70 protein-coding genes, 1 rRNA gene and 2 other annotated features (1 of these 73 only partly in view) are annotated in these 56868 nt (G+C 38.9%); all 71 genes read left to right on the forward strand.

Annotated elements, in window-relative coordinates; translation table 11 throughout:
• The first annotated feature begins 9 nt into the window (after positions 1-9).
• A 5S ribosomal RNA gene (gene rrf, locus LT143_RS18090) occupies positions 10-125 on the forward strand.
• A gap of 752 nt (positions 126-877) precedes the next feature.
• Positions 878-1546, forward strand: coding sequence for an MgtC/SapB family protein (locus tag LT143_RS18095; protein WP_246945436.1), 669 nt, complete (start codon positions 878-880; stop codon positions 1544-1546).
• Between the two features lie 136 nt (positions 1547-1682).
• Positions 1683-2144, forward strand: coding sequence for a CtsR family transcriptional regulator (locus tag LT143_RS18100; RefSeq protein ID WP_246945454.1), 462 nt, complete (start codon positions 1683-1685; stop codon positions 2142-2144).
• Between the two features lie 35 nt (positions 2145-2179).
• The gene (locus tag LT143_RS18105) at positions 2180-2731 is read left to right on the forward strand and encodes a protein-arginine kinase activator protein McsA (RefSeq protein ID WP_246945456.1); all 552 of its coding nucleotides are present in this window, start codon (positions 2180-2182) and stop codon (positions 2729-2731) included.
• 2 nt (positions 2732-2733) lie between these two features.
• A complete protein-coding gene (locus LT143_RS18110; RefSeq protein WP_246945459.1) occupies positions 2734-3831 on the forward strand; it encodes a protein-arginine kinase McsB in 1098 nt (365 codons plus the stop codon).
• Entirely contained in the window at positions 3828-6272 is a 2445-nt protein-coding gene (gene clpC, locus LT143_RS18115; RefSeq protein WP_246945461.1) for an ATP-dependent protease ATP-binding subunit ClpC, read from the forward strand. Before LT143_RS18110 ends, clpC begins: the two co-directional genes overlap by 4 nt.
• 397 nt (positions 6273-6669) lie before the next feature.
• The gene (gene radA / locus LT143_RS18120) at positions 6670-8043 is read left to right on the forward strand and encodes a DNA repair protein RadA (RefSeq protein WP_246945463.1); all 1374 of its coding nucleotides are present in this window, start codon (positions 6670-6672) and stop codon (positions 8041-8043) included.
• Between the two features lie 4 nt (positions 8044-8047).
• Positions 8048-9121 (forward strand): DNA integrity scanning diadenylate cyclase DisA, encoded by a 1074-nt coding sequence (gene disA, locus LT143_RS18125; protein WP_246945465.1) that lies wholly within the window; start codon positions 8048-8050, stop codon positions 9119-9121.
• Positions 9122-9297: 176 nt separating this feature from the next.
• Positions 9298-10383: a PIN/TRAM domain-containing protein gene (locus tag LT143_RS18130; RefSeq protein WP_246945467.1), complete on the forward strand. Its 1086-nt coding sequence runs from the start codon at positions 9298-9300 to the stop codon at positions 10381-10383.
• 112 nt (positions 10384-10495) lie between these two features.
• Positions 10496-11182 (forward strand): 2-C-methyl-D-erythritol 4-phosphate cytidylyltransferase, encoded by a 687-nt coding sequence (gene ispD / locus LT143_RS18135; RefSeq protein WP_246945469.1) that lies wholly within the window; start codon positions 10496-10498, stop codon positions 11180-11182.
• Between the two features lie 12 nt (positions 11183-11194).
• On the forward strand, positions 11195-11680 hold the full coding sequence (gene ispF, locus LT143_RS18140; protein WP_246945472.1) for a 2-C-methyl-D-erythritol 2,4-cyclodiphosphate synthase: 486 nt from the start codon (positions 11195-11197) through the stop codon (positions 11678-11680).
• 206 nt (positions 11681-11886) lie between these two features.
• Complete coding sequence (gene gltX, locus LT143_RS18145) at positions 11887-13347, forward strand: glutamate--tRNA ligase (RefSeq protein ID WP_246945475.1); 1461 nt, start codon at positions 11887-11889, stop codon at positions 13345-13347.
• Between the two features lie 55 nt (positions 13348-13402).
• Positions 13403-13628 (forward strand) — a binding site (T-box leader).
• 101 nt (positions 13629-13729) lie between these two features.
• Positions 13730-14395, forward strand: a complete 666-nt coding sequence (cysE, locus tag LT143_RS18150) for a serine O-acetyltransferase (RefSeq protein WP_246945639.1) — start codon at positions 13730-13732, stop codon at positions 14393-14395.
• Positions 14376-15776 carry a cysteine--tRNA ligase gene (cysS, locus tag LT143_RS18155; protein ID WP_246945478.1) on the forward strand — a complete coding sequence of 467 codons (1401 nt, stop codon included), beginning with the start codon at positions 14376-14378 and terminating at the stop codon, positions 15774-15776. Before cysE ends, cysS begins: the two co-directional genes overlap by 20 nt.
• A 3-nt stretch (positions 15777-15779) precedes the next feature.
• The gene (locus LT143_RS18160; RefSeq protein ID WP_246945481.1) at positions 15780-16193 is read left to right on the forward strand and encodes a Mini-ribonuclease 3; all 414 of its coding nucleotides are present in this window, start codon (positions 15780-15782) and stop codon (positions 16191-16193) included.
• Complete coding sequence (gene rlmB / locus LT143_RS18165; RefSeq protein WP_246945484.1) at positions 16194-16937, forward strand: 23S rRNA (guanosine(2251)-2'-O)-methyltransferase RlmB; 744 nt, start codon at positions 16194-16196, stop codon at positions 16935-16937. It abuts the gene before it with no gap.
• 5 nt (positions 16938-16942) lie between these two features.
• Positions 16943-17452 (forward strand): NYN domain-containing protein, encoded by a 510-nt coding sequence (locus LT143_RS18170; protein ID WP_246945487.1) that lies wholly within the window; start codon positions 16943-16945, stop codon positions 17450-17452.
• 101 nt (positions 17453-17553) lie between these two features.
• Positions 17554-18174 carry an RNA polymerase sporulation sigma factor SigH gene (gene sigH / locus LT143_RS18175; protein ID WP_246945641.1) on the forward strand — a complete coding sequence of 207 codons (621 nt, stop codon included), beginning with the start codon at positions 17554-17556 and terminating at the stop codon, positions 18172-18174.
• Between the two features lie 84 nt (positions 18175-18258).
• Positions 18259-18405 carry a 50S ribosomal protein L33 gene (gene rpmG, locus LT143_RS18180; RefSeq protein WP_246945491.1) on the forward strand — a complete coding sequence of 49 codons (147 nt, stop codon included), beginning with the start codon at positions 18259-18261 and terminating at the stop codon, positions 18403-18405.
• Between the two features lie 36 nt (positions 18406-18441).
• A complete protein-coding gene (secE, locus tag LT143_RS18185) occupies positions 18442-18624 on the forward strand; it encodes a preprotein translocase subunit SecE (RefSeq protein WP_246945494.1) in 183 nt (60 codons plus the stop codon).
• A 438-nt stretch (positions 18625-19062) separates the two neighbouring features.
• On the forward strand, positions 19063-19596 hold the full coding sequence (gene nusG, locus LT143_RS18190; RefSeq protein ID WP_246945497.1) for a transcription termination/antitermination protein NusG: 534 nt from the start codon (positions 19063-19065) through the stop codon (positions 19594-19596).
• 161 nt (positions 19597-19757) lie between these two features.
• On the forward strand, positions 19758-20183 hold the full coding sequence (rplK, locus tag LT143_RS18195; protein ID WP_246945501.1) for a 50S ribosomal protein L11: 426 nt from the start codon (positions 19758-19760) through the stop codon (positions 20181-20183).
• A gap of 114 nt (positions 20184-20297) precedes the next feature.
• Positions 20298-21002 (forward strand): 50S ribosomal protein L1, encoded by a 705-nt coding sequence (gene rplA / locus LT143_RS18200; protein ID WP_246945504.1) that lies wholly within the window; start codon positions 20298-20300, stop codon positions 21000-21002.
• Between the two features lie 41 nt (positions 21003-21043).
• Positions 21044-21187: a sequence feature (ribosomal protein L10 leader region), on the forward strand.
• 43 nt (positions 21188-21230) lie between these two features.
• Positions 21231-21731, forward strand: a complete 501-nt coding sequence (gene rplJ, locus LT143_RS18205; RefSeq protein WP_246945507.1) for a 50S ribosomal protein L10 — start codon at positions 21231-21233, stop codon at positions 21729-21731.
• A gap of 58 nt (positions 21732-21789) precedes the next feature.
• A complete protein-coding gene (gene rplL, locus LT143_RS18210; protein ID WP_246945510.1) occupies positions 21790-22149 on the forward strand; it encodes a 50S ribosomal protein L7/L12 in 360 nt (119 codons plus the stop codon).
• Between the two features lie 254 nt (positions 22150-22403).
• Positions 22404-23012: a class I SAM-dependent methyltransferase gene (locus LT143_RS18215; RefSeq protein ID WP_246945513.1), complete on the forward strand. Its 609-nt coding sequence runs from the start codon at positions 22404-22406 to the stop codon at positions 23010-23012.
• Between the two features lie 277 nt (positions 23013-23289).
• The gene (rpoB, locus tag LT143_RS18220) at positions 23290-26826 is read left to right on the forward strand and encodes a DNA-directed RNA polymerase subunit beta (RefSeq protein WP_246945517.1); all 3537 of its coding nucleotides are present in this window, start codon (positions 23290-23292) and stop codon (positions 26824-26826) included.
• A gap of 197 nt (positions 26827-27023) precedes the next feature.
• Positions 27024-30662, forward strand: coding sequence for a DNA-directed RNA polymerase subunit beta' (rpoC, locus tag LT143_RS18225; protein WP_246945520.1), 3639 nt, complete (start codon positions 27024-27026; stop codon positions 30660-30662).
• Between the two features lie 90 nt (positions 30663-30752).
• Positions 30753-31001, forward strand: coding sequence for a 50S ribosomal protein L7ae-like protein (locus tag LT143_RS18230; RefSeq protein ID WP_246945523.1), 249 nt, complete (start codon positions 30753-30755; stop codon positions 30999-31001).
• A gap of 111 nt (positions 31002-31112) precedes the next feature.
• Positions 31113-31535: a 30S ribosomal protein S12 gene (gene rpsL / locus LT143_RS18235; RefSeq protein WP_246945525.1), complete on the forward strand. Its 423-nt coding sequence runs from the start codon at positions 31113-31115 to the stop codon at positions 31533-31535.
• A gap of 44 nt (positions 31536-31579) precedes the next feature.
• The gene (gene rpsG, locus LT143_RS18240; protein WP_246945527.1) at positions 31580-32050 is read left to right on the forward strand and encodes a 30S ribosomal protein S7; all 471 of its coding nucleotides are present in this window, start codon (positions 31580-31582) and stop codon (positions 32048-32050) included.
• A 119-nt stretch (positions 32051-32169) separates the two neighbouring features.
• Positions 32170-34248, forward strand: a complete 2079-nt coding sequence (gene fusA / locus LT143_RS18245) for an elongation factor G (RefSeq protein ID WP_246945529.1) — start codon at positions 32170-32172, stop codon at positions 34246-34248.
• Positions 34249-34386: 138 nt separating this feature from the next.
• A complete protein-coding gene (gene tuf / locus LT143_RS18250; RefSeq protein WP_246945531.1) occupies positions 34387-35577 on the forward strand; it encodes an elongation factor Tu in 1191 nt (396 codons plus the stop codon).
• Positions 35578-36196: 619 nt separating this feature from the next.
• Entirely contained in the window at positions 36197-36505 is a 309-nt protein-coding gene (gene rpsJ, locus LT143_RS18255) for a 30S ribosomal protein S10 (protein WP_028397310.1), read from the forward strand.
• A 36-nt stretch (positions 36506-36541) separates the two neighbouring features.
• The gene (gene rplC / locus LT143_RS18260; RefSeq protein ID WP_246945533.1) at positions 36542-37165 is read left to right on the forward strand and encodes a 50S ribosomal protein L3; all 624 of its coding nucleotides are present in this window, start codon (positions 36542-36544) and stop codon (positions 37163-37165) included.
• 29 nt (positions 37166-37194) lie between these two features.
• Entirely contained in the window at positions 37195-37818 is a 624-nt protein-coding gene (gene rplD, locus LT143_RS18265; RefSeq protein ID WP_246945535.1) for a 50S ribosomal protein L4, read from the forward strand.
• Positions 37818-38105 carry a 50S ribosomal protein L23 gene (rplW, locus tag LT143_RS18270; RefSeq protein WP_246945539.1) on the forward strand — a complete coding sequence of 96 codons (288 nt, stop codon included), beginning with the start codon at positions 37818-37820 and terminating at the stop codon, positions 38103-38105. Before rplD ends, rplW begins: the two co-directional genes overlap by 1 nt.
• Positions 38106-38131: 26 nt before the next feature.
• A complete protein-coding gene (rplB, locus tag LT143_RS18275; RefSeq protein ID WP_246945542.1) occupies positions 38132-38962 on the forward strand; it encodes a 50S ribosomal protein L2 in 831 nt (276 codons plus the stop codon).
• Between the two features lie 57 nt (positions 38963-39019).
• Complete coding sequence (gene rpsS / locus LT143_RS18280; protein WP_163181875.1) at positions 39020-39298, forward strand: 30S ribosomal protein S19; 279 nt, start codon at positions 39020-39022, stop codon at positions 39296-39298.
• A gap of 17 nt (positions 39299-39315) precedes the next feature.
• Complete coding sequence (rplV, locus tag LT143_RS18285; RefSeq protein WP_246945545.1) at positions 39316-39657, forward strand: 50S ribosomal protein L22; 342 nt, start codon at positions 39316-39318, stop codon at positions 39655-39657.
• Between the two features lie 3 nt (positions 39658-39660).
• The gene (rpsC, locus tag LT143_RS18290; RefSeq protein WP_246945548.1) at positions 39661-40317 is read left to right on the forward strand and encodes a 30S ribosomal protein S3; all 657 of its coding nucleotides are present in this window, start codon (positions 39661-39663) and stop codon (positions 40315-40317) included.
• Position 40318: 1 nt separating this feature from the next.
• Positions 40319-40753, forward strand: a complete 435-nt coding sequence (rplP, locus tag LT143_RS18295) for a 50S ribosomal protein L16 (RefSeq protein ID WP_246945551.1) — start codon at positions 40319-40321, stop codon at positions 40751-40753.
• The gene (gene rpmC, locus LT143_RS18300; protein WP_149221290.1) at positions 40743-40940 is read left to right on the forward strand and encodes a 50S ribosomal protein L29; all 198 of its coding nucleotides are present in this window, start codon (positions 40743-40745) and stop codon (positions 40938-40940) included. Before rplP ends, rpmC begins: the two co-directional genes overlap by 11 nt.
• Positions 40941-40965: 25 nt before the next feature.
• A complete protein-coding gene (gene rpsQ / locus LT143_RS18305) occupies positions 40966-41229 on the forward strand; it encodes a 30S ribosomal protein S17 (RefSeq protein WP_246945554.1) in 264 nt (87 codons plus the stop codon).
• A 43-nt stretch (positions 41230-41272) separates the two neighbouring features.
• On the forward strand, positions 41273-41641 hold the full coding sequence (rplN, locus tag LT143_RS18310; protein ID WP_246945557.1) for a 50S ribosomal protein L14: 369 nt from the start codon (positions 41273-41275) through the stop codon (positions 41639-41641).
• A gap of 49 nt (positions 41642-41690) precedes the next feature.
• Positions 41691-42002: a 50S ribosomal protein L24 gene (gene rplX / locus LT143_RS18315; protein ID WP_246945560.1), complete on the forward strand. Its 312-nt coding sequence runs from the start codon at positions 41691-41693 to the stop codon at positions 42000-42002.
• Between the two features lie 22 nt (positions 42003-42024).
• A complete protein-coding gene (rplE, locus tag LT143_RS18320) occupies positions 42025-42564 on the forward strand; it encodes a 50S ribosomal protein L5 (protein WP_246945563.1) in 540 nt (179 codons plus the stop codon).
• A 32-nt stretch (positions 42565-42596) separates the two neighbouring features.
• Complete coding sequence (locus LT143_RS18325; protein WP_025909738.1) at positions 42597-42782, forward strand: type Z 30S ribosomal protein S14; 186 nt, start codon at positions 42597-42599, stop codon at positions 42780-42782.
• Between the two features lie 31 nt (positions 42783-42813).
• Positions 42814-43212, forward strand: a complete 399-nt coding sequence (gene rpsH, locus LT143_RS18330) for a 30S ribosomal protein S8 (RefSeq protein WP_246945566.1) — start codon at positions 42814-42816, stop codon at positions 43210-43212.
• Positions 43213-43243: 31 nt separating this feature from the next.
• Complete coding sequence (gene rplF / locus LT143_RS18335; RefSeq protein ID WP_246945569.1) at positions 43244-43780, forward strand: 50S ribosomal protein L6; 537 nt, start codon at positions 43244-43246, stop codon at positions 43778-43780.
• Between the two features lie 32 nt (positions 43781-43812).
• On the forward strand, positions 43813-44175 hold the full coding sequence (rplR, locus tag LT143_RS18340; RefSeq protein ID WP_246945572.1) for a 50S ribosomal protein L18: 363 nt from the start codon (positions 43813-43815) through the stop codon (positions 44173-44175).
• An 18-nt stretch (positions 44176-44193) separates the two neighbouring features.
• Positions 44194-44694 carry a 30S ribosomal protein S5 gene (rpsE, locus tag LT143_RS18345; RefSeq protein WP_246945575.1) on the forward strand — a complete coding sequence of 167 codons (501 nt, stop codon included), beginning with the start codon at positions 44194-44196 and terminating at the stop codon, positions 44692-44694.
• A 13-nt stretch (positions 44695-44707) separates the two neighbouring features.
• Positions 44708-44890: a 50S ribosomal protein L30 gene (gene rpmD, locus LT143_RS18350; RefSeq protein WP_246945577.1), complete on the forward strand. Its 183-nt coding sequence runs from the start codon at positions 44708-44710 to the stop codon at positions 44888-44890.
• A gap of 34 nt (positions 44891-44924) precedes the next feature.
• Complete coding sequence (gene rplO / locus LT143_RS18355; RefSeq protein ID WP_246945580.1) at positions 44925-45365, forward strand: 50S ribosomal protein L15; 441 nt, start codon at positions 44925-44927, stop codon at positions 45363-45365.
• Positions 45365-46660, forward strand: coding sequence for a preprotein translocase subunit SecY (secY, locus tag LT143_RS18360; RefSeq protein WP_246945583.1), 1296 nt, complete (start codon positions 45365-45367; stop codon positions 46658-46660). Before rplO ends, secY begins: the two co-directional genes overlap by 1 nt.
• A 48-nt stretch (positions 46661-46708) precedes the next feature.
• Positions 46709-47362 carry an adenylate kinase gene (locus tag LT143_RS18365; RefSeq protein ID WP_246945586.1) on the forward strand — a complete coding sequence of 218 codons (654 nt, stop codon included), beginning with the start codon at positions 46709-46711 and terminating at the stop codon, positions 47360-47362.
• On the forward strand, positions 47359-48105 hold the full coding sequence (map, locus tag LT143_RS18370) for a type I methionyl aminopeptidase (protein WP_246945589.1): 747 nt from the start codon (positions 47359-47361) through the stop codon (positions 48103-48105). Before LT143_RS18365 ends, map begins: the two co-directional genes overlap by 4 nt.
• 16 nt (positions 48106-48121) lie before the next feature.
• Positions 48122-48457 (forward strand): KOW domain-containing RNA-binding protein, encoded by a 336-nt coding sequence (locus LT143_RS18375; RefSeq protein ID WP_246945593.1) that lies wholly within the window; start codon positions 48122-48124, stop codon positions 48455-48457.
• Positions 48435-48653: a translation initiation factor IF-1 gene (gene infA / locus LT143_RS18380; RefSeq protein ID WP_163181858.1), complete on the forward strand. Its 219-nt coding sequence runs from the start codon at positions 48435-48437 to the stop codon at positions 48651-48653. The genes LT143_RS18375 and infA overlap by 23 nt, the downstream gene beginning before the upstream one ends.
• Positions 48654-48689: 36 nt before the next feature.
• On the forward strand, positions 48690-48803 hold the full coding sequence (rpmJ, locus tag LT143_RS18385) for a 50S ribosomal protein L36 (RefSeq protein ID WP_003156543.1): 114 nt from the start codon (positions 48690-48692) through the stop codon (positions 48801-48803).
• An 18-nt stretch (positions 48804-48821) separates the two neighbouring features.
• Positions 48822-49187: a 30S ribosomal protein S13 gene (gene rpsM / locus LT143_RS18390; RefSeq protein ID WP_246945596.1), complete on the forward strand. Its 366-nt coding sequence runs from the start codon at positions 48822-48824 to the stop codon at positions 49185-49187.
• 20 nt (positions 49188-49207) lie between these two features.
• A complete protein-coding gene (rpsK, locus tag LT143_RS18395; protein ID WP_246945599.1) occupies positions 49208-49597 on the forward strand; it encodes a 30S ribosomal protein S11 in 390 nt (129 codons plus the stop codon).
• 183 nt (positions 49598-49780) lie between these two features.
• Positions 49781-50725, forward strand: a complete 945-nt coding sequence (locus LT143_RS18400) for a DNA-directed RNA polymerase subunit alpha (protein ID WP_246945602.1) — start codon at positions 49781-49783, stop codon at positions 50723-50725.
• A gap of 100 nt (positions 50726-50825) precedes the next feature.
• The gene (gene rplQ, locus LT143_RS18405; protein ID WP_246945605.1) at positions 50826-51188 is read left to right on the forward strand and encodes a 50S ribosomal protein L17; all 363 of its coding nucleotides are present in this window, start codon (positions 50826-50828) and stop codon (positions 51186-51188) included.
• A 191-nt stretch (positions 51189-51379) separates the two neighbouring features.
• Positions 51380-52204 carry an energy-coupling factor ABC transporter ATP-binding protein gene (locus LT143_RS18410; protein WP_246945608.1) on the forward strand — a complete coding sequence of 275 codons (825 nt, stop codon included), beginning with the start codon at positions 51380-51382 and terminating at the stop codon, positions 52202-52204.
• Entirely contained in the window at positions 52195-53064 is an 870-nt protein-coding gene (locus tag LT143_RS18415; RefSeq protein ID WP_246945611.1) for an energy-coupling factor ABC transporter ATP-binding protein, read from the forward strand. The genes LT143_RS18410 and LT143_RS18415 overlap by 10 nt, the downstream gene beginning before the upstream one ends.
• Before the next feature lie 2 nt (positions 53065-53066).
• Entirely contained in the window at positions 53067-53867 is an 801-nt protein-coding gene (locus LT143_RS18420) for an energy-coupling factor transporter transmembrane component T family protein (RefSeq protein WP_246945643.1), read from the forward strand.
• A gap of 4 nt (positions 53868-53871) precedes the next feature.
• Entirely contained in the window at positions 53872-54615 is a 744-nt protein-coding gene (truA, locus tag LT143_RS18425; protein WP_246945614.1) for a tRNA pseudouridine(38-40) synthase TruA, read from the forward strand.
• A 166-nt stretch (positions 54616-54781) separates the two neighbouring features.
• Positions 54782-55219 (forward strand): 50S ribosomal protein L13, encoded by a 438-nt coding sequence (rplM, locus tag LT143_RS18430; protein WP_246945617.1) that lies wholly within the window; start codon positions 54782-54784, stop codon positions 55217-55219.
• An 18-nt stretch (positions 55220-55237) separates the two neighbouring features.
• Positions 55238-55630: a 30S ribosomal protein S9 gene (gene rpsI, locus LT143_RS18435; protein ID WP_246945620.1), complete on the forward strand. Its 393-nt coding sequence runs from the start codon at positions 55238-55240 to the stop codon at positions 55628-55630.
• Positions 55631-55946: 316 nt separating this feature from the next.
• Positions 55947-56868 carry the start of a heavy metal translocating P-type ATPase gene (locus tag LT143_RS18440; RefSeq protein WP_418909856.1) on the forward strand. 992 nt of this gene lie beyond the right edge of the window, so only the first 922 of its 1914 coding nucleotides appear in the window; the start codon lies at positions 55947-55949; its stop codon lies beyond the right edge, outside the window.

Raw genomic sequence — 56868 nt, forward strand, 5'->3', positions numbered from 1 at the left:
ATAAAATAGTTTGGTGATGATGGCGAAGAGGTCACACCCGTTCCCATTCCGAACACGGAAGTTAAGCTCTTCAGCGCCGATGGTAGTTGGGACTTTGTCCCTGTGAGAGTAGGACGTTGCCAAGCACATGTAAGAAAAAGTAGCTAATTATAGCTGCTTTTTTTTGTGTTTTCTTTGCTTTCGTGGAATTACGGAGTAACATTGTGAAATAAAGTAGAAAATCGTGAAATAACTAAACTTTCCGTGGAAATACCAACCAAAAAGCTGAAATAACGCATATTTCCGTGAAATCCCCAAATGGAGTAGAGCTGTGACTCCATTTGATAGTATACTAACGTACGCCCCGCGCGTATGAGATTCAAAAGTAACAAAAACTCCCCTTTCTTTATAAAAATTTTAACAATTTTAAACAAAAGCACCTTAAACATAGGCACTTTTTGAATAGACTGTTGCTTACGAATAAAAAAAGCAATAATATCTTAGATAAGAGCCTAAACATTACAATTTCGGCAAATAGTCGAACTTGTAGGTTACTGGTTAGATTACATTATTAGTAGCAGAGGCATTGCCTAGGTAGGAGTATAGTAAGACAGCTGTTAGATAGATCTCATTAGCCACACCTCATCTAAAAGCAATGCAAGGACCTCTAGATATACCCCACACACCACCATTCCCACTACCAATTATAAATCTACCTCATTAAATACTAAACTCACCCTAACTCGGTCTCAACAACACCCATTTAATAGACTCTATCCCCAAAGGACAACTCTATCATCTCTAGTTCCAAACAAATAGCGCCCAATTTCATGCAAAATGTCATAATAGCCTCTCTATGTTTATACGATAGTTTAAACACCAATAGGAGGACAGGAAGATGGATGTCATTTTACAAAATGAACTAGTTATTATAGTGGGACGCTTGTTGTTGGCTGTCTTATTGTGTGGCCTTATTGGAATTGAGCGCGAGGTGAATCAGCACCCTGCAGGATTTAGGACGCATTTGTTAGTGGGGGTGGGATCATGCTTAATGATGATATTATCCTTGTTTGGATTTGAATCGGTTATTGATCATGAAAATATACAGTTTGATCCTGCTCGTATTCCATCATATGTTATTAGTGGTATTGGATTTTTAGGAGCAGGAACAATCTTAGTCAAAGATTCGACTGTAAGGGGTTTGACAACTGCAGCCTCTATATGGGTGGTAGCCGGGCTTGGCTTAATTATTGGAGCAGGATTATATGAAGTAGCCATTATCACAACAGTCATTATTTTAGTGATTCTTATCCTACTTAATAGGTTTGAAAGTCAATTTTTACAAGGAAGAAGAAGAGCCACCATTGAAGTGATCTTATCTAGAGAATCTTTTGTAAAAGTGATTCAATGCATTAATCAGCATAGTGGGAAAATTAAGGTAATTTCAACCGATTTAGAAAATAAAAATGAGATAAAGATTAAGTTTGAACTGAGAGGAAAAAAGGAATTGGACATTATTAAGGAGCTATATTTAATTGAAGGGATACAAAATTTTACGAAATTATGATGTTCTCATCATGTTTTCGCCCATTTTTGGCTAGGATAGATGTAGGAAAAGGGTTGTTAGTTGAAAAATACAGGTAAGCTTTATATAATGATATTAAAGTCAAAGATAGTCAAAGTCAGAAAGGGCTGGGGGTTGAGTGAGGAATATATCAGATGTAATTGAACACTACTTAAAGCAAGTATTAGACGTTAGTAGAGATAACGCCATTGAAATAAAACGGAATGAGATTGCAGATAAGTTTCAATGTGTCCCTTCTCAAATTAATTATGTAATTAATACTCGTTTTACCCTTGAAAGAGGATATATCGTGGAAAGTAAGCGTGGTGGTGGAGGTTATATCCGAATTGTAAAAGTGGAAATTGATGACCGCACACACTTACTAGACCAAATCATGACACTCATTAATAAAGAGGTATCCCAGAGTAATGCAGAAGATATCATTGTTAGACTAGTCGAAGAGGAGATTATTACAGAGAAAGAAGCAAGAATAATGCTGAGTGTAATGGACCGTTCTGTTCTTTTACTAAATCTTCCTCATCGAGATGAGTTAAGAGCTCGTTTACTGAAATCAATGTTAAGTACTTTAAAGTATAAATAAATAGATCTTAAGTTTTTAGTTCGGGAGTGTGAGATATGGTTTGTCAGGAATGTCAGCAAAGACCTGCGACTTTGCACTTTACTAAAATAATAAATGGTGAGAAGTCCGAAATTCATCTTTGTGATCATTGCGCAAAGGAAAAAGGAGAACTATCCATGTTCTCTAATGGTGATGGCTTCTCATTTAACAATCTTTTAGCAGGACTTCTTAACTTTGAACATAAACCTTTTCAGAAGGATTCTTCTAATGCTTTTACCCCAACAGAGGTTATACAGTGTGAGCGTTGTAAGCTTACCTTTCAACAGTTTGCAAAGGTTGGGAGATTTGGCTGCTCTAATTGTTATAAGGCATTTCAACACCAGTTAGATCCTGTTATTCGTAGGCTTCACAGTGGAAACACGGTACATTCAGGTAAAATCCCAAAGAGGATTGGTGGAAGTATCCATGTGAAAAAGCAAATTAGCTTGTTAAGAGGAGAGCTAAAAGATTTAATTGAAAATGAAGAATTTGAACAAGCAGCTAAATTAAGAGATAAAATTAGAGAATTAGAGGCATCACTTGGTGCTCCAAAAGGGGAGGGACAGTAATTATGTCACTTCAACGATTTATTAAACAGGCAATAAGTCCATGGATGAGTCAAGAAGGTCCTGATTCTGACATAGTATTAAGTAGTAGGATAAGGCTAGCGAGAAATATTGAGAGCTATTCATTTCCGCTTATTTCTACAAATGAAGAAGCCAAAGAAATTATTCAACTGTTTGAAGAAAAATTTTTAAATAAGACTTCAGAAGAGAGTATTCATTTTGAGATATTGAAGATGAATGAGCTTCAACCCATTGAAAAGAGGGTATTAGTAGAGAAGCATTTGATTAGCCCTCACCTTGCAGAAGAGACCAACTTTGGTGCTTGTCTTCTTTCAGAGAATGAGGAATTCAGTATTATGATTAATGAAGAAGACCATATTCGAATTCAATGTTTGTTTCCTGGTCTTCAATTAACAGAGGCTTTAGAGGCTGCTAATCAATTAGATGATTGGATTGAAGACCACGTTGATTACGCTTTTGATGAAAAACATGGCTATTTAACAAGCTGCCCAACTAATGTAGGTACTGGTATGCGAGCATCTGTGATGATGCATCTACCTGGGCTAGTCATGACTCAACAGATGAGTAGGATTATTCCAGCTATTAATCAACTGGGCCTCGTCGTAAGAGGAATCTACGGAGAGGGCAGTGAAGCATTAGGAAATATCTTTCAAATTTCCAATCAACTGACACTTGGAAAAACGGAGGATGACATTGTTGAGGATCTAAAAAGCGTTGTTCATCAACTAATTGTCCAAGAGAGATCGGCAAGGGAAGCGTTAGTCAAGACGTCAAAGATTCAACTAGAGGACCGGGTCCATCGTTCATTCGGTGTACTTGCTCATGCTAGAATTATTGAATCAAAAGAGGCTGCTCGATGTCTATCGGATGTAAGGCTTGGAATTGATTTAGGTTTCATAAATGATGTTTCTAGTAATATACTTAATGAACTAATGATTTTAACACAACCGGGATTTTTACAGCAATATGCAGGTGGACCACTTCGTCCAGCAGAACGTGATAGTAGAAGAGCAACTATAATTAGAGAACGCCTAAAAATGGAGAAGAATACATTAGATAACGAAGGAGGCAAAACGATATGATGTTTGGACGCTTTACTGAACGTGCACAGAAGGTATTAGCATTGGCGCAAGAGGAAGCTGTTAGACTAGGACACAATAATATTGGGACTGAACATATATTGCTAGGACTTGTTCGTGAAGGTGAAGGGATAGCAGCGAAAGCTCTACAGGCGCTAGGACTGAGCCCTGATAAGATTCAACAGGAAGTAGAATCTTTAATTGGAAGAGGGCAAGATGCATCTCAAACGATTCACTATACACCTAGAGCTAAAAAAGTGATTGAGCTTTCAATGGATGAAGCTAGAAAACTTGGTCACTCTTATGTAGGTACAGAGCATATTCTCTTAGGACTGATCCGTGAAGGTGAAGGAGTAGCTGCGAGAGTTCTGAATAATCTTGGTGTTAGCTTAAATAAAGCTCGTCAACAGGTGCTTCAATTACTAGGTAGTAATGAATCGTCATCTGGTTCACACCAAGGCGGAGCATCTGTACATGCAAATACACCAACTCTTGATAGTCTAGCTAGAGACTTAACGGCAATCGCCAGAGAAGGAAGTCTTGATCCTGTAATCGGAAGAAGTAAAGAAATTCAGCGTGTCATTGAAGTACTAAGCCGTAGAACGAAAAACAATCCTGTTTTAATCGGGGAACCGGGTGTTGGTAAAACGGCAATTGCAGAAGGACTTGCTCAGCAGATTATTAATAACGAAGTGCCTGAGACATTACGTGATAAGCGTGTAATGACCTTGGATATGGGGACTGTAGTAGCTGGTACAAAATATCGTGGTGAATTTGAAGATCGCTTAAAGAAGGTAATGGATGAAATTCGCCAGGCTGGTAATATTATTTTATTCATTGATGAGCTTCATACTTTAATTGGTGCGGGTGGAGCAGAAGGTGCAATTGACGCGTCAAATATTTTAAAGCCGTCTCTAGCAAGAGGGGAGCTACAATGTATCGGGGCCACAACACTAGATGAATACCGTAAGTATATCGAAAAAGATGCAGCCCTAGAAAGACGTTTCCAACCAATTCAAGTAGATGAACCTACTTTAGAGGAATCCATTCAAATCTTAAAAGGTCTGCGCGACCGTTATGAAGCTCATCACCGTGTATCGATCACGGATGAAGCCATAACAGAAGCAGTTAAGCTATCTGACCGCTATATCACGGATCGCTTCCTTCCGGATAAAGCAATTGATTTAATAGATGAAGCCGCTTCAAAGGTACGTCTACGTTCTTATACAACGCCTCCTAATCTAAAGGAGCTTGAAAATCAGTTAGAGGAAGTTAGAAAAGAAAAGGATGCTGCCGTGCAAAGTCAGGAATTTGAAAAAGCAGCCTCACTTAGAGATACAGAACAACGTTTAAGAGAACAGTTAGAAGAAACAAAGAAGTCTTGGAAAGAAAAGCAAGGACAAGAAAATTCAGAAGTGACAACAGAGGACATTGCGTTAGTTGTAGCTAGCTGGACTCAGATCCCAGTATCTAAGCTTGCTGAATCTGAAACAGAGAAGCTGTTAAAGCTTGAAGAAATCCTTCACTCTCGTGTAATTGGTCAGCAGGAGGCTGTAGTAGCAGTATCCAAAGCAGTTCGTCGCGCAAGAGCAGGTCTAAAAGACCCTAAGCGTCCTATTGGCTCATTTATCTTCCTTGGTCCAACTGGTGTTGGTAAAACCGAGCTGGCTCGTGCTTTAGCTGAGTCAATGTTTGGTGATGAGGATGCAATGATCCGAATTGACATGTCGGAATATATGGAAAAGCATTCAACCTCCCGTTTAGTTGGTTCACCTCCAGGATATGTAGGATATGAAGAAGGTGGACAATTAACAGAGAAGGTACGTCGTAAGCCATACTCTGTTGTCTTATTAGATGAGGTTGAGAAGGCTCACCCTGATGTATTTAATGTTTTATTACAAGTACTAGAAGATGGCCGTTTAACAGATTCAAAAGGTCGTACGGTTGACTTTAGAAATACGATTGTCATCATGACATCCAATGTCGGGGCAGACACATTAAAGCGTAACAAGTATGTTGGCTTTAACGTTCAGGATGAAGGACAGGATTACAAGGACATGAAAGGTAAAGTTATGGATGAACTTAAAAAAGCCTTCCGTCCAGAATTCTTAAACCGTATTGATGAAATCATCGTGTTCCATTCGTTAGAAAAGAAACACTTAAGAGAGATTATCTCCCTAATGACAGAGCAATTAACGAAGCGTCTAACCGAGCAGCTTATTGATCTAGTTGTAACAGATGCTGCCTTAGATAAGCTTGCTGAAGAAGGAAATGACCTTGAATACGGTGCCCGTCCATTAAGAAGAGCTATTCAGAAAAATGTAGAGGATCGTTTATCTGAAGAGTTGCTAAAGGGTACCATTGAAAAGGGCCAAAAAGTAGAATTAGATGTTGAAAATAATGAATTTATTGTTAGACAAGTAGAGAAAACAACGATGATGTAAGAGGGCTAGTATAGCCCTCTCTTTTTATATGGCTCTTTTCTAAAACTTTGTTGCTTTTTAACCTATTTCTTCTGAAGTTAAGCTTACTTTTAACGATAAATGTAGCCTGTATCGTTTAGAAAAGGTAGTGGAATGGAGCTCCAGACACTTCCTCCCCGCGGAAAGCAAGTGTCTGGAGCGCATAGAACGACAAATTATTTACATTTAACTCACTAAGAGCAACAAATAATGCGAAAAGAGCCTTTTATATTTCCTTATGAACTTTGTGTTACTTAGAAGGGGTTGCAAGCCAAAAAAGAAAACGAAAAGCAAAGTTTTGAAAAGAGCCTTGATAAAAGATACAATAAGATATCATAAAATAAAGAATTGAATGGTAAGGTATAGAAAGGGAGAAAACATGGCGAAACGAAAAACCAAGTTTATTTGCCAAGCTTGTGGATATGAATCACCAAAATGGATGGGGAAGTGCCCAGGCTGTAGTGCATGGAATACATTTACTGAAGAAATGGAACCAAGTAAATCCGGAAGAAAGCTGACCTTTACAGCCTCTGTTGGCGAAGGAATGTCTAAGCCAATTAAGCTAAAGGATGTTGAAACCGTACAGGAGCCTAGAATTAAAACAGATATCACAGAATTTAATCGAGTACTAGGTGGTGGGATTGTTCGTGGCTCACTCGTTCTCATCGGTGGAGATCCTGGTATTGGAAAATCAACCCTTCTCTTGCAAATCTCATCTTACTTAGCCTCAAATCAAAGCGTCCTCTATATTTCAGGAGAAGAATCAGTTAAACAAACAAAACTAAGGGCTGAACGTCTTCATGTTTCGTCCGACTCATTATACGTACTTTCTGAAACCGACCTAGAACTTATTACGAAATCCATTGAAGATACAAATCCTTCATTTGTAGTAGTGGATTCTATACAAACTATATTCCACCCAGAAGTACAATCAGCACCGGGAAGCGTTTCTCAGGTGCGAGAATGTACATCAGAGCTTATGAGAATTGCTAAAACGAAAGGAATAGCCATCTTTATTGTAGGACACGTCACGAAAGAAGGAGCTATTGCTGGACCAAGGCTTCTTGAGCACATGGTTGACACTGTTCTCTATTTTGAAGGTGAGCGACATCACTCTTACCGTATTTTGCGAGCGGTAAAAAATCGTTTTGGATCTACCAATGAAATGGGTATTTTTGAAATGAAGGAAGAAGGGTTAGAAGAGGTATTAAATCCTTCAGAAATATTCTTAGAAGAACGTTCAAAAGGAGCAGCGGGATCAACGGTTGTGGCATCGATGGAAGGTACTAGACCTGTTTTAGTAGAGATTCAAGCTCTTGTATCTCCAACGAGCTTTGGAAACCCGAGACGAATGGCAACGGGTCTAGATGTAAACCGAGTATCACTTCTTATGGCCGTATTAGAAAAGCGTGTCGGATTACTCCTACAGAATCAAGACGCTTATCTGAAAGTAGCGGGAGGCGTAAAATTGGATGAACCAGCAATTGATCTAGCAGTTGCTGTTAGCATCGCTTCAAGCTTTAAAGATCAGCCTTCTTCTGCAACGGACATATTAATTGGGGAAGTAGGTTTAACTGGAGAAGTTAGACGGGTATCAAGAATAGAGCAGAGGGTACAGGAAGCGGCAAAGCTAGGATTTAAACGTGCTATTATTCCGGAAAAGAATATAGGCAACTGGAATGTCCCGGCTGATATACAAGTGGTAGGAGTTGAGCATGTTAAGCAAGCTTTACAACTTACATTAGGAGGATAGGTAAATGGAAGATTTCAAGCAGAGTGAAAAAGACATCACAGAGATTCTTCAATTTATCGCCCCAGGAACACCTATTCGTGAAGGCGTTGATAATGTACTGCGTGCTAAAACAGGAGGACTAATCGTTGTTGGATACAACGACTTAGTTCGCTCTGTCGTAGATGGTGGATTTTCAATTAATTGTCCGTTCTCACCGGCTCAACTTTATGAGCTGGCGAAAATGGATGGTGCCATTATTTTAAATGAAACGGGTGGTAAAATCTTATTTGCTAACGCGCAACTGATTCCTAATCCAACGATTCTCTCTTCTGAAACAGGAATGAGGCATCGGACTGCAGAAAGGGTTGCTAAGCAAACAGGAAGCCTTGTCATTGCAATTTCCCAGAGGCGCAATGTTATTACCTTATACCAAGGGAATTTTAGATATGCGCTAAAAGATATCGGGGTGATCCTAACAAAGGCAAATCAAGCGATTCAAACACTTGAAAAGTATAAAAGTGTCTTAGATCAAAGTATTACAAATTTAGGTGCGTTAGAATTTGAAGATTTGGTCACACTATCAGAAGTAGTACAGGTTTTACATCGTATTGAGATGGTTCTACGTATAAAGAATGAGATCTTAAGTTATATTGATGAATTAGGTGTAGAAGGAAGATTAATTCGTTTACAAATGAAAGAATTAATTGCCCACATTGAAGATGAAGCGGCCCTCTTAATTCGCGACTACTCCAATGTAGATAACACGGATCCTTATCCAATTGTTAAGAAGCTTCAAGTTCTTTCTAATTCGGAATTGCTAGATGATGGTGTAATCTTAAAGTTGCTTAAGTATTCTACCATTACGAATGTTGACGATCCTGTTACACCTAGAGGTTACCGAATTCTATACAAAATCCCTAGACTTCCCTTACCTATCATCATGAACATTATTGCTAAGTTTAGTCATTTAAGGAATATATTAAAAGCAACAACTGATGAGTTAGATGAAGTAGAGGGAATTGGAGAGGTAAGGTCGAAAAAGATAAGAGAAGGATTACGAAGATTACAGGAACAGCATTTTATCGATCGGCAAATGTAGATTCCTTCCCAGATTCAAGGCTTCACTTGCATTTGTAATTTTAGTTTTATTTGATAGCACAAAGACAACCTTTTTTACAAGACTATGTCAAAAATACAACATTTTTAATAAACTCTTGTAATAATAGGTTTCAAAGATGGCAAAGTGTTTATAATGAATAAATAGGAGGTGAATGTATGATAAAACGAGTAGTGCAACTAAGCTTTTTACTTGTCGGTGGAACATTAGGAGTTTTTTTTATACCGTCCTTATTTTCATTATTAGACGTGAATACTCATCCTTTTATGGAGTCTCCTTATACTAGAGCAGGTTTAGGTGCCATTATATTTTTTATCATCACATTTTGGTTAGTTGATTACGTAGTTGATTTTATTAAATGGATTGAAGAAGGTTTAGTAAAAGCACCCGTGGCTGAGGTGTTATTTGGAAGTTTAGGACTAGTTTTAGGTTTATTTGTTGCTTTTTTAATAGCAATTCCTCTTAAAACCATTGAGTTTGTTCTAGTAAATACGGTCATCCCAATCCTACTAACCCTATTATTAGGTTATTTAGGGTTCCAGGTTGGTTTCAAAAAGCGAGATGAACTTATAAATCTATTTTCAATTTCTAATAAAGGTAAGAAAAAAGAAACAGAAGAGGATACCGTTGAAAAAGGCGCACTGAAGATATTAGATACGAGTGTGATCATTGATGGTCGGGTAGCAGATATTTGCCAAACCGGATTTCTCGAAGGTACGATTGTCATTCCACAATTCGTCTTAGAAGAACTTCAACACATTGCTGATTCTTCTGATGTGTTAAAAAGAAATCGTGGGCGTCGAGGCTTAGATATCTTAAATAGAATTCAAAAAGAACTAGCGATTAAGGTTGAAATCTATGAGGGTGACTTCGAAGAGATACAAGAAGTTGATAGTAAGCTTGTAAAGTTAGCTAAACTTACATCAGGCGTAGTTGTCACAAATGATTTTAACTTGAACAAAGTATGTGAGCTTCAAAACGTAGCTGTTTTAAATATTAATGACTTAGCTAATGCCGTTAAGCCAGTTGTTCTTCCTGGTGAAGAGCTAAACGTACAAGTGATTAAAGATGGAAAAGAATATAATCAAGGTGTGGCGTATCTTGATGACGGTACCATGATTGTTGTTGAAGATGGCAGAGACTATATTGGTAAACGTATTGACGTTTTAGTAACAAGTGTACTTCAAACATCAGCTGGACGTATGATTTTTGCCAAGCCTAAATTACTTGAAAAGGCTTTGTAATCTTATAAAAATTTCTTTACTATATAGTAAGAATAACAAAGAGAAGGGATATTTCCCTTCTCTTTTCAAAGTCTTTGGCAGAGGTCAAAGTTGAAGCTTTTTAGGAGGAACTATGAAGTATAAAGTTATCATTCCTGCAGCGGGGCAGGGTAAACGAATGAGAGCCGAGCAGAATAAGCAGTTTATTCTACTAGGTGACCGACCCGTTATTATACATACATTATCTGTGTTTGATCAGGATGTAAATTGTACTGAAATCATCCTTGTGATTAATAACACTGAAATTGAAACGTTTAAAAAGCTTATTAAGGATTATCATATTAAAAAAGTCATTCATTTTGTTAGCGGTGGAGAAGAAAGACAGCATAGTGTGTATAATGGTCTAAAGCAAATCTCATCTACCAATGAGCTTGTGTTAGTTCATGATGGAGCAAGACCGTTCATTACCATAGATAAAATACATAATCTTATCAAGGAAGCTTCACAATCAGGAGCAGCCATCTTAGCTGTACCTGTAAAGGATACGATAAAAAGAGCAGAAAATGGTATAGTGGCAGAAACTGTTGAGCGGTCAAGCTTATGGTCCGTTCAAACACCTCAGGCTTTTCATGTCCCATTATTAGTAGAAGCCTATGAGGAAGCTTTTCATAATCAATTTGTAGGTACGGATGATGCGAGTTTAGTTGAAAACTTAAATAAACCAGTAAGCATTGTGAACGGAGATTACGATAATATAAAACTAACAACACCTGAAGATCTTCTTTATGGAGAAGCTATATTAAGAAAGCGACAGGTATAAGGGGGAACCATTATGTTTCGAATTGGACAAGGATTTGACGTTCATCAATTAGGAGAAGGATATCCACTCATCGTAGGAGGAATCACTATTCCATATGAAAAAGGGTTAATCGGACATTCAGATGCAGATGTATTATTACATACAATAGCAGATGCCTGTTTAGGTGCAATTGGAGAAGGAGATATCGGTAAACATTTTCCGGACACAGACCCTGCATTTAAGGGAGCGGACTCTGCAAAGCTATTATCTCATGTTTGGGAGCTTGTGGAACAAAGAGGGTATGTGCTTACAAATGTGGACTGCACCATTATTGCCCAAGCACCTAAAATGGCACCCTATATTGAACAAATGAAAAATAGAATAGCAGAGTTATTACACGCTACTCCAGAACAAGTTAATGTAAAAGCAACCACTACCGAAAAACTTGGTTTTACTGGTAGAGGAGAAGGAATTGCTTCTCAGGCGGTTGTCTTAATACAGAAGGCTGATTTGAAATAAAGCTCATTAACATAAATCTGTTCGTCTTGAATCAAGAGTAGTATGGAAAAAAGATGCATCTAATCTAAACAGGTGTTAAAATAGGCTGTATTAACGTTCGTTTAGGTATGGACTATTGTTCATTTCAAATTAGAAAATACAGCGTTGACTTCAGAAAAAGTAACTAAGGAAAGTTAGATAAATAGGATAACAGGACGGTGTAAGAAATGGAACTAAAAGAAATTCGTGTAAGATATGCACCAAGCCCAACTGGTCATCTACATATTGGTAATGCAAGAACGGCTTTATTTAATTATTTATTTGCAAGAAATCAAAATGGGAAATTTATTATTCGAATAGAAGATACCGATCAAAAGCGTAATATTGAAGGTGGAGAAGAATCTCAACTAAAATATTTAAAGTGGCTGGGTGTTGATTGGGATGAAAGTACAGATGTAGGTGGAGAGTACGGACCCTATCGTCAATCAGAGCGAAATGAAATATACCAAACTTACTATAATGAATTACTTGAAAAAGGTCTTGCTTATAAATGTTATTGTACGGAAGAAGAGTTAGAAAAAGAACGAGAAGAGCAAATGGCTAAAGGTGAAACGCCTCAATATTCAGGACGTCACCGTAACATGACAGAAGCAGAACGTGAAGCTCTTGAAAAAGAAGGTAGAAAACCTAGTATTCGTTTCCGTGTCCCTGAAGGAAAAGTATATCGCTTTAACGATATGGTTAAAGGAGATATTAGCTTTGAATCAGAAGGTATGGGTGACTTTGTCATTGTTAAAAAGGATGGGACACCTACTTACAATTTTGCCGTTGCTGTAGACGATCATCTTATGGGTATTACCCACGTTCTTCGTGGTGAGGATCATATCTCTAACACTCCTAAACAAATGATGATTTATGAAGCTTTTGGCTGGGAGATCCCAACATTCGGACATATGACGTTAATTGTGAATGAACAACGTAAAAAATTAAGTAAACGTGACGAGAGCATTATCCAGTTCATTGAGCAATACGAGGAATTAGGTTATTTACCAGAAGCATTGTTTAACTTTATCGGACTATTAGGATGGTCACCAGGCGGAGAAGAAGAAATCTTTAGTAAAGAGCAGTTTACTGATATTTTTGACCCAGCTAGACTATCTAAATCACCTGCAGTTTTTGATACACAAAAACTAGCGTGGATGAACAACCAATATATGAAGAAGCTTGATGTGGATCAAGCGGTTCAACTAGCTTTACCTCACTTAATAAAAGCGGGTAAGATAAAGGAAACTAGAACTGAAGCTGAAGAAAACTGGTTAAGAGGTCTTGTAGGGCTATACCAAGAGCAAATGAGTTACGGTGCAGAGATTGTTGAGCTATCAGAACTATTCTTTAAGACTGATATTGAATACGATGAAGAGGCTAAACAAGTACTAGCAGAAGAACAAGTCCCTGACGTAATGAAAGTGTTTTTGGCACAATTAAACCAACTTGAAGAATTCAGCGCAGAGAAAGTTCAAGCTGCTATTAAAGCAACCCAGAAAGAAACGGGTCAAAAAGGTAAGAAATTATTTATGCCGATCCGTGTGGCAACCACTGGCCAAACACATGGTCCAGATCTACCTAAAGCCATTTCTTTATTAGGTTTAGAAACCGTTACTAAAAGAATTGAACAACTTATTGGTTAACAAAATTGAAATAGTGTAATATAGTAACATAAGATTGATTTATAAGTTTTGATACGTGAAAATGTTGATGAGGAAAGTAAGTATAGGAACGTTCCTTTGCAGAGAGAACCATCACCGGCTGAAAGTGGTTCAGGAGCACTATAACTGAAATGCACCTCTGAGTCTTCTATTGAACAGTAAAGTAGATAGAAGCGGTACTCACCGTTATAAGAGTTAAAGTTGAGATGGCTACATACTAGCTGTCTAAACAGAGTGGAACCGCGCAATTAAGCGTCTCTGTGTTATATACACAGAGGCGCTTTTTATTTTAGTTCTGTGAAAAAGCTAAAAAATCAGGAAGAAGTTAGTCATCAAAGAAAAAGGAGGGAGTCACTTGTATCGTATGTTAAAAATGCTGAAAGAAGATATTCAAGTAGTATTTGAGCAGGATCCTGCAGCACGAAGCACGATGGAGGTTGTCTTAACATACTCAGGGCTTCATGCAATTTGGGCTCATCGTATAGCTCATGCATTTTATAAACGAAATATGTTTTTTATTGCAAGAAGTGTTTCACAAATAAGTAGATTTTTTACAGGTATAGAGATCCACCCAGCAGCAAAGATTGGTAGACGTTTTTTTATCGATCATGGAATGGGAGTTGTTATTGGAGAAACATGTGAGATAGGTCATAATGTGACCATCTTTCAAGGAGTGACTCTGGGCGGAACAGGTAAGGAAAAAGGAAAAAGACATCCTACTATCCAAGATAACGCGTTAATTGCAACTGGTGCCAAAGTGCTCGGGTCTATTACAATCGGTGAAAACTCAAAGGTAGGTGCTGGTTCTGTCGTCCTTCATGATGTACCAGCTAATTCAACAGTAGTAGGGATCCCAGGAAAAGTCGTCATCCAGGACGGTATTAGAATTAAGAATGATTTAGATCATTGTAATCTACCAGACCCAGTAGCAGATCGATTAAAAGAACTAGATCGTGAAATTCAAGCATTACAGTTTGAATTAAAGCAACTTAAAGAAGGGAAGATTGAAAGTGGCCATCCAACTCTATAATACACTTACTAGAAAAAAAGAATTATTTCAGCCTATTGAAGAAGGTAAAGTGAAGATGTATGTATGCGGTCCTACCGTTTATAACTATATTCATATAGGAAATGCCAGACCTGCAATCGTCTTTGATACGGTTAGACGTTATTTTGAATATCGTGGCTATGATGTACAATTCATCTCTAACTTTACAGATGTAGATGATAAGTTAATAAGAGTGGCCAATGAACTAGGGGAAGACGTACCAACTATAGCTGACCGATTTATTGATGCTTACTTTGAGGATGTTTCTGCTCTAGGTTGCAAAAAAGCAGACTATCATCCAAGAGTAACAGAAAGCATGGATATTATTATTGAATTCATTGAGAAGCTCATTGAAAAAGGATATGCCTACGAAGCGGAGGGTGATGTCTACTTCAAAACACGAGCATTTGAAGGGTATGGAAAGCTTTCTCATCAACCAATTGAGGATCTACGTTCGGGCGCAAGAATTGAGGTAGGAGAAAAGAAAATAGACCCTCTAGATTTTGCCCTTTGGAAGGATGCAAAGGAAGGAGAAATCTTTTGGGATAGTCCATGGGGGAAAGGACGTCCGGGCTGGCATATCGAGTGCTCGGCAATGGCGAAAAAGTACCTTGGTAATACCATTGATATTCATGCTGGTGGTCAAGACCTAACCTTCCCTCATCATGAAAATGAGATTGCTCAATCTGAGGCACTGAACGAGGAAACATTTGCAAGATACTGGATGCATAATGGGTATATCAATATCAATAATGAGAAGATGTCAAAGTCTCTAGGGAATTTCATCCTAGTGCATGACATTTTAAAAACAGTGAATCCTCAAGTACTAAGATTCTTTATGCTATCCGTTCATTATCGTCATCCGATTAACTTTAGCCAAGAACTAGTAGACAGTGCGAAGAATGGTTTTGAACGAATTATCACATCCTATGAAAATCTAAAGCATCGCCTGGAAAGTAGCACGAATCTTACTGTTGAAGACCAAGAATGGTTAGGGAAAATAGACAGAATTCGTGAAACGTTTATGGTGGAAATGGACGATGATTTTAATACAGCTAATGCTATTTCAGTATTATTTGAGCTATCCAAAACCGCTAATTTATATTTAATGGAAAAGACGACTTCAGAACAAGTGATTCAACAATTCATGGCTTTATTTGAAGAATTAATGGATGTATTAGGCTTAAGTTTACAAACAGAACATGAATTATTGGATGAAGAAATTGAAGATCTCTTACAAAAACGAATTGAAGCACGAAAAAACCGAGACTTTGCACTTGCTGATCAAATTCGTGATCAACTAAAGGAAATGAATATTATCCTAGAGGACACACCGCAGGGAACAAGGTGGAAAAGAGGATAATTGATGATAGAGAAGGGTATAAATGGAGATCTATTAAATAGTTTAGCACTGGCATATATGGGTGATGCCATATACGAAGCAAGTATAAGGCATCATCTCCTTCTAAAAGGAAGTGTAAGACCTAATCAACTACATCGTGAAGCAACAAACTTTGTATCAGCCAAAGCACAAGCATACATTGTCCATGAGTTTCTTAACAGACAGATTATTACGGAAGCTGAAGAGGCCATTATTAAAAGGGGAAGAAACGCGAAGTCGGGCTCTATTCCTAAGAATACAGATGTTCAAACATATCGTTATAGTACGGCTTTTGAAGCACTAATAGGTTACCATTACTTAATGAAAAATACAGATCGGCTACATGAGCTGATTGAGCTTTCAATCCAATTGATTGAAGAGAGGAAAGGGGGAAAATAAATGTCACAAGAAATAGTAATTGGAAAGAATCCTGTATTAGAGGCTTTACGCTCAGGTAGAGACATTAATAAAATCCTTATAGCAGAAGGAGCCTTAAAGGGGCAAACAGGTCAAATTATGCAACTTGCTAAAGAAGCAGGGGTCATTGTTCAGATTGCACCAAGAAAAAAACTGGATCAATTATATGATGGTAATCACCAGGGGATTGTTGCACAAGTAGCTGCTTATCAATATTCAGAGATTGACGATTTATTTCAACGTGCACGTGAGAAAGGGGAGGACCCATTTTTTATCTTGTTAGATGAAATTGAAGATCCTCATAATTTAGGATCTATCTTAAGAACGGCAGACGCAGCGGGTGCACATGGGGTAATCATTCCAAAACGCAGAGCTGTCGGTTTAACAGCAACAGTAGCAAAAGCATCCACTGGTGCTATTGAATATGTGCCGGTTGTAAGAGTGACAAACATGGCTAGAACGATTGAGGAATTAAAGGAAAGGGGAGTCTGGATTATCGGTACAGATGCTTCTGGTAAAACAGATTACCGCAAGATGGATGCAACCCTTCCACTTGGAATTGTCATTGGAAGTGAAGGAAAAGGGATGAGCCGACTCGTGCGAGATAAATGTGATTTTCTTATCCGTTTACCGATGGTAGGAAAGGTTACCTCACTAAATGCATCGGTTGCAGGAAGCTTATTAATGTTTGAGGTGCTTCGCAAAAGACAGCCTCTTGAGGAATAGGGTCTATGGATGTACTACTCGTTGATGGCTACAATATTATCGGTGCATGGCCTAAGCTAAGAGAGCTTAAACAAAATGACCTTTCAGCAGCTAGAGACCTACTCATTGAAAAAATGGCTGAATATAAAGCAGCGTCTGGATACAGAGTGATTGTTGTTTTTGATGCTCACCTAGTGAAGGGTATCGAAAAAAAGAAGAAAGATCATAAAGTTGAGGTCATATTTACAAGGGAAAGTGAAACGGCGGATGAAAGAATTGAAAAGCTTGCAAGAGAGCTAAAAAATGTAAGAACTCAAATACATGTTGCGACTTCAGATTATACGGAACAGTGGGTCATATTTGGACAGGGCGCTCTTAGAAAGTCGGCGATGGAACTTTTAAATGAGATGAATGTTTTTGAAAAACAAATAAAGACCACACTCCAAAAAAAGCATGAAAAAAGACCTTCTTCTAGGATTCAGCTTTCAGATGAAATGGCAGAAATTTTTGAAAAATGGCGCCGAGGAGAGCGTTGACCTGTTGACGCTGTCGAAAAGTCTACTGTATAATATTGCTAACTACTGTGTGAGAGTCCGGAGGGATAGGAGTGAGTTCATACCTCAAGGAAAGTGACAACATGAAGTTCGAAGAGTTAGAGGATGAGATTGTTGTTGATTATGTTCATCAAGGAAATGCAGAAGCGCTTGATTACTTAATCAATAAGTATCGTAATTTTGTGAGGGCCAAAGCACGCTCTTATTTTCTAATAGGAGCAGACCGCGAGGATATCATCCAAGAAGGTATGATTGGTCTTTATAAGGCAATACGTGATTTTAAAGAGGACAAGCTATCCTCATTTAAAGCGTTTGCTGAACTATGTATTACGAGACAAATCATTACCGCGATAAAAACAGCAACAAGACAAAAGCATATTCCTCTTAATTCATACGTATCATTAGATAAGCCGATTTATGATGAAGAATCAGATCGGACCCTTATGGATGTAATTTCAGGAGCTAAAATTTTAGACCCAGAAGAATTAATAATCAACCAAGAAGAATTTGATGATATTGAAGTGAAGATGGCGGAGTTGTTAAGTGACTTAGAACGAAAAGTGCTTGTCCTGTACTTAGATGGTCAATCCTATCAGGAGATATCAGAAGAATTAAATAGGCATGTCAAATCTATCGACAATGCTCTTCAACGGGTGAAGCGTAAATTAGAGCGCTACCTAGAGCTTCGTGAAATATCTTTGTAAAAAAGGCTTGTTGACATATATTTTCATGCTGTGATACATTTTTATAGATTAAAAGCTGTCTTAAATCTATAAGAAGGTGCTTTCATGAGGAAAAAAGTAGTACTAGCTTGTGAGGTTTGTTTTCATCGAAACTATTCAACCATGAAGAAAACGGATCAAGATACTAGACTTGAAATGAATAAATTCTGTAAAGCTTGTAATACTCACACGATACATCGTGAGACAAAATAGATTGACCGTTTGGAATATAGCTGGAGGTAATCAAACATGCAACGTGTGACGAAATTTTTACGTAATGTAGTTCGTGAAATGAAAAAAGTAAGCTGGCCTAAAAGAAAGGAACTTACTCGATACACTATTACGGTAGTTTCTACGGTTACATTCGTAGCTGTCTTTTTCGCAATCATTGATACGGGTATTTCTTCTTTAATTCGTTTAATACTTGAATAATTATGGTAAATTCATGGTATAATGTGGATAGAACTTGAGAAGCCTGTAAAAAAGCCCGTTAAACGGGTTTTTTAATTTGTCTTTTTTAAAGGCTGTTTCCGTATAGATGGTTGCTTTCGTTTTAGAAAGAGCCTTTTTAATTAACTGTTTATCGTTGTTTTAATTATTGTTAGTACACAATTTATACAACAGTAGTGAAATGGAGTGGCAGACACTTGACTCCTGCGGGGTAAAGAGGAAGGGTCGAGACCCCACAGGCGAAGCCGAGGAGGCTCGACTTTCTCCCCGCGGAAAGCAAGAGTCTGGAACGAAATGAGACGGCAGGGTTCTAACGAAAAAAAATAAATACAGCATAGTTGGCAAACTACAAGATTTACATAATAACGTTGAATTACAAGCAATATGATTTTTGGGAGGGAAGGACAAGCGTCCTAATACATGGAAAAACAATGGTATGTCGTTCATACTTACTCAGGCTATGAGAATAAAGTAAAAGCTAACTTAGAAAAGCGTGTAGAATCAATGGGGATGCAAGATAAGATCTTCCGCGTGATTGTACCAGAAGAAGAGGAAACAGAATTAAAGAACGGTAAAAAGAAGGTAACGAAGAAGAAAGTTTTCCCTGGGTATGTACTTGCTGAGATCATCATGACAGATGATTCTTGGTATGTGGTTCGAAATACACCAGGTGTAACAGGATTCGTAGGGTCGGCAGGTTCTGGCTCAAAACCAACACCACTTCAACCAGAAGAAATTGCGTTTATTCTTAAACGTATGGGTATGGAACAAACGAAAATTGATATTGATTTTGAATTAAAAGAAAGCGTGAAAGTTTCAGAGGGACCATTTGCTAACTTTACAGGTACTATTGAAGAAATTGATAAGATTAAGCACAAGGCAAAAGTACATGTAAATATGTTTGGTAGAGAAACTCCAGTGGAACTAGACTTCTCGCAAATTGAAAAAATCTAAAGATAAAACTTGAATTCAATTTTAAAAAGTGGTAATATTGCATAGGTCAATATGTCTTCAAATAGAAGACGATATTCGTCAAAATTCTTTTTGAGAAAAGAAGATGAGTGGGAGGGTAAAAACCCTATTACCACATCACGGACTTTAAGGAGGTGTGTCTCGTGGCTAAAAAAGTTATTAAATTAGTAAAACTTCAAATCCCTGCAGGTAAAGCAAATCCTGCACCACCAGTAGGTCCTGCACTAGGTCAAGCAGGTGTTAACATCATGGGATTCTGTAAGGAATTCAATGCTCGTACTGCTGATCAAGCAGGTTTAATTATCCCTGTTGAAATTACGGTATTTGAAGACCGTTCATTTACATTTATTACGAAAACTCCGCCTGCTGCTGTTCTATTAAAAGTAGTAGCTGGAATTCAGTCAGGTTCTGGTGAGCCTAACAAGAAGAAAGTTGCAACAGTTAAGCGTGATAAAGTTCGCGAAATCGCAGAACAAAAAATGCCTGACTTAAACGCAGCAAGCGTTGAAGCTGCTATGAAAATGGTAGAAGGTACAGCACGCAGCATGGGAATTGTTATTGAAGACTAATCCCGTGATTCTCTAATGGATGGTTAAGGTTGCGGATTTGGACATGTACCATTTCGCAACCTTTATTCGTGGGAGGAATATCCGTTAAAACCACAATCAAGGAGGAAAAGTAAAATGGCTAAAAGAGGTAAGAAGTATTTAGAAGCTGCAAAGCTTGTTGATCGCTCTAAAGCATACGCTGTTGCTGAAGCAGTGGAACTTGTTAAAAAGACAAGTGTAGCAAAGTTTGATGCAACTGTTGAAGCTGCGTTCCGTTTAGGAGTTGACCCTAAGAAAGCAGACCAACAAATCCGTGGAGCAGTTGTACTACCAAATGGTACAGGTAAGACTCAACGTGTATTAGTATTTGCTAAAGGTGAAAAAGCGAAGGAAGCAGAAGCGGCTGGAGCTGATTATGTAGGAGATGCAGATTTCATTAACAAAATCAACCAAGGTTGGTTTGAGTTTGATGTAATCGTAGCAACACCTGACATGATGGGTGAAGTTGGTAAACTTGGTCGTGTATTAGGACCTAAAGGTTTAATGCCAAACCCTAAAACTGGAACTGTTACATTTGATGTAACAAAAGCAGTTAACGAAATTAAAGCTGGTAAAGTTGAGTACCGTGTAGATAAAGCTGGTATCATCCATGTTCCAGTTGGGAAAGTTTCTTTTGACGATCAAAAGTTAGTTGAAAACTTTACAACTGTATACGATACGCTTTTAAAGGTTAAGCCTGCTGCAGCTAAAGGGACTTACATGAAGAACGTTGCATTAAGTTCTACAATGGGACCTGGAGTAAAGGTAGATCCTTCAACTTTCGTAGCTATCAAAAACTAATAGTTGACAATCAGCTATAATAGCTGTAATATATTAAATGTTGTTTAAAAACATTTATACCGTAGACAGTAGGTGCCATCTGGCTTAATTTCCTACCGAGGTGATTAGATACAGAAGCAAACTATTTGCTGTCTATAACTACCTCCATGTCTATATGATAAACATGGAGGTTTTTTAATACACCCAATTGATCGGTATATATGTAGTAATTTTACAGGAGGTGTAGAAATGAGCAGCGCAGTTGAACTGAAAAAACAAACTGTAACTGAAATTGCTGACAAGCTTCGTGAAAGTAAATCTACAGTTGTTGTTGACTACCGTGGATTAACGGTTGCGCAAGTAACAGAATTACGTAAGCAACTTCGTGAAGCTGGTATTGAGTTTAAGGTGTATAAGAACACATTAACTCGTCGTGCTACTGAAGAAGTTGGATTAGAAGGATTAAACGAATATTTAACGGGTCCAAATGCAATCGCATTTAGCTCGGAAGATGTTGTTGCTCCTGCTAAGATCATTAACGAATTCGCAAAGAAAAACGAAAAGCTTGAAATTAAAGCTGGTGTAATTGAAGGTAATATCGCATCACTTGAAGATGTTAAAGCTCTTGCTGAACTTCCATCTCGTGAAGGATTACTATCTATGTTACTTAGCGTACTTCAAGCTCCAATCCGCAATCTTGCTCTTGCTACAAAAGCAGTTGCAGATCAAAAAGAAGAACAAGGTGCTTAATCTAGCATCGTAATGCAAAACAAAAAACTTTGTTAAAAATAAAAGGAGGATATCTCTCATGACTAAAGAACAAATCATTGAAGCGGTTAAAAGTATGACTGTTTTAGAACTTAACGACCTAGTAAAAGCAATTGAAGAAGAATTCGGTGTAACTGCTGCTGCTCCTGTAGCTGTAGCTGCTGCTGGTGCTGCTGCTGTTGAAGAGCAAACTGAATTTGACGTAATTCTTGCAAGCGCTGGTGACCAAAAGATTAAGGTTATCAAAGTTGTTCGTGAACTTACTGGTCTTGGCTTAAAAGAAGCTAAAGAATTAGTAGACAACGCTCCAAAGCCACTTAAAGAAGGCGTAGCTAAAGAAGAAGCAGAAGAAATCAAAGCTAAGCTTGAAGAAGTTGGAGCAAACGTAGAAGTTAAGTAATATTGATATAAAATAAGCTCGCTACTATAGCGAGCTTATTTTTATACGGTTAATTATTGCTTTTGCAAAAATCCCCAAAGCCGGATTTTTACTCCGTAGTATAGTGGTCAGTACTTTTAATAGAGAAAGTTGCTCTTTTCTAATAATTATCACTTCAATTTATAGTATTAAGAGGGATAATTATTGGAAAAAATAGTTCGAGAAGCAACAATACTTAGAAAAGAGCCATAATAAAACAATGGGAGGTGTTTGTGATGAGTGAACATTATTATTCTCGAAATCCGTCGGTCGAAAGTAAACAGCAAAGTTTTTCTTATACACTTCGAGGTCATTCACTAACCTTTACAACCGATCAAGGTGTTTTTTCAAAGGCGGAGATAGATTTTGGTTCGAGGTTATTAATAGATTCCATACAAATCGGTAATGTGGCCGGGAATATTCTAGATGTTGGTTGTGGTTATGGGCCGATTGGTATTACGATAGCTAAGGAATTTCCGGATCGAGTCGTAGAGATGGTGGATGTGAATGAAAGAGCGCTTGGTCTAGCGGAACAAAACGCTAAAAATAATGCTGTTGAAAATATCGAAGTCTATTATAGTAATGCTCTTAATGATGTAAGGCAAGAGCGATATGCTGCGGTGATTACCAACCCTCCTATACGTGCGGGTAAAAAAGTGGTCCATGAGATTTTTGAAGAGGGTTTTAATCGGTTAGTCGTTGGTGGGGATCTTTGGATCGTCATCCAGAAGAAGCAAGGAGCTCCATCTGCTATTGAAAAGCTTAAAACGCTAACACCTCTAGTAGAAACGGTAGCGAAAAGTAAGGGTTATTTTATTTTAAAAGCTACAAGAAAAAGTAGTTGACGGTTAATTTTTCCTATGTTAGCATTATATAATGCCAATATATTATTTTTCCTTGGTTTTTTTATGAATAATAGGTATATTAGTTGGTATACAAGGAAAAACTAATTCAATAGGACATTATGCATAAATGTGGTTTTCTTGAGTAGAAACCCTTTTTCTTTTTGTCTGTTGAATTCACTAGTTTTAAGTTTTATTCGTAGTATTGATTATGACATCATCTCAGGGACGTTTTCGTTTCTGATGTGAAATAAAATGCTTGATTTGAGGGGTGAATCAGTTGACAGGTCAACTAGTTCAGTATGGACGCCACCGCCAACGTAGAAGCTATGCTCGTATAAGTGAAGTTCTAGAATTACCAAATCTTATTGAAATCCAAACCTCTTCTTATCAATGGTTTCTTGATGAGGGATTGCGTGAAATGTTCCAGGACATTTCTCCAATTGAAGATTTTACAGGTAATTTATCACTTGAGTTTATAGATTATAGCTTAGGTGAACCAAAATACTCTGTGGATGAATCAAAAGAAAGAGACGTTACATACTCTGCACCTTTAAGGGTGAAAGTTCGTCTGATTAACAAAGAAACAGGCGAAGTAAAAGAGCAAGATGTATTTATGGGAGATTTTCCTTTAATGACTGAGACAGGAACGTTTGTCATCAATGGTGCTGAACGTGTAATCGTATCTCAGCTTGTTCGTTCTCCAAGTGTATATTACAGTGGAAAAATTGATAAAAACGGTAAGCGTGGATTCACGGCTACTGTCATTCCAAACCGTGGTGCTTGGCTTGAATATGAAACAGACGCCAAAGATGTGGTGTATGTTCGTATTGATCGTACTCGGAAGCTACCGGTTACGGTTCTTTTGCGTGCTCTTGGGTTTGGCTCTGATCAAGAAATCATAGATTTACTAGGGGATAATGAGTATTTACGTAATACCCTAGATAAGGATAATACGGAGAACACGGAAAAAGCATTGCTTGAAATCTATGAGCGTCTACGTCCGGGAGAACCACCTACAGTAGAAAATGCAAAGAGTCTATTAGAATCAAGATTCTTTGATCCAAAACGCTATGATTTAGCAAATGTTGGGCGTTACAAGATTAATAAGAAGTTACATATTAAAAACCGTCTATTTAATCAACGTTTAGCAGATTCTCTAGTAGATCCAGAAACAGGTGAGATTTTAGTTGAAAAAGGTACGGTGTTAGATCGTCGTACGTTAGACCGTGTCTTACCTGCATTAGAAAAGAACATTGGTTATAAAACGACTCGTCCAACAGGTGGAGTTTTAGATGAAGAGATGACTCTTCAATCTATTAAAATTTATGCTCCGATTGAAGGCGATGGAGACCATGTAATCAATGTAATCGGAAACGCTAATATTGAAGAGCGTGTTAAGAATATCGCGCCTGCAGATATTATTTCTTCTATTAGTTATTTCTTTAATCTTCTATATAAAGTAGGAGATACAGACGATATTGATCATTTAGGTAATCGTCGTTTACGTTCTGTTGGTGAGTTATTACAAAACCAATTCCGTATCGGTTTATCTAGAATGGAGCGTGTGGTTCGTGAAAGAATGTCTATTCAAGATACTAACGCGATTACGCCACAAGCATTAATTAATATCAGACCTGTTATCGCTTCAATTAAAGAGTTCTTTGGAAGCTCTCAGTTATCTCAGTTCATGGATCAAACAAACCCACTAGCTGAGTTAACGCATAAGCGAAGATTATCAGCTCTAGGGCCAGGTGGTTTAACGCGTGAGCGTGCAGGATTTGAAGTGCGTGACGTTCACTATTCTCACTACGGAAGAATGTGTCCGATTGAAACGCCTGAAGGTCCAAACATTGGTCTAATCAACTCTTTATCCAGCTATGCTAAAGTGAATCGTTTTGGATTTATCGAAACACCGTATCGTAAAGTTGATCCTGAAACAGGGCGTGTTACGAGCCAAATTGATTACTTAACTGCTGATGAAGAAGATAATTATGTAGTTGCCCAAGCAAATGCGAAGCTTGCTGATGATGGTTCGTTCATCGATAGTGATATCGTTGCTCGTTTCCGTGGAGAAAACACGGTTGTTAACAGAGACCGCGTTGACTATATGGATGTATCGCCTAAGCAAGTAGTTTCTGCAGCAACAGCTTGTATTCCTTTCTTAGAGAACGACGACTCAAACCGTGCTCTTATGGGAGCGAACATGCAACGTCAAGCAGTTCCATTATTAAATCCTGAAGCTCCATTAGTGGGAACAGGTATGGAATATGTATCTGGTAAAGATTCAGGAGCTGCAGTCATTTGTAAATTCCCTGGTGTAGTTGAAAAGGTTCAAGCTAAGGAAATCTTAGTAAGACGCTATACTGAGGTTGATGGTGAAAAAGTTAAGGGTAACCTTGATAAATATAAGCTTCAAAAGTTCATCCGTTCTAACCAAGGAACATGTTATAACCAACGTCCAATCGTAAGTGTTGGGGATGAAGTAGTAAAAGGTGAAATCCTTGCCGATGGTCCTTCTATGGAAAAAGGAGAGCTTGCACTTGGGCGTAACGTTCTTGTTGCTTTCATGACATGGGATGGATATAACTACGAGGATGCAATCATCATGAGTGAACGCCTTGTGAAGGATGATGTGTATACTTCTGTTCATATTGAAGAGTACGAGTCTGAAGCTCGTGACACAAAGCTTGGACCAGAAGAAATCACACGTGATATTCCAAACGTAGGTGAAGATGCACTTAAGAATCTTGATGATCGTGGAATTATCCGCGTTGGTGCTGAAGTAAAAGACGGAGACTTGCTTGTTGGTAAGGTTACTCCTAAAGGTGTAACAGAGCTAACTGCAGAAGAACGTCTATTACATGCTATTTTCGGTGAAAAGGCAAGAGAAGTTCGTGATACGTCATTACGTGTTCCACACGGTGGCGGCGGTATCGTTCTTGATGTTAAAGTGTTCAATCGTGAAGATGGAGATGAGCTTCCACCGGGGGTAAATCAACTTGTTCGTGTGTATATTGTTCAGAAACGTAAGATTTCTGAAGGGGATAAGATGGCAGGACGTCACGGTAACAAAGGGGTTATCTCCCGTATTTTACCTGAAGAAGATATGCCATACTTACCTGACGGAACTCCTGTTGATATCATGTTAAATCCATTAGGGGTACCATCACGTATGAACATCGGTCAGGTATTAGAGCTACATCTTGGTATGGCAGCTAGATACTTAGGCATTCACGTAGCGTCTCCTGTATTTGATGGTGCGCGTGAGGAAGATGTTTGGGATACACTTTTAGAAGCTGGAATGTCTCGTGATGCTAAGACGGTCCTATATGATGGACGTACTGGTGAACCGTTTGATAACCGTGTGTCTGTTGGAATCATGTATATGATTAAACTTGCTCACATGGTTGATGATAAGTTACACGCACGTTCAACTGGACCATATTCATTAGTTACGCAACAACCACTTGGTGGTAAAGCGCAGTTCGGTGGTCAGCGTTTTGGAGAGATGGAGGTTTGGGCGCTTGAAGCTTACGGTGCTGCCTATACTCTTCAAGAAATCCTTACAGTCAAATCAGACGATGTTGTTGGTCGTGTGAAAACGTATGAAGCAATTGTTAAAGGTGAGAATGTACCAGAACCAGGTGTTCCTGAATCATTCAAAGTATTAATAAAAGAGCTTCAAAGTTTAGGTATGGACGTTAAGATTCTATCTAGTGATGATAAAGAAATCGAGATGAGAGATCTTGACGATGACGATGATCAATCAGCTGACAAGCTTAACATTGAAGTAGAAGCAACAAACGAAGTGTAATTATTTCTTGTTAAACTAGTAGCATAGATGCTCATATATACATGATGGTGAAAAATCATTAAATGAAGGGGGGAGAAATCGATGGATTTCTCTTTCCCCTTCTACATAAATAAGCTTTCTCTGTGAGTGAATGTTTATTGTGTATTAGTCAGAAGGCGTCAAGTAGTCTGACGTTAAAATAAAGGGAGGTAGGCCCCTTGATAGATGTTAATAACTTTGAATACATGAAGATTGGACTTTCTTCACCAGATAAGATTCGTTCTTGGTCTTTTGGGGAAGTCAAGAAGCCTGAAACTATTAACTATCGTACGTTAAAGCCAGAGAAGGACGGCTTATTCTGTGAACGAATTTTTGGTCCTACAAAAGACTGGGAATGTCACTGTGGTAAATACAAGAGAGTTCGTTACAAAGGTGTTGTCTGTGACCGTTGTGGAGTAGAAGTTACTCGTGCAAAGGTTCGCCGTGAAAGAATGGGACATATTGAGCTTGCTGCACCTGTATCGCATATCTGGTATTTTAAAGGAATTCCAAGTCGTATGGGGCTTGTATTAGATATGTCACCTCGTGCATTAGAAGAGGTAATTTACTTTGCTTCTTATGTTGTTACAGAAACTGGTGACACACCATTAGAAAGAAAACAACTTCTTTCTGAAAAAGAATACCGTGCATATCGTGAGAAGTACGGTCAATCCTTCCAAGCAGCTATGGGTGCTGAAGCGATTAAAAAATTACTTTCAGACATTGAACTTCAAAAAGAAGTGAATGCACTGAAGGAAGAATTGAAGACTGCTCAAGGTCAACGTCGTACTAGAGCAATAAAGCGCCTAGAAGTGTTAGAAGCATTCAGAAATTCAGGAAATGAACCTTCATGGATGATTCTAGACGTACTTCCAGTCATTCCACCAGAACTACGTCCAATGGTTCAATTAGATGGTGGTCGTTTTGCAACATCTGACTTAAACGATCTATATCGACGCGTAATTAACCGTAATAATCGTTTGAAGCGTCTTTTAGACCTTGGAGCTCCAAGTATTATTGTTCAGAATGAGAAAAGAATGCTTCAAGAAGCAGTAGATGCTTTAATTGACAATGGTCGTCGTGGTAGACCAGTTACTGGTCCTGGAAACAGACCATTAAAGTCACTCTCTCACATGTTAAAAGGAAAGCAAGGACGCTTCCGTCAAAACCTTTTAGGTAAGCGTGTTGACTATTCTGGACGTTCCGTTATCGTTGTAGGTCCAAACTTAAAGATGTATCAATGTGGTCTTCCAAAGGAAATGGCATTAGAGTTATTCAAGCCGTTTGTCATGAAGGAACTAGTTGAGAGAGGTTTAGCTCATAACATTAAGAGTGCGAAGCGTAAAATTGAACGAGTATCACCTGATGTTTGGGATGTACTAGAATCTGTAATTAAGGAGCACCCAGTACTATTAAACCGTGCCCCTACTCTTCACAGACTTGGTATTCAAGCATTTGAACCAACTTTAGTAGAAGGGCGTGCAATTCGCCTTCACCCATTAGTATGTACTGCTTACAATGCAGACTTTGATGGAGACCAAATGGCTGTTCACGTTCCGTTATCGGCTGAAGCGCAAGCTGAAGCTCGCTTATTAATGCTAGCAGCTCAAAACATCCTAAACCCGAAAGATGGGAAGCCGGTTGTTACTCCTTCACAGGACATGGTATTAGGGAACTACTACCTAACACTTGAAAGAGCTGGAGCTGTTGGAGAAGGTATGGTGTTTAAAGATACCAATGAAGCATTAATTGCTTATCAAAATGGTTATGTACATCTTCACACTCGTGTAGCTGTATATGCTGGGTCTCTAAACAATCAGACATTCACAGAAGATCAGAAAAATATGTTATTAATTACAACGGTTGGTAAATTGATTTTCAATGAAATTTTACCAGACTCGTTCCCATACATTAACGAACCGACTCAATATAACTTAGAAAAAGAAACACCTACTAAGTACTTTGTTGAGAAAGGTGCAGACGTTAAGAAGGAAATAGCTTCTCGTGATGAAATTGCACCATTTAAGAAGAAAATCTTAGGAAATATCATTGCAGAAGTGTTTAAACGCTTCAAGATTACTGATACTTCTAAAATGCTTGACCGAATGAAGAATCTTGGATTCAGATATTCAACAAAAGCAGGTATTACAGTTGGTGTGTCTGATATCATCGTATTACCAGAAAAACAAGTCATTATTAACGAAGCTCAAGGGAAAGTTGATAACGTCTTAAAGCAATTCAGACGTGGTTTAATCACGGATGAAGAGCGTTATGACCGTGTTATTTCAATTTGGAGCTCAGCGAAGGATGTTATCCAAGGAAAACTAATGGAATCATTAGATCACTTGAATCCAATCTTCATGATGAGTGACTCTGGTGCCCGTGGTAACGCATCTAACTTTACACAGCTTGCTGGTATGCGTGGACTCATGGCGAACCCGGCTGGTCGAATTATCGAACTTCCAATCAAGTCAAGTTTCCGCGAAGGATTAACAGTTTTAGAGTACTTCATTTCTACTCACGGTGCGCGTAAAGGTCTTGCCGATACAGCACTTAAGACAGCTGACTCAGGTTACTTAACAAGACGTCTAGTAGATGTTGCACAAGATGTTATCGTACGTGAAGATGACTGTGGAACTGACAGAGGATTACTTGTTGCTGCTCTTAAGGACGGTACTGAAGTAATTGAAAGGCTAGATGAGCGTTTAATTGGACGTTATGCAAGAAAAGCAATTAAGCATCCTGAAACAAATGAAGTCATTGTCGAAGAAAATGGCCTAATTACTGAGGATCTTTCTCGTGTTATTACGGAAGCTGGAATTGAACAAGTCCGTATCCGCTCTGCATTTACATGTAACACTCGTCATGGTGTGTGTAAAAAATGTTATGGTCGTAACCTAGCAACTGGTTCAGAAGTTGAAGTAGGAGAAGCGGTTGGGATTATCGCTGCTCAATCAATCGGTGAGCCAGGAACACAGTTAACGATGCGTACATTCCATACAGGTGGGGTAGCAGGAGACGATATTACTCAAGGTTTACCGCGTATTCAGGAATTATTTGAGGCGCGTAATCCAAAAGGGCAAGCCATTATCTCTGAAATTGATGGTGTTGTTTCAGCTATCAGTGATTCGAGAGATAAGCAAGAAATCACGATTCAAGGTGAAGTTGAATCGAAATCTTATACAGCTCCATTCGGCGCTCGTGTAAAGGTAACTGAGGGACAAAAGATTAACCGAGGCCAAGAGCTTACAGAAGGTTCTATTGATCCTAAAGAATTATTAAAAATAAAAGATATTACAGCGGTGCAAGAGTACTTATTGAAAGAAGTACAAAAAGTTTACCGTATGCAGGGTGTAGAAATTGGTGACAAGCACGTTGAAGTAATGGTACGCCAAATGCTTCGTAAAATCCGTGTAATGGATGCTGGTGATACAGATGTATTACCTGGTTCACTACTAGATGTTCATCAGTTTACTCAGGCTAATCTACAAGTATTACTTGAAGGAAAACAGCCAGCTACAGGAAGACCTGTATTACTTGGTATTACAAAAGCATCTCTTGAAACAGATTCATTCTTATCTGCTGCTTCTTTCCAAGAAACAACTCGTGTGTTAACTGATGCAGCGATTAAAGGTAAGCGTGATGAGTTACTAGGATTAAAAGAAAATGTAATTATTGGTAAGCTTGTTCCTGCTGGAACGGGTATGGCTCGTTACCGTAAAGTAACGCCAGTAACTGCAAATGAAGAAGAATTTAATGCTGAAGGATCTGCAGGAGAAAGTGTTGCAGAATTAGAAGCAGAGAATGCTCTTCAATAAAAAAAGATAACAAGTAGTTGACATTGGTATAAGTAGAATGTTACTATATCCAAGGTGCTTCTAAAACCTGTTACTTTGGAGGATATGAGAATGTCTTATGAAAAAGTGGCGCAGGCTTACAATATAATTGTAGGAACAAAGCAGACCATTAAAGCCCTGAAAAACGGTGAAGTAAAAGAAATTGTGGTGGCAGAAGATGCTGATCCACGTGTTACGTATAAAGTAATACAGACAGCTAAAGAGCAACGCGTTTCAGTTACGAAAGTAGATTCTATGAAAAAGCTTGGAAAAGCTTGTGGAATAGAAGTAGGGGCAGCGGCGGTAGCAATCATTAATTAAAACCTGTTTTTGTGGAACGGCTCGACTAAGGGTCGTTCTACAAAAACTTTGTTTTTGCTCAAGTGTGAACCACCTGGGTATGTGGACTTAAGAAGAAGGGAGGAAAACAAAATGCCAACAATTAATCAATTAGTTCGTAAAGGACGCGAAAGCAAGGTTGAGAAGTCAAAATCTCCTGCTTTAAATAAAGGTTATAACAGCTTCAAGAAGTCACAAACAAACGTATCTTCTCCACAAAAACGTGGTGTATGTACGCGTGTTGGTACAATGACACCAAAGAAGCCGAACTCAGCATTACGTAAATATGCTCGTGTACGTTTAACTAACGGTATCGAGGTAACAGCGTATATTCCTGGGATTGGACATAACCTACAAGAACACAGCGTTGTGTTAATCCGTGGTGGGCGTGTAAAAGACTTACCAGGGGTACGTTATCACATCGTTCGTGGAGCGCTTGATACAGCTGGTGTAGATAAGCGTATGCAAGGTCGTTCTAAGTATGGTACTAAGAGACCTAAAGCAGCTAAAAAGTAATAATTAAAAACATATGAATAAAAATGGAGAAAGGGGGACATAACATGCCACGTAAAGGTCCTGTAGCAAAAAGAGACGTATTACCAGATCCGATTTATAAATCAAAGCTTGTAACACGCCTAATCAATCGTATGATGGTTGACGGTAAGAGAGGTAAATCTCAAGCTATCCTATACAGAGCTTTTGAATTAGTTCAAGAGCGTTCTGGAAAGGAACCAATGGAAGTGTTCGAACAAGCAATGAAAAACGTAATGCCTGTACTAGAAGTAAAGGCACGTCGTGTTGGTGGAGCTAACTACCAAGTACCGATTGAGGTTCGTCCTGATCGTCGTACTACATTAGGTCTTCGCTACCTAGTAAACTATTCACGTCTTCGTGGAGAAAAGACTATGGAAGAGCGTTTAGCTAATGAAATTCTAGATGCAGCAAATAACACTGGAGCATCAGTTAAAAAGCGTGAAGATATGCACAAAATGGCTGAAGCAAACAAAGCATTTGCTCACTACCGTTGGTAGGATAAATAGTCAAAAGTTAGGAAGGGGCAATGGGTTCTACTCAAGGCTCTTTTCCTGAATCTTTTGAATGATCATACTTACTTAACAAAAAAACTACAAATTGGAAGGAGAAAGACCCAATGGCAAGAGAGTTCTCCTTGGAAAATACTCGTAATATTGGTATCATGGCTCACATTGATGCTGGTAAAACTACGACAACCGAGCGTGTACTTTACTACACAGGTCGTATCCACAAAATTGGTGAAACTCATGAAGGTGCATCTCAAATGGACTGGATGGAGCAAGAGCAAGAGCGTGGAATTACGATTACTTCTGCAGCAACAACTGCACAGTGGAAAGGCCACCGCGTAAACATCATTGATACACCAGGACACGTAGACTTCACTGTAGAAGTTGAACGTTCACTACGTGTACTTGATGGAGCAGTAGCTGTACTTGATGCTCAATCTGGAGTAGAGCCACAAACTGAAACAGTTTGGCGTCAAGCAACAACTTACGGTGTACCACGTGTAGTATTCGTAAATAAAATGGACAAGATTGGTGCAGACTTCTTATACTCTGTATCAACTATTCATGATCGTCTTCAAGCGAACGCTGCGCCAATTCAATTACCAATTGGTGCTGAAGATCAATTCGAAGGAATCATTGACTTAGTAGAAATGAATGCAACGTTCTACGGTAATGATTTAGGAACTGATATTCAAGTTCGTGAAATTCCTGAAGAATTTATGGACCAAGCAAATGAGTACCGTGAAAAGCTTATTGAAGCAGTAGCAGAATTAGATGAAGAGTTAATGGAAAGATACCTTGGTGGAGAAGAAATCTCTACTGACGAGCTAAAAGCTGCAATTCGTAAGGGTGTTGTTAACGTTGAATTCTTCCCTGTAATTTGTGGATCTGCATTCAAAAACAAAGGTGTTCAAAAGATGCTTGATGCAGTAATTGCTTATCTTCCATCACCACTTGATGTACCAGCAATTAAAGGTACACTTCCTGATTCAGAAGAAGAAGTTACTCGTCCATCAAGCGACACTGAGCCATTCTCAGCTTTAGCGTTTAAAGTAATGACAGATCCATACGTTGGAAAGTTAACATTCTTCCGTGTGTATTCTGGTACATTAAGCTCTGGTTCATATGTACAAAACTCTACTAAAGGTAAGCGTGAGCGTGTAGGACGTATTCTACAAATGCATGCGAACAGCCGTGAAGAAATCTCAATGGTTTACGCGGGTGATATCGCAGCAGCAGTAGGTCTGAAAGACACGACTACTGGAGATACATTATGTGATGAAAAATCATTAGTTATCCTAGAGTCTATGAACTTCCCTGAGCCTGTAATTCAGTTGTCTGTTGAGCCTAAGTCTAAAGGTGACCAAGACAAGATGACAACAGCTTTACAAAAGCTTCAAGAAGAAGATCCTACTTTCAGAGCTCACACTGATCAAGAAACAGGTCAAACAATTATTGCTGGTATGGGTGAGCTTCACCTTGATATCCTAGTTGACCGTATGAAACGTGAGTTCAAAGTAGAAGCTAACGTAGGTGCCCCTCAGGTTGCTTACCGTGAAACTTTCCGTGGTTCTGCATCTGTAGAAGGAAAGTTTGCACGTCAATCAGGTGGACGTGGACAATACGGACACGTTTGGATTGAGTTTGCTCCTAACGAAGAAGGAAAAGGCTTCGAATTTGAAAATGCAGTTGTAGGTGGTACAGTTCCACGTGAATATATCCCTGCAGTACAAGCTGGTCTAGAAGATGCACTACAAAATGGTGTATTAGCTGGATTCCCACTTGTAGACATCAAAGCGAAGTTATTTGATGGTTCTTACCATGATGTTGACTCATCTGAAATGGCGTTTAAGATTGCTGCTTCAATGGCACTTAAAGCAGCTGCTTCAAAATGTAGTCCAGTCGTATTAGAACCAATCATGAAGGTAGAAGTTGTAATCCCAGAAGAATACATGGGAGATATCATGGGTGGTATCACTTCACGTCGTGGACGTGTAGAAGGTATGGAAGCTCGTGGTAACGCACAAGTGGTGCGTGCAATGGTTCCACTTTCTGAAATGTTTGGATATGCAACAGCACTTCGTTCTAACACTCAAGGTCGCGGAGTATTTACAATGCACTTTGATCACTATGAAGATGTGCCAAAGTCAATCCAAGAAGAGATTATCAAAAAAAATAAAGGTGAATAATTGATTTTCACCTCATTCTAAAGTATAACTACTTATGTAAGTCTTGGGAGTGGTCTTCTAGTTAATAGGCCCTTTCAAGCATTACATACTAATAAATTAGTAGTAAAATTTCATTTAATATCAAGGAGGATTTTCGAAATGGGTAAAGAGAAATTCGACCGTTCAAAACCGCATGCTAACATTGGTACAATCGGACACGTTGACCATGGTAAAACTACATTAACTGCAGCTATCACTGTTACTCTTCATAAGAAATACGGAAGAGGAACTGCAATGGCTTATGATCAAATCGACGCAGCTCCAGAAGAGAGAGAGCGTGGAATCACAATCTCAACTGCACACGTTGAGTACGAAACTGACAACCGTCACTATGCACACGTTGACTGCCCAGGACATGCTGACTACGTTAAGAACATGATCACTGGTGCTGCTCAAATGGATGGTGGGATCCTAGTAGTATCTGCTACTGATGGTCCAATGCCACAAACTCGTGAGCACATTCTATTATCTCGTCAAGTAGGTGTACCTTACCTTGTTGTATTCTTAAACAAGTGTGATATGGTAGACGACGAAGAATTATTAGAATTAGTTGAAATGGAAGTTCGTGATCTTTTATCTGAGTATGACTTCCCAGGAGATGACACTCCAGTTATCCGTGGATCTGCTCTTAAAGCTCTTGAAGGTGAAGAGTCTTGGATGGAAAAGATTTATGAATTAATGGATGCTGTTGATAGCTACATTCCAAACCCTGAGCGTGAAACTGATAAGCCATTCATGATGCCAGTTGAGGACGTATTCTCAATCACTGGTCGTGGTACAGTTGCTACAGGACGTGTAGAGCGTGGTCAAGTTAAAGTTGGTGACGTAGTTGAAATCGTTGGTATAACTGAAGAGCCAAAATCTACTACTGTAACTGGTGTAGAAATGTTCCGTAAGCTTCTTGATTATGCTGAAGCTGGAGACAACATTGGTGCATTACTTCGTGGTGTATCTCGTGAAGATATCGAGCGTGGCCAAGTACTTGCTAAGCCAGGTTCTGTTAAGCCTCACACAAAGTTCAAAGCGGAAGTTTATGTTCTTTCTAAAGAAGAAGGTGGACGTCATACTCCATTCTTCACAAACTACCGTCCACAGTTCTTCTTCCGTACTTCGGATGTAACTGGTGTTTGTAACCTTCCTGAAGGCGTAGAAATGGTTATGCCTGGTGACAACATCGAAATGACTGTTGAACTAATTGCTCCAATCGCAATCGAAGAAGGTACTAAGTTCTCTATCCGTGAGGGTGGACGTACTGTAGGTGCTGGAGTAGTTGCATCTATTCAAGAGTAATTAATAAATATAAAACAGATACACTTATGTGTATCTGTTTTTTTTGTGGTTCTCTAAGATTTGTGGAAGATGAAATTTTCACTGCAATTTTGATCTTCTAAAATATGTGGACACGTGGGAGTAAAGTATGTAAGTTCATCTCTTAATAAGAACTCACTATCTTCTATATTATAGAAAGAAATTCAGCACAGTACGATTTATGTTTCTAATCCAGTTAATAGAAAAAATAACTTTCTTCTATTATATATATTGGTTAGTTGAAGTAGGTTACGAATTGTATATCCTTACACTTATATAATCTATGTAAATAGGAGAATTACATGCTTTTGATATCTAAATAATCAGCAAGTTATCACTAGAAAAAACTGTTAGCATAGAAGTTTTCTCATCAACTTGCATCTACCTATATTTGAAGTTATAATAACGTAGTGCGTAAAAACAGAAATTATTCATGTTTTTCTTGCATTCATGGTTATATTTTAATATAATAGACAATGTTGGTCTTTGACTGCGATGATGTGGAAGGTTGCTGATACACCCGGCCGCTTTGCCATGGCGAGTGTAAGGAAATTTCCACTGAGAACTGTCTATTCCAAATAGGCGAAAAGGAGGGAAAATAATGGCAAAAGAAAAAATTCGTATCCGTTTAAAGGCGTATGATCACAGAATTCTTGACCAATCTGCTGAGAAGATTGTTGAAACTGCAAAACGTTCTGGTGCTGCTGTTTCTGGTCCGATCCCATTACCGACTGAAAAGTCTGTATACACGATCCTTCGTGCGGTCCATAAGTATAAAGATTCTCGTGAACAATTCGAAATGCGTACACATAAGCGCTTAATCGACATCGTTAATCCAACGCCACAAACGGTTGATTCTCTAATGAGATTAGATCTACCGTCTGGTGTAGACATCGAAATTAAACTTTAATAAACATAAATGAAAACAAATTAGGAGGTGTGACGAATGACCAAAGGAATCTTAGGTAGAAAACTCGGTATGACGCAAGTGTTTACTGAAAATGGTAACTTAATCCCTGTAACTGTAGTTGAGGCTGCACCAAACGTAGTGCTTCAAAAGAAGACTGCAGAAACTGATGGCTATGAAGCGGTACAATTAGGTTTTGATAACCTTAAGGAAAATCGTGCTAATAAGCCACAAAAGGGCCATGCTACGAAAGCAAACACTGCTCCTAAGCGCTTCGTTCGTGAATTACGTGGAACTTCTGAATTAGAAGTTGGTCAGGAAGTCAATGTTAGTATTTTCGCTGAAGGCGATGTAGTAGATGTAACTGGAATTTCAAAAGGTAAAGGTTTCCAAGGTACAATTAAGCGCCATGGACAATCTCGTGGACCAATGGCTCACGGTTCTCGTTACCATCGTCGTCCTGGATCAATGGGTCCTGTAGCTCCAAACCGTGTATTCAAAGGTAAAGCATTACCTGGACAAATGGGTGGAGAAAGAATTACTGTACAAAACTTAGAGATCGTTAAGGTAGATGTAGAACGTAACCTATTATTAATTAAAGGTAATGTTCCAGGTGCTAAGAGAGCTCTAGTTACTGTAAGAGGCGCAGTTAAGTCTAAATAATAAATATATATGAGAAAGGAGGAGTACAAATGCCGAAAGTTGCATTGTATAACCAAACAGGTTCAACAGTAGGTGAAATCGAATTAAACGAGACTGTATTCGGAATTGAGCCGAATGAGAGTGTTTTATTCGACGCTGTTATCATGCAAAGAGCTTCCTTACGTCAAGGATCTCATAAAGTAAAAAATCGTTCTGAAGTACGTGGTGGTGGACGTAAGCCATGGCGTCAAAAGGGAACAGGTCGTGCTCGTCAAGGGTCTATCCGTTCTCCACAATGGCGTGGTGGTGGTATCGTATTCGGTCCAACTCCAAGAAGCTATAGCTTCAAATTACCTAAAAAAGTACGCCGTTTAGCAATTAAATCAGCTTTATCAACAAAAGTACGTGAAGAGAACATCCTAGTACTTGATAACCTAGCACTTGGTGCTCCAAAAACAAAGGAAATGGTTACAGTATTAAAAGGATTAAACGTTGAAAGCAAAGCACTAATCGTTACAGGTGACTTTAACGAAGCGTTAAGCTTAGCTGCTCGTAACATTCCAGGAGTAACAGTAGTTGCTGCAGACGGAATTAACGTTCTTGATGTTCTAAATCACGAAAAGCTTTTATTAACTAAAGCTGCGGTGGAAAAAGTAGAGGAGGTACTTGCGTAATGAGAGATCCTCGTGATATTATTAAACGCCCCGTGATTACTGAACGTTCTGCTGATCTAATGGCAGAAAAGAAGTACACGTTTGAAGTAGATTTAAGAGCTAATAAAACTGAAGTTAAAGATGCTATCGAAGAAATCTTTAACGTAAAAGTTGAAAAAGTTAACGTTCAAAACTATAAAGGTAAGTTTAAGCGTATGGGTCGTCACAGTGGATATACTCCACGTCGTAAAAAGGCGATTGTTAAGCTAACTGCTGAAAGCAAAGAATTAGAATTCTTCGAAGTATAATCTTATAGATAAGGAGGGAAACGAAAATGGCGATTAAAAAGTATAAACCAACCTCTAACGGTCGCAGAGGAATGACAGCATCTGACTTCGCTGAGATTACTACAGATAAGCCGGAAAAGTCACTTCTTGCACCATTAAGCAAAAAGGCTGGTCGTAATAACCAAGGTAAAATCACTGTACGTCACCATGGTGGCGGACATAAGCGCCAATATCGTATCATCGATTTCAAGCGTGATAAAGATGGTATACCAGGACGCGTTGCTACAATCGAGTATGATCCAAACCGTTCGGCTAACATCGCATTAATTAACTATGTTGATGGAGAAAAGCGTTATATCCTAGCTCCTAAAGGACTTCAAGTAGGGATGGAAATCTCTTCTGGAACTGAAGCGGATATCAAGGTAGGTAACGCATTACCATTAGCAAATATTCCAGTTGGTACTGTTATTCACAATATCGAGCTTAAGCCTGGTAAAGGTGGACAATTAGTACGTTCTGCTGGTACTTCTGCACAAGTATTAGGTAAAGAAGGTAAATACGTACTTGTACGTTTAACTTCTGGTGAAGTTCGTATGATTCTTGCAACTTGCCGTGCATCTATCGGTCAAGTAGGTAACGAGCAACATGAACTAATCAAAATTGGTAAAGCAGGTCGTTCTCGTTGGTTAGGTAAGCGCCCAACTGTTCGTGGATCTGTAATGAACCCTAACGACCATCCACACGGTGGTGGTGAAGGACGTTCACCAATCGGACGTAAGTCTCCTATGACTCCATGGGGCAAACCAGCTCTTGGATTTAAGACTCGTAAGAAGAAAAACAAGTCTGATAAGTTTATTGTTCGTCGTCGTAAAAAATAACGGGTTTGTTCTACGGTTCACTAGAACCGTAGCTCGAATTCGAAGGGAGGGTCAAATATGGGCCGTAGCTTAAAAAAAGGACCATTCGTGGATGATCACTTAATGAGCAAAGTTGAGAAAATGACAGAAGCAGGACAAAAGCAAGTAATTAAAACTTGGTCTCGTCGTTCTACTATTTTCCCACAATTCATTGGTCACACAATCGCTGTTTATGATGGCCGTAAGCATGTACCAGTATATGTTACTGAAGACATGGTAGGACATAAATTAGGTGAATTTGCACCTACACGTTCGTACAAAGGTCACGATAGTGACGATAAGAAAACAAGACGTTAATGAGAGGAGGCATCTCGATGCAAGCGAAAGCAGTAGCTAGAACAGTTCGTATTGCTCCTCGTAAAGCACGCTTAGTAGTTGATCTAATTCGAGGAAAGCAAGTTGGCGAAGCAATTGCAATTCTACGCCATACACCAAAAGCTGCATCTCCAATTGTTGAGAAAGTATTAAACTCTGCAATGGCGAATGCTGAACATAATTATGAAATGGAAGTAAACAATTTAGTAGTTGCGCAAGCTTTTGTAGACGAAGGTCCTACATTGAAGCGTTTCCGTCCACGTGCGATGGGTCGTGCAAGTGCAATTAATAAACGTACGAGTCACATTACGATCGTATTATCAGAAAAGAAGGAGGGATAAGCTGTGGGTCAAAAGGTTAATCCGGTCGGTCTGCGTGTCGGTATCATTCGCGATTGGGAATCAAAATGGTACGCTGGTAAAGACTATGCAGATCTATTACATGAAGATATTAAAATCCGTGAATATGTATCAAAGCGTTTATCTGATGCGTCAGTTTCAAAGATTGAAATTGAGCGTGCGGCAAACCGTGTAAACATCACAGTTCACACAGCGAAGCCAGGTATGGTAATTGGTAAAGGTGGTACTGAAGTTGAAGCACTTCGTAAGTCACTTAACCAATTAACAGGTAAGAGAGTACACATTAACATTATGGAAATTAAGAGAGCGGACGTTGATGCGCAATTAGTAGCAGAAAACATTGCTCGCCAACTTGAAAACCGTGTTTCATTCCGTCGTGCACAAAAGCAAGCTATCCAACGTGCAATGAGAGCTGGAGCTCAAGGTATCAAAACAATGGTATCTGGTCGTCTTGGTGGTGCTGACATCGCTCGTTCTGAGTCTTACAGTGAAGGAACTGTTCCACTTCATACACTTCGCGCTGATATCGACTATGCAACAGCAGAAGCTGATACAACGTATGGTAAGTTAGGCGTAAAAGTATGGATCTACCGTGGTGAAGTCCTTCCTACAAGAAAGAAAGCAGCGGAAGGAGGAAAATAATATGTTATTACCTAAACGTGTGAAATACCGTAGAGAACACCGTGGAAAAATGCGCGGACGTGCAAAAGGTGGTACGGAAGTACACTTTGGTGAGTTTGGTTTACAAGCTCTAGAAGCATCTTGGATTACAAACCGTCAAATCGAAGCTGCTCGTATCGCGATGACTCGTTATATGAAGCGTGGTGGTAAGGTTTGGATCAAAATCTTCCCTTCTAAGCCTTATACAGCGAAGCCGTTAGAAGTACGTATGGGATCCGGTAAAGGGGCTCCAGAAGGATGGGTAGCGGTAGTAAAGCCAGGAAAAGTTATGTTTGAAATTGCGGGTGTATCTGAAGAGGTCGCACGCGAAGCGTTAAGACTAGCTGCACACAAGCTGCCAGTTAAGACTAAGTTCGTAAAACGTGAAGAAATTGGTGGTGAATCTAATGAAGGCTAATGAAATCCGTGATCTAACCACTGCCGAAATTGAACAAAAAGTGAAGTCACTTAAAGAGGAATTGTTTAATCTTCGATTCCAATTAGCTACTGGTCAATTAGAAAACACAGCTCGCATTCGCGAAGTACGCAAATCAATCGCTCGTATGAAAACTGTGGTACGTGAAAGAGAGCTAAGCGTTAAATAATCAACCCTGAGAGGAGGTTTGCTGAATGACTGAGCGCAACCAACGTAAGGTTTACACTGGACGTGTTGTATCTGACAAAATGGATAAAACAGTTACAGTTCTAGTTGAAACTTATAAAAAGCATACTCTATACGGTAAGCGTGTAAAATACTCAAAGAAGTTTAAGGCTCATGATGAGTTAAACACAGCAAAAGTGGGCGATATCGTTCGCATTATGGAAACACGTCCATTATCTGCGACTAAACGTTTCCGCCTAGTAGAGGTTGTAGAGAAAGCAGTAATTATCTAATTAATGTTCGGATCATGTTTATTCCGAAGGGAGGTTTCATAGTATGATTCAACAAGAGTCTCGTTTAAAAGTTGCTGACAATTCTGGTGCTCGTGAGGTATTAACGATTAAGGTACTTGGTGGTTCTGGAAGAAAGACTGCTGGTATTGGTGATGTGATCGTTGTTACAGTGAAACAAGCAACACCAGGAGGCGTTGTTAAAAAAGGTGACGTTGTTAAAGCGGTAGTAGTAAGAACGAAGAGTGCAGTTCGTCGTAAAGATGGTTCATACATTCGTTTTGACGAAAATGCATGCGTAATTATCCGTGACGACAAAAGTCCTCGTGGAACACGTATCTTCGGACCAGTTGCACGTGAATTACGTGATAACAACTTCATGAAGATTGTTTCTCTAGCTCCAGAAGTTCTATAATAATGATTCAAAAAAATAAGAATGCCTTGTAAGAGGAGGTGCACGATCGATGCATGTAAAAAAAGGCGATAAGGTACAGGTTATCTCCGGTAAAGACAAAGGCAAGCAAGGGGTTATCCTTGAAGCTTTCCCAAAAAAGAACCGCGTCCTAGTTGAAGGAGTAAACGTGGTTAAAAAACACTCAAAGCCATCACAAGCAAACCCTCAAGGTGGAATTATCAGCCAAGAGGCAGCGATTCATGTATCTAATGTTATGCCGTTAGATCCAAAGAGCGGTGAGCCAACAAGAGTTGGATATCAATTAGTTGATGGTAAAAAAGTTCGTGTTGCAAAAAAATCAGGTCAATCTTTAGATAAATAATGTGTGAAAGGAGGTCAATGGAATGAACCGCCTAAAAGAGAAATTTAATAAAGAAATTACTCCAGCTCTTATGAGCAAGTTCAACTATGAATCAGTAATGCAAGTTCCTAAACTTGAAAAGATTGTAATCAACATGGGTGTTGGTGATGCAGTAGCAAACGCTAAAGCATTAGATACTGCTGTTGAAGAATTAACAACAATTACTGGTCAAAAGCCAGTTGTAACTAGAGCGAAGAAATCTATCGCAGGTTTCCGTTTACGTGAAGGTATGCCAATCGGTACGAAGGTAACTCTTCGTGGAGAGAAGATGTATCAATTCCTTGATAAGCTAATCGCTGTATCTTTACCACGTGTACGTGACTTCCGTGGTATTTCTAAGAAATCATTCGATGGTCGTGGAAACTACACTTTAGGTGTTAAAGAACAATTAATCTTCCCTGAAATTGATTACGATAAAGTATCAAAAGTAAGAGGTATGGATATCGTTATCGTCACCACTGCTAATACAGATGAAGAAGCTCGTGAACTATTAACTCAATTTGGAATGCCGTTCCAAAAGTAATAAATGCCAACTAATGAAGAGGAGGCGAAACTGTGGCTAAAAAATCTATGATTGCAAAGCAAAAGCGTCAACAAAAGTTTAAAGTCCAAGAGTATACACGTTGCGAACGTTGCGGACGTCCACACTCTGTACTGCGTAAGTTTAAGCTTTGCCGTATTTGTTTCCGTGAACTTGCTTATAAAGGGCAAATTCCAGGTGTTAAGAAAGCTAGTTGGTAATACTTAAAGGTTGGGAAGGAGGTAAAATTCAATGGTCATGACAGATCCAATTGCAGATATGCTTACTCGCATTCGTAATGCGAACATGGTTCGTCACGAGAAATTAGAAATCCCTGCATCAAAATTAAAGAAAGAAATTGCTGAAATTTTGAAGCGTGAAGGTTTCGTTCGTGATGTTGAATTCGTAGAAGATAACAAACAAGGTATTTTACGTATTTTCCTAAAGTACGGTGCAAATAACGAGCGCGTTATTACTGGACTAAAGAAAATCAGTAAGCCAGGTCTACGCGTATATGCGAAGGCTGACGAAGTACCACGTGTACTTAATGGACTTGGTATTGCGATCGTTTCGACTTCTAACGGTGTTATCACTGATAAGGAAGCTCGTCAAAAGCAAGTAGGCGGAGAAGTTCTTGCTTACGTTTGGTAATCACTTGTAAGAAAAGAGAGGTGAAAACAAAATGTCTCGTATCGGTAAAAAACCAATTGAGATTCCAGCTGGTGTTACTGTAACTAACAACAACAACACAGTAACAGTTAAAGGACCTAAGGGTGAATTAACTCGTACGTTCCATCCAGATATGGAAATTAAACTTGAAGATAACGTGTTAACAGTAGTACGTCCTTCTGATAACAAAGAACATAGATCTCTACATGGTACAACTGCAAGTTTACTTGGTAACATGGTAGAGGGTGTAACAAAAGGATACGAAAGAGGACTTGAATTAGTTGGGGTTGGATACCGTGCTTCTAAGCAAGGTAACAAGCTTGTACTAAACGTTGGTTACTCACATCCTGTTGAAATCACACCAGAACAAGGAATTGAAATCGAAGTTCCTGCAAACACAAAGATCATGATTAAAGGTATTGATAAAGAGCGCGTAGGTGCGCTAGCAGCTAATATCCGCGACGTTCGTCCACCAGAGCCTTATAAAGGTAAAGGTATTCGCTATGAAGGTGAAACTGTACGTCGTAAAGAAGGTAAAACTGCGAAGTAATTACCACTAGGTAAGAGAAAGGAGTGACCTGAATGATTACGAAACCAGATAAAAATGCGACACGTAAGAAGCGTCATGCTCGTGTACGTTCTAAGCTAACAGGTACAGCTCAACGTCCGCGTCTTAATGTGTTCCGTTCTAATCAACATATTTATGCACAAGTAATTGATGATACTAATTCTGTAACACTTGCAAGTGCATCTACTTTAGATAAAGAGCTTACTCTTGAATCAAAAGGTAATGCTGATGCAGCAAAAGCTGTTGGTGAGCTTGTTGCAAAGCGTGCACTTGAAAAAGGTGTTAGCTCAGTAGTATTTGACCGCGGAGGATATTTATACCACGGACGTGTTAAAGCTTTAGCAGATGCTGCTCGTGAAGCAGGTCTTGAATTCTAATATAAAGGAGGGACATACATGCGTCGCATTGATCCAAACAAATTGGAACTTGAAGAACGTGTAGTTGCCGTAAACCGTGTAGCAAAGGTTGTAAAAGGTGGACGTCGTTTCCGCTTTGCAGCTCTTGTGGTTGTAGGTGATAAGAATGGTCATGTTGGTTTTGGAACTGGTAAAGCACAAGAGGTACCAGATGCAATCCGCAAGGCAATCGAAGATGCAAAGAAAAACTTAATTACTGTACCTATGGTTGGTACAACAATACCTCACCAAGTTATCGGACAATTCGGAGCTGGTAACATCCTATTAAAACCTGCTTCAGAAGGTACTGGGGTTATCGCTGGTGGTCCAGTTCGTGCGGTATTAGAATTAGCTGGTGTTGGTGATATTCTATCTAAATCATTAGGTACTAATACACCAATCAACATGGTTCGTGCTACAATTAATGGTTTAAAAGACCTTAAGCGTGCAGAAGATGTTGCTAAGCTACGTGGTAAAACTGTAGAAGAACTGTTAGGATAAGGAGGGAATTATCATGGCAAACAAATTAGAAATTACCCTCACTCGCAGTGTAATTGGTCGTCCTGAAGGTCAACGTGTTACTGTTAAGACGTTAGGACTTAATAAGATGCACCAAACAGTAGTTCACGAAGATAATGCTGCGATTCGCGGAATGATTAACAAAGTTTCTCACCTTGTTACTGTAAAAGAAGTTTAATTATATAAAATTGCTATAATAAGGAGGTGCCCAAATGAAACTTCATGAATTAAAACCGGCTGAGGGATCTCGTAAGGACCGTAAACGTCTAGGACGTGGTATCGGTACTGGTCAAGGTAAGACTGCTGGTAAGGGTCATAAAGGTCAAAATGCTCGTTCAGGTGGCGGTGTTCGTCCTGGATTTGAAGGTGGTCAAACACCATTATTCCGTCGTCTTCCTAAGCGTGGTTTCACAAACATCAACCGTAAAGAATTTACGATTGTTAACTTAGATACTCTTAATCGATTTGAAGAAGGAACTGAAGTAACACCAGAACTTTTAATAGAAACTGGTGTGATCAGCAAGTATACTGCTGGCGTTAAAATCCTTGGAAAAGGTAAGCTAGAAAAGAAACTTACTGTTAAGGCTCATAAATTCTCTTCTTCAGCACAGGAAGCGATTGAGGCGGCTGGCGGTAAAACTGAGGTGGTTTAATGTTTCAGACAATCTCCAATTTTATGCGCGTAAGTGATATTAGAAGTAAAATTATCTTTACACTACTGATGCTTGTTGTTTTCAGAATCGGAACTTTCATTCCGGTACCTGGAGTACAAGCGGATGTATTAAGGGTTCAAGATGAACTGAATGTATTTGGGATTCTAAATACATTTGGTGGAGGTGCTCTACAAAACTTCTCGATCTTTGCTATGGGGATCATGCCTTATATTACAGCATCCATCATTGTACAATTACTACAGATGGATGTTGTACCTAAGTTTACCGAATGGTCAAAGCAAGGAGAAGTTGGACGTCGTAAGCTAGCTCAGTTTACCCGCTATGGTACAATTGTTCTTGGATTTATCCAAGCAATTGGTATGTCGATTGGTTTTAACAATCTGGCAGGCGGTCAATTAATTGAGAATCCTGGTCCTTTAACCTATTTATTTATTGCAACTGTTTTAACGGCAGGAACTGCTTTCTTAATGTGGCTTGGTGAACAAATCACAACTAAGGGAGTAGGGAATGGGATTTCAATTTTGATCTTTGCAGGGATTGTGGCAGCTATTCCAACTACAGTTAACCAGATCTATGCACAGTATTTTGACAATCCAGGAGACCAACTTTTCCTAAACATAGTAACTGTTGTAATCCTGTTAATCGCAGTATTAGCAATTATTGTAGGTGTTATTTTTATTCAACAAGCAGTTCGTAAGATACCAGTTCAGTATGCGAAAAAGCTTGTGAATAATAGTCCAGTTGGAGGACAATCTTCGCATATTCCTTTAAAAGTTAATGCAGCAGGTGTTATTCCGGTAATCTTCGCTGTTTCATTTATCATTACACCACCAACGATTGCTTCGTTTTTTGGAACAAATGATGTGACAACATGGATTACAAACACTTTTGATTATACAAAACCGATCGGTATGATCGTTTATGTCGCACTAATCATTGCTTTCTCTTATTTCTACACATTTGTACAAGTAAATCCTGAACAGATGTCAGAAAACCTGAAAAAGCAAGGTGGTTATGTTCCGGGTATTCGTCCAGGAAGAAATACACAAGAATATTTCACAAGAATTTTATATCGTCTGATTTTTGTCGGTTCACTATTCTTGGCGGTAATATCTGTTTTACCTGTATTCTTTATTAACTTTGCAAACTTACCACCTTCAGCGCAAATTGGTGGAACTAGTTTACTAATTGTTGTAGGGGTAGCACTTGAGACAATGAAGCAGCTAGAGAGCCAACTTGTAAAGAGACACTATAAAGGCTTTATTAAGCAGTAGGAGTAAGGATCTTTTCCTACTGCCTTAAATGACTGAGGGGGAAAAGAAATGAATCTAATACTAATGGGTTTGCCTGGTGCTGGTAAAGGCACTCAAGCTGAACGAATAGTAGAACAATATCATATCCCTCATATTTCAACTGGTGATATGTTTCGTGCTGCTATTAAAGAAGGAACTGAATTAGGATTACAAGCAAAGTCATTCATGGATCAGGGACAGCTAGTGCCAGATGAAGTAACAATAGGTATTGTTCGTGAGCGCTTAGGCAAAGATGATTGTAACAAAGGTTTTCTTCTTGATGGCTTTCCACGTACTGTGGCTCAAGCTGAAGCATTAGAGAATCTATTAAGCCAACTAGAACGTACGTTAGATTATGTCATTCACATTCATGTCGACCAAGGTCTATTAATGGATCGTTTGACAGGAAGAAGAATCTGCAAAGATTGTGGATCTACGTATCATATGATCTTTAATCCACCAGCAGTTGAGGGTGTTTGTGATAAATGCGGTGGTGAATTGTATCAACGTGATGATGACAACGCAGAAACGGTTGGTAATCGTCTAGAAGTTAATACAAAGCAGATGAAGCCTCTACTTGATTTCTATCAAGATAAGGGTTATCTACGTACTATCAATGGTGAACAAGATATTAATGATGTGTATGCTGATATTAATGAGTTCCTCGGGAGCCTTAACAAATGATTATTTGTAAAACGCCTCGCGAGATTGATATAATGCGTGAAGCAGGCCGAATTGTAGCACTTACTCATCAAGAACTAAAAAAACATATACAACCTGGAATTTCTACACTGGAATTAGATTCTATTGCCGAGAAAATTATCCGTCAGTATGATGCGATTCCTTCCTTTAAGGGATACGGAGGCTTCCCTGGTAGTATATGTGCATCTGTGAATGAAGCACTCGTCCACGGAATTCCTGGTGATCGAGTACTACAAGACGGTGATATAATCAGCATTGATATCGGTGCGAAGTATAATGGTTATCACGGAGATTCCGCATGGACCTACGGTGTAGGAACCATTTCAGAAGAAGATCAGCGATTATTAGATGTAACTGAGGAATCACTTTACCTTGGGTTAAAGGAAGCTAAATCGGGAGTGCGCTTAACCAATATATCTCATGCTATCCAAGTATTTGTAGAACAGCATAACTTTTCAGTTGTTCGTGAATATGTAGGGCATGGGGTTGGTCAAGAGCTACATGAGGATCCTCAAATCCCGCATTATGGTCCTCCAGGTAAAGGTCCTAGACTAAAGCCAGGAATGGTTTTAGCTATTGAACCTATGGTGAACGCTGGTAGCCGCTATGTAAAAACATTACAAGATGACTGGACTGTTGTTACTGTTGATGGCAAGCGTTGTGCTCACTTCGAGCATACAATTGCAGTGACAGAAGACGGTTTTGAAATTTTAACAAAAGCCTAAGTGAAGGTGGTAAAGGATGAGTGATTCTGACTTTAGTCCACGAATAGGTCAGTATGTCTCTATTACACAAGGCAGAGATGCAGGGCAGTATGGCATAATAATACGAATTCTGGACGAACGGTTTGTATTAATCGCTGATGGTGATAAGCGAAAATACGATAAACCAAAAAAGAAGAATATCAACCATCTTGAATTATTTGATGACGTTTCTCCGGAAGTTCAGAGCAGTATAAGTGAATCAGGTCGTGTGACAAATGGAAAGCTGCGATATGCTTTAACAAAGTTTGTCAATGAACAGATTACTGATTTGGAGAAGGGAGAGCTTGTTGATGGCGAAAGACGATGTAATTGAAGTTGAAGGTACCATCATTGACACATTGCCAAATGCAATGTTTAAGGTAGAGTTAGAGAACGGTCACGTTGTCTTAGCTCATGTATCTGGTAAGATTAGAATGCACTTCATTCGTATCCTACCAGGTGATAAGGTAACAGTTGAACTGTCACCATATGATTTAACACGTGGTCGTATTACGTATCGCTTTAAATAAAATCTAGCACTCCGTACTATTAAGGAGGTTTAAAAGATGAAAGTAAGACCATCCGTAAAGCCGATCTGCGAAAAATGTAAAGTTATTCGCCGTAAAGGTAAAGTTATGGTTATTTGTGAAAACCCAAAACATAAGCAAAAACAAGGTTAATTTGAAGGAGGTGCACTAATGGCACGTATTGCAGGTGTAGATGTTCCACGTGATAAGCGTGTTGTAATTTCCTTAACGTATATTTTCGGAATCGGTAAAACAACAGCTGAGAAGGTACTTGCTGAAGCTGGTGTTTCTGAAGATACTCGTGTTCGTGATCTTACAGAAGATGAGTTAGGAAAGATTCGTGATGCAATCGACCGTTTAAAAGTTGAAGGAGATCTTCGTCGTGAAATCTCTTTAAACATTAAGCGTCTAATCGAAATTGGTTCATACCGCGGTCTTCGTCATCGTCGTAGCTTACCAGTTCGTGGTCAAAATACGAAGAATAACGCACGTACTCGTAAGGGTCCACGTCGTACTGTAGCAAATAAGAAGAAATAGTAAAGGAGGTTAACTAATCCATGGCTCGTAAAACGAATACTCGTAAGCGTCGTGTGAAAAAGAATATTGAAACTGGTATTGCACATATCCGTTCTACATTCAACAACACGATTGTAACTATCACTGATTCTCACGGTAATGCATTATCTTGGTCAAGTGCTGGTGCTCTAGGCTTCAAGGGTTCACGTAAATCTACTCCATTCGCATCTCAAATGGCTGCTGAAACAGCTGCAAAGGTTGCAATGGAACACGGTTTAAAAACTCTAGAAGTTACAGTTAAAGGACCAGGTGCAGGTCGTGAAGCAGCGATTCGTGCTCTACAAGCAGCAGGTCTTGAAGTAACAGCGATTAAGGACGTAACTCCAGTACCTCATAACGGTTGCCGTCCGCCAAAACGTCGTCGCGTTTAATTTTTTCTGTATATAATTTGAAACCCTGTCTATAATGGGATATGATACAATATTTTTTGTAGATAGATTCATTAGAAAACAATTGATCAAGTTGTTGTGCACAAAACGGGAACTGCCTAATGGGGAATTTCGGTTAGACGCATGTCTAGCCGGGGTTTCGACGTTTTGGAGGAGGGTTTATAAATGATCGAAATTGAAAAACCAAAAATCGAAACGGTTGAAATCAGCGATGATGCCAAGTATGGTAAATTTGTCGTGGAACCACTTGAGCGTGGATATGGTACAACTTTGGGTAACTCCTTACGTCGTATACTATTATCCTCACTACCTGGTGCTGCTGTATCTGCTATACAAATAGATGGTGTACAGCATGAGTTCTCAACTATTGAAGGTGTCGTGGAAGATGTTACTACGATTATCTTAAATCTTAAGAAATTAGCTCTCAAGATCTATTCTGATGATGAAAAGACACTTGAGATTGATGTGCAGGGTGATGGAACAGTCACTGCTGCTGACATTACTTATGATAGTGATGTAGAAATCTTAAACCCAGATCTTCATATTGCTACTCTTTCTAAAGACGCTACCCTTCGTATGCGTTTAACAGCTAGACGTGGTAGAGGATACACACCTGCTGATTTAAACAAGAGAGAAGATCAGCCAATTGGTGTCATTCCAATTGATTCAATTTACACACCAGTATCACGTGTGACGTATCAAGTTGAGAACACACGTGTAGGTCAAGTGACAAACTATGACAAACTGACTCTTGATGTATGGACAGATGGAAGCATTGGTCCAAAAGAGGCGGTTGCACTTGGTGCGAAGATTTTAACTGAACACTTGAATATCTTTGTTGGTCTTACTGATGAAGCACAAAATGCTGAAATCATGGTAGAAAAAGAAGAAGACCAAAAGGAAAAAGTGCTTGAAATGACAATCGAAGAGTTAGATCTCTCAGTTCGCTCTTATAATTGTTTAAAGCGTGCAGGAATTAATACTGTACAAGAACTAGCACATAAAACTGAAGAAGATATGATGAAAGTACGCAACCTCGGCCGTAAATCGCTAGAGGAAGTTAAACATAAGCTAGAGGAGTTAGGACTAGGTCTTCGTAAAGATGACTAATCTGACTAACCATTAGCTTAAATACTAGTTATTGCCTATATTCGAGGAACTTAGTTCTTCTAAAAGATACAGAGATTTCAACAAAAGGAGGGAACTTCCGATGGCATATCAGAAATTAGGACGCACAAGTGCTCAACGTAAAGCATTACTTCGTGACCTAGCTACTGACCTAATTATCAACGAGCGCATCGAAACAACTGAAGCAAGAGCAAAGGAATTAAAATCAGTTGTTGAAAAGATGATTACGTTAGGTAAGCGTGGAGACTTACATGCACGTCGTCAAGCAGCTGCTTACATCCGTCATGAAGTAGCGAACGAAGAAACAAACGAAGACGCTATTCAAAAGCTATTCGGTAACATCGCACCTCGTTACACAGATCGTCAAGGTGGATATACTCGTATCCTTAAACTTGGACCACGTCGTGGAGACGGTGCACCAATGGTGATTATTGAATTAGTGTAATTGTATAATACATCACTACTAAAGGGCGGGACAGTTCTATTTGTAACTGGATCTATGCCCTTTTTTGTTTTTTCAGGGTACGAAGTATGCTAGTGGAACTATGGCACTAGTGTTGAAATGAGATACATAGATTAACACAGACCAAAAATAGAAATAAGATCATATTAGGTAATTTGGCAGGAGGGGAAACTGTGAGGGAAAAGATATTAACCGTTGATGAAGTTTCATATGAATATCCGTACCAATCAGTTAAAGCATTAAAGAATATTAGTCTATCCATTTATAAAGGAGAATGGCTAGCTATCGTAGGTCACAATGGGTCTGGTAAATCTACGTTTGCAAAACTTCTAAATGGATTACTTCTTCCATCTAGTGGACAAGTTTTACTACAGGACATCCCTTTAACAGAAGAGACCATATGGGATTTCAGGGAAACCATCGGTATGGTATTTCAGAACCCAGACAATCAGTTTGTTGGTACTACGGTAAAGGATGATGTGGCTTTTGGGTTAGAAAATAGAGGGGTACCAAGAGAAGAAATGGTGAAAAGAATAGAAGAGTGCCTTTCTCTTGTAAACATGTATGATTTTCTGGATCAAGAACCACACCATCTTTCAGGTGGTCAGAAGCAGAGAGTGGCGATTGCTAGTGTAATAGCATTCCAGCCTGGAATCTTATTATTAGATGAAGCAACGTCTATGTTAGATCCTAAAGGAAGAACCGAGGTTATCCAAACCATTAATACATTAAGGAAGCAGAAGAATATAACGGTTGTTTCCATCACTCACGACCTTGAAGAGGCTGCCCTCGCAGATCGAATTATTGTGTTTAATGAAGGAACGATCTTTGCTGAGGGGACACCTTCTGAAATATTTACACTAAATCAAGAATTAGAAAAAATAGGATTAGATGTACCTTTTCCAGTCAAGGTAGGTCAAAAGCTTAAAGACAAAGGAATACAGCTCAACGAGGTACCATTTACTGTAGAAGGGTTGATAAAAGAGCTATGGACATAAAGATTGAGCATTTGACTCATTTCTATCAAGAAAAAACCCCCTTTGAAAGACTGGCTTTACATGACATTAGCTTAGAGATTCAAGCCGGATCCTTTTTAACCATAATTGGCCACACCGGTTCTGGGAAATCAACGATTATTCAACACTTAAATGGCCTACTTAAGCCTTCTTCTGGAACGGTAACGGTTGGTTCGCATACCATTACTTCAACCAAAAAGGAGAAGGACCTGAAATCACTTCGTAAAAAGGTAGGAATGGTCTTTCAATTTCCGGAAAACCAATTGTTTGAAGAGACGGTAGAGAAAGATATTTGCTTTGGCCCTATGAATTTTGGTGTACCTGAAGAGTTAGCGAAAAGGAAGGCTAAGGAGGCATTACATCTTGTCGGGTTAGATTCTACCTACTTAGAACGTTCTCCTTTTGATTTAAGCGGTGGTCAAATGAGAAGGGTGGCAATTGCCGGAGTACTAGCGATGAATCCAGATGTATTAGTGCTAGACGAGCCTACAGCTGGTCTTGATCCAAGAGGTAGAAAAGATATGATGACTTTATTCTCAACCTTGCATCATGAGAAGAACTTAACGACTATAATGATTACACATAATATGGAGGATGCCGCAGCTTATTCAGATGAGATTATTGTAATGGAAAAGGGTACATTGCTCATGAGAGGAAAACCGGAAGATATTTTCTCACAACGGGAGAAGCTCTCGCAGATTGGCCTAGATATTCCTATTACCTATCAATTTATTGAAAAGGTAGAAAAAGTAACGGGCTATAAGTTGGAAGGTAGCTTTTTAACCATTGATGAATTAGTTGAAGGATTACATCATTTTTTGAGTAAGGAGTCTATGAGATGAGTATAATGGATAGCATTATTATAGGAAGATATGTTCCTACAAACTCAATTGTTCATCGTATGGATCCTAGAGCTAAGCTTTTACTCGTGTTTATCTTTGTTTTCGTTATTTTCTTTGCTAATAATGCTAGTAGCTATGGACTTCTCGTTGCCTATACTATTTTAATTATTCAATTGACAAAAGTACCCACAACATATGTGTTAAAAGGTTTAAAGCCAGTAATGTGGATTGTACTGTTTACCTTTGCCTTACATATCTTTATGACACAAGAAGGTGAACTCCTGTTTGAATGGGGTTGGATTCATATTTATGAAGAAGGCTTAAGACAAGGTATTTTTATCTCTATCCGCTTTTTCTTACTGGTGGCTATGACATCTCTACTTACTTTAACAACGACGCCTCTAGAGGTAACAGATGGCATGGAGAAGCTCTTGCACCCTTTTAAAAGGTTCAAGGTGCCTGTCCATGAATTAGCGCTAATGATGTCTATTTCTTTACGTTTTATCCCTACGCTGATGCAGGAGACCGATAAGATTATGAAAGCTCAAGCAGCAAGAGGTGTTGAGTTTTCCAGTGGTCCCTTAAAAGACAGGGTGAAAGCAATTATTCCGTTATTAGTTCCTCTGTTTATTAACTCGTTTAGAAGAGCAGATGAGCTAGCCATTGCTATGGAAGCAAGAGGGTATAGAGGCGGAGAGGGAAGAACGAAGCTTAGGGAATTAAAGTGGAAGCGATCCGATACATTACTTCTTTCAAGTACTTTACTTCTTACAATCATCTTATTATTCTTACGTTCATGGTGATCTTATGAAAAGGTTAAATTGTATTATAGCTTATGATGGCTCAGCTTTCTCAGGGTATCAAATTCAGCCCAACCAACGAACGGTACAAGCTGAAATTGAGGGAGTTTTAAGAAAAATGCACAAAGGCAGCGATATTCGAGTCGTGGCTTCTGGAAGAACAGATGCAGGTGTTCACGCCGTAGGGCAAAGCATTCATTTTGATACCCACTTAAACATCCCAATTAACAAGTGGAAAACAGCCCTTAATTCCCTTCTACCAGAAGAGATTTCAGTCCTGTCTGTACATAAAGTTGATTCTGACTTTCATGCTCGTTTTGATGTAAATAAAAAGGAATATCGCTATCAGGTTAGTATTAAAAAAGATCGGGATGTGTTCATGAGGAACTATCAGTTTCATTATCCTTACCAACTTGACTATATTGCTTTGAAAGAGGCTATTAAGTATTTTATAGGAACCCATGATTTTACTTCTTTTTGTTCTGCAAAAACAGAAGTAGAAGATAAATACCGAACCATTTATGAGATTGAATTTATGGAACAAGATGATGTATTAACCTTTCGTTTTGTAGGAAATGGATTTTTATACAATATGGTTAGAATCATAGTTGGTACCTTACTAGAAGTGGGACAGGGTTACAGAAAACCTGAGGAAATTGTTTCTATATTAGAGCAACGAGATCGCACGAAAGCAGGGAAAACAGCACCTGGTAACGGGTTATATTTATGGAAAGTATATTATGACAACTAATCCTGGTGTAACATTTTCTTGACATTCGCATCTGCAAGATATATTATTGCATATGGTACTATTTTTAAACCCCACAAATAAGCCCCGGAACTTATTTGATGAAATAAAAATAGATTTAAAATGTTTGACAACTATTATTTAACGATTTGTAATGGAGGGAAAAAATATGCGTACTACTTATATGGCAAAGCCAAGTGAAGTTGAACGTAAATGGTACGTAGTGGACGCTGAAGGTAAGACTCTAGGTCGTCTATCTACAGAAGTAGCATCTATTCTACGTGGTAAGCACAAGCCAACTTTTACACCACATATCGACACTGGTGACAATGTAATTATCATCAATGCTGATAAGATTGAACTAACAGGTAAGAAGTTAACTGACAAAATCTACTACCGTCACAGCATGCATCCAGGTGGTCTAAAAACTAGAACTGCACTTGAAATGCGTACGAATTACCCAGTTCAAATGTTAGAACTTGCAATCAAAGGAATGCTTCCAAAAGGTCCACTAGGACGTCAACAAGGTAAGAAGTTATTCGTTTATGCAGGTAGCGAACATCCACATCAAGCACAAAAGCCAGAAGTTTACGAACTTCGCGGATAATTTAAGGAGGGTATTATATTGGCACAGGTACAATATTACGGTACTGGACGTCGTAAGAGCTCCGTAGCTCGTGTACGTTTAGTTCCTGGTAACGGACGTGTATTAATCAATGATCGTGAATTTGAAAACTATTTACCACTACCAGCATTAAGAGAAGTTGTTAAGCAACCTCTTGTTGCTACTGAAACACTTGGAAGCTACGATGTACTTGTAAGTGTTAAAGGTGGAGGCTACACTGGTCAAGCTGGAGCAATCCGTCATGGTATTTCTCGTGCTTTACTACAAGCTGACCCTGAATTCCGTACGACTTTAAAGCGTGCTGGATTCTTAACTCGTGACGCACGTATGAAAGAGCGTAAGAAATACGGTCTTAAAGGTGCTCGTCGTGCTCCTCAGTTCTCAAAGCGTTAATTTTTACGTTTGGAAGACTCTCAACCGTCTGGTTGGGGGTCTTTTTTATTGCCTAGATACACCTTTAATATAATCTATAGATCTTTTCAGCTCATACGTACAGCTAAATTTCTTTGAATCCTAATTGATAATGATTATCTTTATTTATAAATATTATTTATTTATAATTATTATAAATAAGTGTTGACCCTAAGCGAGTATATTGCATAAAATATAGATACAACTAGTTTTTATTGACTGTCATAAAGGCAGTCTTTTGTATCTATAGGGTTACTGAAGATGAATCTTATTCTCAATTAGGGATGGGTGATTAATAATGGAAGCAAATGTTGAAGCAAGAAATCAAAATATGTATGAAAGTAAACAGGCTAATTATTTATGGATTTCACAGCATATGGAGTTATTAGCCGCTATAACGAGTGGAATCTTTATTCTCATTGGTTGGCTCACAGCTGGGAATAATCATAGCCTTTCAATCACCGCATACCTAGTAGCTTTCGTAATAGGTGGGTTTGCAAAGGCGAAAGAAGGGGTCATTGATTCTATACAGGAACGAGATCTTAATGTTGAGTTGTTAATGATCTTTGCCGCAATTGGTTCGGCTCTCATTGGTTATTGGATGGAAGGCGCACTACTTATTTTTATCTTTTCATTAAGTGGAGCACTCGAAACTTATACGATGAATAAGAGTAAGAAAGAACTTTCTGCATTGATGAACCTACAACCAGAGGAAGCTGTTGTACTTATTCATGGACGTGAACAAAAAGTTAAGGTTTCCTGTTTAAAGATAGGAGATCATGTAGTTGTAAAAGCGGGGGAAAGAATACCAGCCGATGGAACGATCCTATCAGGGAGAACGACAATTGATCAATCAGCTATAACGGGTGAGTCAATACCCGTTTTAAAATCACTAAATGATGAAGTATATGCAGGAACAGTCAATCAAAATGGTGTCATTCATATTTATGTTTCCAAACTAGCGAGTGAGACACTTTTCAGCAAGATTATAAAGCTGGTGCAACAAGCAGAAAGCGAAAAGTCACCTTCTCAACAGTTTATAGAAAAGTTTGAAGGTCTGTATGTTAAGTTAGTCTTACTAGCTGTTGCTCTAACCATATTTGTACCAGCGCTTCTTCTAGATTGGACTTGGTCTGAATCATTCTATCGTGCCATGGTTTTAATGGTGGTTGCTTCTCCTTGTGCGCTCGTAGCTTCAGTTATGCCAGCTACCTTATCGG

Source organism: Bacillus pinisoli (genome assembly GCF_023036475.1).
In the GTDB taxonomy this organism is placed as follows: Bacteria; Bacillota; Bacilli; order Bacillales; family SA4; genus Bacillus_BS; species Bacillus_BS pinisoli.

Bases quoted from the DNA above. Each gene is read 5' to 3' on its own strand.
- LT143_RS18095 (WP_246945436.1), top strand. From the start codon at position 878: ATGGATGTCATTTTACAAAATGAACTAGTTATTATAGTGGGACGCTTG.
- LT143_RS18105 (WP_246945456.1), top strand. From the start codon at position 2,180: ATGGTTTGTCAGGAATGTCAGCAAAGACCTGCGACTTTGCACTTTACT.
- LT143_RS18110 (WP_246945459.1), top strand. From the start codon at position 2,734: ATGTCACTTCAACGATTTATTAAACAGGCAATAAGTCCATGGATGAGT.
- clpC (WP_246945461.1), top strand. From the start codon at position 3,828: ATGATGTTTGGACGCTTTACTGAACGTGCACAGAAGGTATTAGCATTG.
- radA (WP_246945463.1), top strand. From the start codon at position 6,670: ATGGCGAAACGAAAAACCAAGTTTATTTGCCAAGCTTGTGGATATGAA.
- disA (WP_246945465.1), top strand. From the start codon at position 8,048: ATGGAAGATTTCAAGCAGAGTGAAAAAGACATCACAGAGATTCTTCAA.
- LT143_RS18130 (WP_246945467.1), top strand. From the start codon at position 9,298: ATGATAAAACGAGTAGTGCAACTAAGCTTTTTACTTGTCGGTGGAACA.
- ispD (WP_246945469.1), top strand. From the start codon at position 10,496: ATGAAGTATAAAGTTATCATTCCTGCAGCGGGGCAGGGTAAACGAATG.
- ispF (WP_246945472.1), top strand. From the start codon at position 11,195: ATGTTTCGAATTGGACAAGGATTTGACGTTCATCAATTAGGAGAAGGA.
- gltX (WP_246945475.1), top strand. From the start codon at position 11,887: ATGGAACTAAAAGAAATTCGTGTAAGATATGCACCAAGCCCAACTGGT.
- cysE (WP_246945639.1), top strand. From the start codon at position 13,730: ATGTTAAAAATGCTGAAAGAAGATATTCAAGTAGTATTTGAGCAGGAT.
- LT143_RS18160 (WP_246945481.1), top strand. From the start codon at position 15,780: ATGATAGAGAAGGGTATAAATGGAGATCTATTAAATAGTTTAGCACTG.
- rlmB (WP_246945484.1), top strand. From the start codon at position 16,194: ATGTCACAAGAAATAGTAATTGGAAAGAATCCTGTATTAGAGGCTTTA.
- LT143_RS18170 (WP_246945487.1), top strand. From the start codon at position 16,943: ATGGATGTACTACTCGTTGATGGCTACAATATTATCGGTGCATGGCCT.
- sigH (WP_246945641.1), top strand. From the start codon at position 17,554: ATGAAGTTCGAAGAGTTAGAGGATGAGATTGTTGTTGATTATGTTCAT.
- rpmG (WP_246945491.1), top strand. From the start codon at position 18,259: ATGAGGAAAAAAGTAGTACTAGCTTGTGAGGTTTGTTTTCATCGAAAC.
- secE (WP_246945494.1), top strand. From the start codon at position 18,442: ATGCAACGTGTGACGAAATTTTTACGTAATGTAGTTCGTGAAATGAAA.
- nusG (WP_246945497.1), top strand. From the start codon at position 19,063: ATGGAAAAACAATGGTATGTCGTTCATACTTACTCAGGCTATGAGAAT.
- rplA (WP_246945504.1), top strand. From the start codon at position 20,298: ATGGCTAAAAGAGGTAAGAAGTATTTAGAAGCTGCAAAGCTTGTTGAT.
- rplJ (WP_246945507.1), top strand. From the start codon at position 21,231: ATGAGCAGCGCAGTTGAACTGAAAAAACAAACTGTAACTGAAATTGCT.
- rplL (WP_246945510.1), top strand. From the start codon at position 21,790: ATGACTAAAGAACAAATCATTGAAGCGGTTAAAAGTATGACTGTTTTA.
- LT143_RS18215 (WP_246945513.1), top strand. From the start codon at position 22,404: ATGAGTGAACATTATTATTCTCGAAATCCGTCGGTCGAAAGTAAACAG.
- LT143_RS18230 (WP_246945523.1), top strand. From the start codon at position 30,753: ATGTCTTATGAAAAAGTGGCGCAGGCTTACAATATAATTGTAGGAACA.
- rpsL (WP_246945525.1), top strand. From the start codon at position 31,113: ATGCCAACAATTAATCAATTAGTTCGTAAAGGACGCGAAAGCAAGGTT.
- rpsG (WP_246945527.1), top strand. From the start codon at position 31,580: ATGCCACGTAAAGGTCCTGTAGCAAAAAGAGACGTATTACCAGATCCG.
- fusA (WP_246945529.1), top strand. From the start codon at position 32,170: ATGGCAAGAGAGTTCTCCTTGGAAAATACTCGTAATATTGGTATCATG.
- tuf (WP_246945531.1), top strand. From the start codon at position 34,387: ATGGGTAAAGAGAAATTCGACCGTTCAAAACCGCATGCTAACATTGGT.
- rpsJ (WP_028397310.1), top strand. From the start codon at position 36,197: ATGGCAAAAGAAAAAATTCGTATCCGTTTAAAGGCGTATGATCACAGA.
- rplC (WP_246945533.1), top strand. From the start codon at position 36,542: ATGACCAAAGGAATCTTAGGTAGAAAACTCGGTATGACGCAAGTGTTT.
- rplD (WP_246945535.1), top strand. From the start codon at position 37,195: ATGCCGAAAGTTGCATTGTATAACCAAACAGGTTCAACAGTAGGTGAA.
- rplW (WP_246945539.1), top strand. From the start codon at position 37,818: ATGAGAGATCCTCGTGATATTATTAAACGCCCCGTGATTACTGAACGT.
- rplB (WP_246945542.1), top strand. From the start codon at position 38,132: ATGGCGATTAAAAAGTATAAACCAACCTCTAACGGTCGCAGAGGAATG.
- rpsS (WP_163181875.1), top strand. From the start codon at position 39,020: ATGGGCCGTAGCTTAAAAAAAGGACCATTCGTGGATGATCACTTAATG.
- rplV (WP_246945545.1), top strand. From the start codon at position 39,316: ATGCAAGCGAAAGCAGTAGCTAGAACAGTTCGTATTGCTCCTCGTAAA.
- rplP (WP_246945551.1), top strand. From the start codon at position 40,319: ATGTTATTACCTAAACGTGTGAAATACCGTAGAGAACACCGTGGAAAA.
- rpmC (WP_149221290.1), top strand. From the start codon at position 40,743: ATGAAGGCTAATGAAATCCGTGATCTAACCACTGCCGAAATTGAACAA.
- rpsQ (WP_246945554.1), top strand. From the start codon at position 40,966: ATGACTGAGCGCAACCAACGTAAGGTTTACACTGGACGTGTTGTATCT.
- rplN (WP_246945557.1), top strand. From the start codon at position 41,273: ATGATTCAACAAGAGTCTCGTTTAAAAGTTGCTGACAATTCTGGTGCT.
- rplX (WP_246945560.1), top strand. From the start codon at position 41,691: ATGCATGTAAAAAAAGGCGATAAGGTACAGGTTATCTCCGGTAAAGAC.
- rplE (WP_246945563.1), top strand. From the start codon at position 42,025: ATGAACCGCCTAAAAGAGAAATTTAATAAAGAAATTACTCCAGCTCTT.
- rpsH (WP_246945566.1), top strand. From the start codon at position 42,814: ATGGTCATGACAGATCCAATTGCAGATATGCTTACTCGCATTCGTAAT.
- rplF (WP_246945569.1), top strand. From the start codon at position 43,244: ATGTCTCGTATCGGTAAAAAACCAATTGAGATTCCAGCTGGTGTTACT.
- rplR (WP_246945572.1), top strand. From the start codon at position 43,813: ATGATTACGAAACCAGATAAAAATGCGACACGTAAGAAGCGTCATGCT.
- rpsE (WP_246945575.1), top strand. From the start codon at position 44,194: ATGCGTCGCATTGATCCAAACAAATTGGAACTTGAAGAACGTGTAGTT.
- rpmD (WP_246945577.1), top strand. From the start codon at position 44,708: ATGGCAAACAAATTAGAAATTACCCTCACTCGCAGTGTAATTGGTCGT.
- rplO (WP_246945580.1), top strand. From the start codon at position 44,925: ATGAAACTTCATGAATTAAAACCGGCTGAGGGATCTCGTAAGGACCGT.
- secY (WP_246945583.1), top strand. From the start codon at position 45,365: ATGTTTCAGACAATCTCCAATTTTATGCGCGTAAGTGATATTAGAAGT.
- LT143_RS18365 (WP_246945586.1), top strand. From the start codon at position 46,709: ATGAATCTAATACTAATGGGTTTGCCTGGTGCTGGTAAAGGCACTCAA.
- map (WP_246945589.1), top strand. From the start codon at position 47,359: ATGATTATTTGTAAAACGCCTCGCGAGATTGATATAATGCGTGAAGCA.
- LT143_RS18375 (WP_246945593.1), top strand. From the start codon at position 48,122: ATGAGTGATTCTGACTTTAGTCCACGAATAGGTCAGTATGTCTCTATT.
- infA (WP_163181858.1), top strand. From the start codon at position 48,435: ATGGCGAAAGACGATGTAATTGAAGTTGAAGGTACCATCATTGACACA.
- rpmJ (WP_003156543.1), top strand. From the start codon at position 48,690: ATGAAAGTAAGACCATCCGTAAAGCCGATCTGCGAAAAATGTAAAGTT.
- rpsM (WP_246945596.1), top strand. From the start codon at position 48,822: ATGGCACGTATTGCAGGTGTAGATGTTCCACGTGATAAGCGTGTTGTA.
- rpsK (WP_246945599.1), top strand. From the start codon at position 49,208: ATGGCTCGTAAAACGAATACTCGTAAGCGTCGTGTGAAAAAGAATATT.
- LT143_RS18400 (WP_246945602.1), top strand. From the start codon at position 49,781: ATGATCGAAATTGAAAAACCAAAAATCGAAACGGTTGAAATCAGCGAT.
- rplQ (WP_246945605.1), top strand. From the start codon at position 50,826: ATGGCATATCAGAAATTAGGACGCACAAGTGCTCAACGTAAAGCATTA.
- LT143_RS18415 (WP_246945611.1), top strand. From the start codon at position 52,195: ATGGACATAAAGATTGAGCATTTGACTCATTTCTATCAAGAAAAAACC.
- truA (WP_246945614.1), top strand. From the start codon at position 53,872: ATGAAAAGGTTAAATTGTATTATAGCTTATGATGGCTCAGCTTTCTCA.
- rplM (WP_246945617.1), top strand. From the start codon at position 54,782: ATGCGTACTACTTATATGGCAAAGCCAAGTGAAGTTGAACGTAAATGG.